This window comes from Nonomuraea insulae, from assembly GCF_042656245.1.
In genome coordinates this window covers 59127-115196 of the sequence record NZ_JBHSPA010000008.1, presented here as the reverse complement: position 1 = coordinate 115196, position 56070 = coordinate 59127, and the positions used below count along the sequence as shown (strand labels likewise).

The window sequence follows — 56070 nt, the reverse complement described above, 5'->3', positions numbered from 1 at the left end:
GGTCGCACGGCTCGGCACCGGACCAGGGCCCGATCTCGCCCGCGTGTACGCCGAACTCCTCGTCGCCGATCGGCCGGTACGTGAGGGCATCCTGTTCGACGGTTCTTCGCTGCTCGGCCGGGACGCCGACATCCGCGCGGTGCACGCCCTGTTGCAGACCAACCGGGTGGTCTCCATCATCGGCCCTGGTGGACTGGGCAAGACGCGGCTGGCCCACGTCGTCGGCAGGAACGCCACACAGCCCATCGCGCACTTCGTCGAACTCGTCGGCGTCTCCTCGCCGGAGGGCGTGGTGGGCGAGGTCGGCTCGGCGCTCGGGGTTCGGGACTCGGTCAGCGGACGGCATGTCCTGACCGCCGAGCAGCGCTCCGACGTTCGCGCCCGGATCGCCCAGCATCTCGATCAGGTTCCGGCGTTGCTGATAGTGGACAACTGCGAGCACGTGATCGAGGCGGTCGCCGACCTGGTGGCGTTCCTGACCGTGACGACCCGCGACCTGCGGGTGCTCATCACCTCGCGCGCCCCCTTGTCGATCCCCGCCGAACGCGTCTACCTGCTCGGCGAGCTGCCCACGGGCGACGCGGTGGAGTTGTTCCGCCAGCGCGCCACGGCCGCCCGCCCTGGGGTGCGGATCGACGAGGGAGCGGTCGAAGAGGTCGTCGCGCGCCTCGACGGGCTGCCGCTCGCGATCGAGCTGGCCGCGGCCAAGGTGCGGGTGATGTCGGTGGAGGAGATCGCGCGACGCCTGGCGGATCGATTCGCCCTGCTGCGCGGGGGGAATCGGACGGCCCCCGACCGGCACCAGACGCTGCTCGCGGTCATCGACTGGTCGTGGAATCTGCTGAACGAGCCAGAACGGCGGGCGTTGCGGTGGTTGTCGCTGTTCGGCGACGGTTTCACGCTGGCCACGGCCGAGCACGTACTCGGCCCGGACGCCCTGCGCGCCGTGGACGCGCTGAGCGAGCAGTCGATGCTCGGCGTCCGCGAGACGACGTACGACCTGCGCTACCGGATGCTGGAGACCGTCAGGGAGTTCGGGCGGATGCGGCTGAAGGAGGCCGGCGAGGAGGAGCCCGCCCGGGCGGCGCAGCGGGCCTGGGCCACGGCGTACTCCCTCGAACACGCCTCCCGGCTGTTCAGCCCGGCGCAGTTCGCGGCGGCCGACGCGTTGCACGCCGAGGAGAGCAACCTCGCCGAACTGATCCGGCAGGCTCTCGGCGAGGCCGATCCCGTCACGACGTTCCAGTTGCTGGTCGGCGTCGGCTCGCTGTGGTCGATCCGCGGCGACCACTCCCGGGTGTTCGTTCACCGAGACGCGATCACTCGGATGATCGTCGGCTGGACGCCACCGCCGTACCTCGTCGAGGCGACGAGGATCGCCATGCTGATCACGCTCATGAACGTGGTGATGTTCGCCGATCGCCGTGACGATCCGGTGCGCGACCTCCTCCGCACGCTGCCCACCAGTGACGCGACGGATCCCCGCGTGGGGGCGTTGGCCACGGTGCTGATCGCGTGCGACGTGGCCGATGACGCCGACGTACGCGGCCGGCTGGCGGAGTTGTGCCGGAGCCCCGACCGCGACCTGGCCTTGGCGGCGACGCAGGCCAACGCCCAAGTCCTGGAGAACGCGGGAGACGCGAGCGGAGCCGTCGAGGCCGCCGAGCTGGCCCTGACGATGATCCGCGAGGAGGAGGGGCCGTGGTCCACCGCGATCGTGCACGCCGAGCTGGCCCACCTGGTCATGCAGCTCGGCGATCGCCGGCGGGCGGTCTCACACGCGCGGACCGCCATCCCGGTGCTGAGCCGGCTCGGCGCCACGGACGACGAGACCCAGCTCCGCGCGCTGCTGGTGGTCTCCGCGCTCGCCGACGGCGACCTCGACACCGCGGCGGCCGAGCTCGCCGAGCTCACCCGGATCCACGACAACGAGGCAGTGCTCGGCGGGAGGGCGGTCGTCTCGTTGTGCGCGGCCGAGCTCGCCCTCGCCCGCGGCGAGACGGCCGCCGCGCTCGCGGAATATCGCCTGGCCGTCCAGCGGGCGCACGACCTGCACCTGCCCGGGGTGCCGCGCGGGGAGCTCACGCCGTGGACGATCTCCGCGCTGTCGGCCGCCCTGACGGCGTTCGCGTACCACGCCTCTCCGGAGGACGTCGGCTACGGCGAGGAGTTGTTCTCCACCGTCCGGGGCTACGACCTGCTGACCGTGAAAAATCTCAACCTCGACTACCCGTTGTGCGGCTCGATGATCTTCTCGCTCGGTGTCTGGGGGCTGCTGCGGGGAGCCATGGCCCCCCGCGACGCGATCAGGTTGCTGGTGCTGGCCGAGCGGTTCGCGTACAACGGCAGCATGCCCTGCATGAGCTTCGAGCGGATCGAACCGTACGCGGAGCGGGCCGCGCCCGGGATGGTCGCGGCCGTGCGGGCCGAGTACGGCGATCGACGCGGCTCCGACCTGCTCGACGAGGCGCGCGATCTCGTCGAGCGGGGCTCCGGTCGTGACGGGCTGAGGTCACATGTGCCGCTTGTAACTGCGGACCGACAGCGGCGCGAAGACCGCGATGACGATCAGGCACGCCAGGAGCGTCCAGGCCACCTCTCCGCTGACGAGCGCGCTGTTGGCGAGGTCGCGGGCCGCCGTGACCAGGTGTGAGACCGGATTGATCCGTACGAACGCGGCCAGCCAGCCGGGCAGGGTCTCGACCGGGACGAACGCGTTCGACAGGAACGTCAGCGGGAACAGGATCATCATGGAGATGCCCTGGACGGCCTGGGCGCTCCTGGCGATCGTGCCGACCCAGGTGAAGACCCACGCCAGCGACCAGCCCGTGATGATCGCCAGCAGGATCGCGGCGAGCACGCCGCCCACTCCGCCGCCGGGGCGGTAGCCCATCACCAGGCCCATGCCGAAGGTCAGAGTGGCCGCGGTCGTGTAGCGCAGCAGGTCGGCCACCATGGGGCCGGCGAGCGGCGCGATCCGGGCGATCGGCAACGACTTGAACCGGTCGAAGACACCCTTCTCCATGTCCTCGCGGAGTTGTGTGCCCGTGGCCATGCACGTCGTCAGCACGGTCTGGGCGAGGATGCCGGGGATCATCAGGGGGAGGTAGCTCTGCACGTCACCCGCGATGGCGCCGCCGAAGATGAAGGCGAACATCGCGGTGAACAGGATGGGCTGCAGCGCCACGTCGAAGAACTGCTCCGGGTTGCGGCGCATCTTCTTGACCGCCCGCCACGCCATCGTCAGGGTCTGGCTGAACGTCTCTCTCATGGAGACGCGCCGCCGGGCGGCCGCCACACGTTCGGCGGCGCGGACCGCCTCGCGGGCGGGTGCGATCATGGTGTCGCTCATCGGTTCTCCTCCGTGCCGGTCTTGTCGCCGTCCGTCTCGTGGCCGGTGAGGGCGAGGAACACCTCGTCCAGGCTGGGCTTGGCCACGCTGACCGAGGCGATCGACACCCCGGCGGTGCGCAGCGCGATCAGTACGTCCGCGGCCAGGTCGGCCTGGTCGAGTGCGACGTTGAGGCGGCCCTGTTCCGTGCCGAGGACCGGATCGGAGCCGAGGACGCGCCGCACGATTTCCACGGCGATGGGCACCTCGTCCGGCTCGGCGAGCAGCATCTGAAGGGCGGAGTTGCCGACCGCGCTCTTCAACTCGTCGGGCGTGCCCTCGGCGACCTTGCGGCCGTGGTCGATGACCGCGACGCGATCGGCGAGCTGATCGGCCTCGTCCAGATACTGTGTGGTCAGCAGCACCGTGCAGCCATCGGCGACCAGACCGCGGATGGTGTCCCACATCTGGCCGCGCGTGCGTGGATCGAGGCCGGTGGTCGGCTCGTCGAGGAAGATCAGCGGGGGCCTGGTGATCAGGCTGGCCGCCAGGTCGAGGCGTCGGCGCATGCCACCGGAGAACTGCGCGATCGGTCTGTCGGCGGCCTCCTCCAGGCCGAACTGGCCCAGCAGATCGACGGCGATGCGCCGGGCGCGCGGCGCGGCGACGCCCTGCAGGCGACCGAAGAGCCAGAGGTTCTCGCGGGCGGTCAGGTTCTCGTCGACCGACGCGTACTGTCCGGTGACGCCGACGAGCTGGCGGATCATGTGCGGATTGCCGGCCACGTCGACCCCGAAGATCTCGGCGCGGCCCGCGTCGATCTTCAACAGGGTGGCCAGCATCCGTAGCATCGTGGTCTTGCCGGCGCCGTTGGGGCCGAGGACTCCGAAGATTTCACCAGGGCGTACGTCTAGATCGATCCCGTCGACGGCACGGTGCCCGCCGAACGTCTTCACCAGTCCTTCCGCATGTACGGCCAGGTCGGTTCCCCCGTCGGAGGGCGGCTCGCCCCCGAGACGTCCGAGGTCTGTGATACTCATGGCTTCACTCTCGGCGGCACCGGTTTCACGGCGCCCTCAGCAGGTTTCACCGGTGGAAAGCCCGCGGTCCGAAATCCAGGATCGGCAAACTCAGGAAAATTCGCTGATACGAAACCGCCCGGCTGACGAATACCTGACTGCGCGTTTCAAGGAGACATGAGACAACGGGCGACGTCACGGGGAGAATTCGACATGGGGGACCTCTTCGGCATGCTCAAACGCCGGGTCGACGACAACGCCAGGAAAGTGGTGGACGCCTGCGCCGGCGAGATCGCCGGCTTCCACGCGATCGAGCCCAGGTCGCGGGCGTCGATGATGGAGTTCGCGGTCGTCGTACGGCGTAGAACGGTCGAGCTGGCCGCCTCAGGCGAGCCGCTGCTGGACAGCGACCTGGCCTTCATCGAGTCGGTCGGCGAGCTGCGCGGCACGCAGGGCGTGGCGCCGAGCTGCCAGCGCGGCGCGCTCGCGCTGCACGCCGCGTTCACGCTGCGGGAGATCTCCGAGGCGGCCGGGCCCGCCGACCTGACCGACACGATGCGGGTGATCGACTGGCTGGCCCGGTACGGCCCGGCCGCCCAGGCGGTCTACACCCGCGGCTACTTCCGGGGGTACGAACGGTTCCTGCCGGCGGCCTCACGCATCTGCCTGCTGGCCACCATGGTGCTGCACGACGACCCGATGGCCGACGGGCTGGCCGGCAGCCTCGGGGTGCCGGTGACCGAGCACTATCTGGTCATGGTGGTGCGGATGGTCACGGAGCCGCCGAAGAAGTGCCGGGAGGAGGTCGTGTCCATCCTGCTGCAGCACTACCGCGTGCCGTTCGGGTGGCAGGAGCCGGACGAGTTCGTCGCGCTGGTGCCGTACAACGGGACGCGGCCGGAGGATTCGGCGGCGGCCGAGGGGACCGGGCTGGCGCTGGCGCGGGCCGTCGCCGAGGTCGTGGGGCTGCCGTGCTCGGTCGGCACCGCTCACGGGCGCCGCCGTGCGCTGGTCCAGGCGGCGGCACTGGCGCGGAAGGTCAGCCGGGTGGCGCCGATCGAGCGGGTGCCGCGCCAGGTGTACGGGGTGCCCGACGTGTTCACGGAGCTGGGCGCGATGGAGACACCGCAGGTGGACCAGTGGTTACGGGAGACGGCACGGCGGCTCGGCGACGGGCCGGACCTGGTCCCCACGCTGGACGCCTACTATCGCAACGACATGAACCGGCTGCGTACGGCCGAGTCCCTGCACATCCATCCGCGTACGCTCGACTATCGGCTGCGGCGGGTGCGGGAGCTGGTGGGGATCGAGCCGGGCTCCACGCACGGCATCCGGGTGCTGAGCACCACGGTCACCCGGCTGCTGGCAGGCGCGTGGACCGAACACGGCTTCGCCTGACCGCCTTTCAGAGGTCCGTCCGGTTGAGTTCGGCGAGGGTGATGAGCCCGTCGTCGAGGGCTCGGCCGACGAGTTCGCTCTTGGTACGGGCGGCCCGCCCCACGTTGGCGTACTTCACCCGTACACGCGTTATATAGGTGTCCACGGTCTTGGCGGTGATGTTGAGCTTGGCGGCGACGAGGTCCTTGGAGGAGGAGACGAACCACGCCCGCAGCACCTCGGTCTCACGCTGGGACAGCCGCGGCCGGTCCGGGGATTCGTCGGCGATGAACGCCCCGGACAACGACGGCGCGGTGTAGGCCTCGCCCCGCGCGGCCGCCCGGATGGCCGGCACCAGGTGCTCGGGCCCCTCCCGCTTGGTCAGGTAGGCGAGGGCGCCGAGGTCGACGCATTTGATCGCGGTCGCGTCGTCGGTGTGCTGGGAGTAGACGATCACGCGCCGGCCGTTGTCCACCAGCCGGCGCAGCTCGCCGAAGTCCGGTCTGCGCGGCACCAGCTCCAAGTCGAAGATCACCACGTCGGCTTCGGCGCCGGGGCCGGTCCAGACGTCGGCGAGCCGGTCTTCCGCGTCGATCAGCTCGATCGGCGGTACGGCCTGGGCGCACCAGTACCGGACCCCGGCGGCGATGGCCGCATGATCATCCACGATCACCGCGATGATCGGGCCGTCCCCGCCTGCCGTCGAACCGGACCGCGCCGCTTCCTCCGCCACCCCGCCGTCACCCCGTCGCCTCGTCCGGCCGCGCTCTCGCCGTGACGCAGCCTAGCGACTGAAGCCGATCACTCGTTGCGAGCTCCAGATCTGGCGGAGTTCCTCCGTCCGGCGATTCACTGCCCGCGGGGCTTGAAGTAGTGCTTGACCGCGTACGCGGTGACCTGCTGGCCGATCTTCGCGCCCTGCACGTCCGCCGTACGGGTGTGGATGCCGCCCCAGACGCGGGCCTCGATGACCTCGGCGATCGCCTGCGAGAAACTGCGGTAATGCCGGGTGGTGCCCGAGGCCGCGCTGTATCCGCTGAAGGAGATGTCGTCCCGGCCGAAGAAGTACGTCAGCGCCGTCATGCTCGCCGCGGTGAAGCAGGCGTGGCCGGAGGTGAAGTCGGGATGCGGCGGCGTGACGAGCAGCGGCGTCCAGGTGGGATCGGCGGCCGTCTCCGGGTTGCCGTCGGTGTCGGCCTGCTGGATCGCGGTGATCGGCCGCCAGAAGTGCCACGTCGCCTTCTCGTTGAAGCACGCCGTCGTGGCGTCGGCCTCGGCCAGGTCGACCATCGCGAACATCCGCGCGCTCTGGAGCGTGCTCAGCCGCCGGTTCGTGGCGAGCTGGCGCTTGATCTCCCATTCGGCCAGGTGCCGGTCGTGCCACCAGATCGCGGCCTGCGTCTGGTCGGCCGTCCTGACCGTGCTGGTCGCCGACCCGATCGTCTTGACCTCGTTGAAGTCGCGGGCGTAGCGGTCGCTGGTGAGCGCGGGCGGGCCCGAGGTGCGGAACATGGACGCGCTGGGGATGAGGAACGGTTTGAGGTGCCCGACCCAGGCCCCGTCGGAGGCGTACGCGGGAGGCGTCGGCCGCCACTGCCCTGGCTGGGTGCCGACGGTCCAGGTCTGGTCGCCGAAGGCCCCGTCGTTCCGCCGTGCGGCGATCATGGCGGCGGCCGCCTGGGCGCCCACGGTGGTGCCGCGCCGCTTGGCGCCGCCGTCGGGAATCGTGGCCATCGCCTCGTCGTACTGCGTCGTCAACCTCGCCTGCTGGGCCGGGAACAACTCGTTCAGCACCCGGAAGGCCGCCGTCGCGACGGCCGCGTCCGTGGACTCGCCGCCCTTGGCCGCCGGTGCGGCCAGGTAGGGCTGGTAGGGGGTGCCGGCGATCGCGTTCACCGCGTCATAGACGGCTCCGTGGACCATGGCGAAGCTGCGCGCCTGGACCTGCGGTTGCTGGCCGGCGATGTCCCAGATCGCCGTCTGGGCGTTTCTGTCCCAGACGATGACGGCATTGTCGGGCGGGGCCGCTTGAGAAACCGACGCGTACGCGGTTGACGAGCCGAGCGACACGGCGACGACGACCAAGCAAAGGGCCCGGCCCGTGCCACATAAAGCAAGCATGCAAGCAAAGTACAATGCCCGCCACATCCGCCACAGCAGCTAATAGGTCGAAAAATCGGTAATGACGCAACCGAAAACAAACCGCCGGGACCGGCTGGACAAGAGGCGTTCCCGTCTGTCAGGCTTAAAGCATGATCATTCGAAGGGAGGGCGCTGAAGCCCTCACCCGGTGAGCGACATCGTGCAGCGGGAAGCTGCCGCGCTCCGTGAACAATGGCTGCGTCTGGCGCTCTCGACGCTGCCCGCCGACCGTCCGGCCGCAGAGGCCGCCATCTCCGGTCTTTACCGGCTCCTCGGGCTGAGCCCACCACGATTCCACTGGGTCGCCTCACCGGTCGCGGCCCTGGCCACCGCTCCCCCAGGGCTACGCCCCTCGGAGAACATCGAGCGCGTGGCCGAGTGGCCGGTCCCGATCAGGCTCCGTTCGCTCAAGAGCAAACTGTGCGGTGAGATCGACGCCACGCTGCGGCGGACACAACTGCCGATGGACCAGCTCATCCGCCGGGAAGTGCAGTTCCCGCTGCTCGGCTCCATCACCCGCTGCCTTCTCCCGCCCCTCCGGCAGGCCCATAGCTGGGGGTTCCCCCTGCGCGGCAACTGGTACGAGCTCCAGTACGTCTCCTGGATCGCCCACTACGACGCCCTGCGCCGGGTCGCCGGCGTGGCGTTCACCGGCGAGCACCTCCAGCAGTTCGAGTTGTGGGCGGCCATCGCCAGGTCATGCCACTGGTGGTGGCCGGGCGAGCACGTGTGCGTGGTGTCCGAGCGTCCCGTCGCCCTGCACACGGAGGGCGACGAGGCCGTCGAGCCGCACCACCCGGACGGCCCGGCCGTCCGGTACGCGGACGGGTGGTCCGTGCACGCCTGGCACGGCACGCAGGTGCCGTCCTGGGTGATCGAGGACCCGACCGTCCGGCGCATCGAGGAGGAGGCCAATGTCGAGGTCAGGCGCTGCGCGATCGAGAGGATCGGCTGGAGCTCGTACATCGAGCAGGCCGGTCTGCGACTGGTCGGCGCCGCGCCCGATCCCAGCAACCCGGGCTTCGAGCTGCGGCTCTACGACGTGCGGCGGGACACGAGGGTGCTCCTCGCGGTCAACGGCTCCGTCGAGCGCGACGGCCATCGACGGCGGTACGGCCTCACCGTGCCGGCCCACTTCTCCGATCCGCTCGCCGCCGCCGGCTGGACGTACGGGTTGTCCGGCGAGCAGTACTCCCAGCTCCTACGCAGAACCTGAGGTGATTCCCATGACTGTCACGCTCGCTTCCCTGACCCGACAAACCGGACTCTCCGTACTCGACCATCTCGAACAGTCGGTACGCATCCCCGTCATCGACGGCCTCCAGGCCCAGGGCGACCTCATCGTCATCCCGCTCTCCGTCGTCGCCGCGTCGGTGTCCCCCTGGCCCGGCGCCCGCTGGGAGCCCGTGCCCCCGGAGGGCATCGAGCTGCTGCGCGGCGCGGCGGGAGGCAACCCGCACACGCTCGTCGCCGAGCCGGGAACCTGCCGCTGGACCAGGCGCGTCTCGGACTCCAGCGGCCTGGCGATCGGCGTGTTCACCGCCACCGCGCCCGTCTACCTGCTGCATCCCGAACACGGGGGCTCGGGATGCGCGGCCGGCACGTACGTGGTGCGGCGGCAGCGCGAACAGGAAGGACGCCGGGCGCGGCTCGTCGCCGACTAGACGTGCACTTCGGCCAGCAGTTCCGCCGAGCGCATCCACGCCTTCCTGTCGGGCGCCGCGAACGCCACGATCAGCTCGTCGGCGTGGGAGTGCTCGGCGAACCTCTCCACGTACGCCTTGACCTCGCCCGGGTCACCCACGGCCGAGTATTTGGCCATCTGCACGATCTGCTGTCCGGCCGGCGAGTCGAGGATCATGTCGGCCTCCTCGGTCGTGAACGCGCGCCCCCGCCCGAGGAACCTGCTCACCCGGAGCCGCTTGGAGGCCAGGAACTGCTCCTGCGCCTCCTCGGTGGTCTCCGCCGCGATCACGTTCAGGGCGGCGATCACGTACGGCTTGTCGAGCTGCGCGGACGGCTTGAACTCCTGCCGGTAGATCGCCACGGCCTCCTCGAGCGCGGTGGGCGCGAAGTGCGAGGCGAACGCGTACGGGAGGCCGAGCGCGGCGGCGAGCTGGGCCCCGAACAGGGAGGACCCGAGGATGTACAGGGGCACGTTGGTCCCCTTGCCAGGCGTGGCGTCCACGCCGGGGATGCGGGACTCGCCCCTCAGGTATCCCTGGAGCTCCAGCACGTCCTGCGGGAAGGAGTCGGCAGAGGAAGGGGTGCGGCGCAGGGCGCGCATCGTCTGCTGGTCACTACCGGGGGCGCGGCCGAGGCCGAGGTCGATGCGGCCGGGGTGGAGCGTCTCCAGGGTGCCGAACTGCTCGGCGATGGTCAGCGGCGAGTGGTTCGGCAGCATGACACCGCCCGATCCCAGGCGGATCGTCCGGGTGTGGGCGGCCACGTGAGCCACGAGCACGCTGGTCGCCGAGGAGGCGATGCTCGACATGTTGTGGTGCTCGGCGTACCAGATCCGCAGGTATCCCAGCTCCTCCGCCCGCTGGGCGAGGGCCACGCTGGCGGCGAAACTGTCACCCGCCGTCTCGCCCTCGCCGATGTGCGCCAGATCGAGAATGGACAGCGGCAGAGCCATGAGTACGCGCCTTTCGCATGAGCGATGTGACCTGGCTGTGGACAACAGCCGCGAAAGCGCGGTTATTTCACCGAGCCCCTGCGGAAGTGCCGCAGGGGCTCGTCACGCGGTCAGGAAGCGGTGCAGGTGAGCGCGGAAGGTGTGCCGTTCTGTCCGCTGTGGCTCGCCAGGAAGCCGAACGTGACCGTCGCGCCCGCCGTCACGGCGCCGTTCCAGGTGAGGTTCGTGACGCTGACGGTGCCGCTGCCGGACAGGTTGCCGTTCCAGAGTTGCGAGATCGTCTGACCGTTCGGGAACGTCCAGCCGACCTTCCAGCCCTTCATCGAGGACGCGCCCGTGTTCTTCACGGTGATCTCGGCCTGGAAGCCGTTCGACCACTGACTCGTCACCTTGTACGTCGCCGCGCACCCACCAGGCCCGGTCGTGGGCGTCACAGTGGGCGTCACGGTAGGCGTCACAGTGGGCGTCACGGTGGGGGTCACCGTCGGCGTCACCGTCGGCGTCACGGTCGGTGTGCCGGTGGGGGGCGGCGCGGCGATGGCCAGGTCGTACGCGCGCTGCGGCACGAACTGCCCCGCCCCCGCGATGCACCCGTCCGCCTCACCGGGAGGCTTGACCCAGAGGTAGGCGTCGATCGCGGAGTCGCCCGTGTTCGTGGTGCTCCAGATGCCGGTGGCCCGCCCCGCGGGGTCGCACCACTCGCTGCCAGCCGGCCCGTTGCCGTTGCGGCTGGTGTCGATGACCGCCTTGAGCCTGGAGACGCCGGTCGCCGAGATGATGCTCTTCGCGTACGACACCAGCCCCGGCGTCGCACGGTAGTTGGAGGTGTTGACCGCGATGCCGTCCGCGCTGTTGGCCACGTCCGCGCCGTTCAGCCTGGAAGCCGCCTCAGAAGCGGACAACCAGCTGTCGTGCCCGATGTCGAAGTACACCTTGACCTGCGACGACGTCCCCCGGAACTTCTTGCCCGCGTAGGCCATGGACGCCTTCACCTCGGCCTGCTCCGAGGAGTTCATACAGTTCGTCATGATCGCCAGCGCGTCCGGCTCCAGCACGATGGAGGCGGCCCGGCCGCCGAGCCCGGCGGCGATCTGGTCGATCCAGGCACGGTAGGACGCGTGGTCGGGGGCGCCGCCCGCGCTCGCGCCGCCGCAGTCGCGGTTCGGCATCGCGTACACGGCCATGATCGGGATCTTGCCCGCCGCCGCTGCCGCGCCGACGTACGCCTCCACCTGGCTGCGCACGGTCGTCGGGTTGTACGAGGCGAACCACCGCCCCTGCGGCACCGCGGCGATCCGGTCCCTGATCACGGCGGTCTTGCTGTCGTTCGGGTTCGCTGCTACCCACTTGGCCGCGTTCGTCTGCGGATCCACGTAGAAAGCGGAGTCGGCGGCCTGAGCGATGGAGGAGGACAGGACGACCGCCCCCGCCGCGGCCGTGGCGGCCGCCGCGAGGAGCACCGCCAACATGGGCCTTCTGCGAGACATAGACATTGAACTCCGTCCGTCATGTGGGAGCGCTCCCACAGGCACTCGGATCGTAGGTAGCCACCGGTGCCCGGACAAAGACATCGGGTCGATCCTTAAGCCATCACCGCAGGCCAGAGCCCCTTTCGGAGCTGAAACTTTCAGCCGGCCAGGCACGCCTCGAAGACGGCGGTCAGGCGGTCGATGTCGGCGGGCGTGGGCTCCTCGGGGCCGAGGCGGGGGGGCGTGGCGCCGATGCCGAGGAAGACCGCGGTGGCCACGCGGGCGCGCGCGTGCGCGTCGGGCCCGCCGAGCGTGGCCTCCAGCGGCTTGAGCACCGCCGTGATCAGCCGCTCCCTGGCCACCGCCTGAATCTCCGGGTGGCCGGCCGAACGTTCGAGCGCGCGCAGGATCGGGCTGTCCGGCGGATGCCACATGCGCTCCGCCGCGTATTCCGCCAGCCGCCGCGGCAGGTCCTCCCTGGCGCCCTCGAACAGGGCGCTGAAGGTCGGCTCACCGTGCAGGACCGCGGCGAAGAGCCCCGCCTTGGACCCGAAGTAGCGGCCCACCAGGGCGATGTTGGCCTCGGCCGCCGCCGCGATCATCCGTACGGTCACCTGTTCGTAGCCCTGCTCGCCGAAGAGGCTGCGAGCCGCCGCCAAGATCCGTTCCCGGGTGGCCTCACGGTCGCGTGGCCGGGCCTCAGTCACCTGGGGGTTCATGCCCGCACTCTACTCAACGCACACCCCACTTACCGCGCGGCTAGTAAACATGCGTATACTCAAGTCGGATAAATCTGTAAGAAGGGGATGTGCTGTCTTGGTAACCCAGGCACAGGCCGCATCTCCCGCGAAGCGGCACTACTCCCACCGCGAAATCCTCGAGGTCATGTCCGGGCTGATGCTCGCGATGCTCACGTCGATGATCTCGACTTCTGTGGTGGGCACCGCGCTGCCGACGATCGTGGGGGAACTAGGCGGGCAGGACCAGTATTCATGGGTCGCTAGCGCGACCATGCTGACGATGACGGTGTCCACGCCGTTGTGGGGCAAGCTGTCCGACGTCTTCGGGCGCAAGCTGCTCTTCCAGACCGCGTTGGGGCTGTTCGTCGCGGCCTCGCTGGTGGCGGGTCTGTCCCAGAACATGGGGCAACTCATCGCCGCGCGTGCCATACAGGGCCTGGGTGTAGGTGGTTTGTCGGCTCTGGCCCAGGTGATCCTGGGTGACATCGTCTCGCCCCGCGAGCGCGGCCGATACTCCGGCTACATGGGAGCCGTTTTCGGCATCTCCACGGTCGCGGGACCGTTGCTGGGCGGGTTCATCGTGGACGCCGACTGGCTGGGCTGGCGCTGGTGCTTCTACGTGGTCGTGCCGTTCGCGCTGGTGTCCTTCATCGTGATCCAGAAGGTACTGAAGCTGGAGAAGGTCAAGCGCAGCACCTCGATCGACATCTGGGGCGCCACGACGATCACGGCCAGCGCGAGCGCGCTCATGCTGCTGCTGACGCTGGGGGGCAACGAGTTCGAGTGGAACTCGTTCTGGACCTATTTCCTGGCCGCCACGGCGCTGCTCATGCTGGCCCTCGCGGTGCTCTCCGAGCGGACCGCGCGCAACCCGATCCTGCCGCCGCGGCTGTTCCGCAACCCCACGTTCGTGCTCACCGGCCTCGCCTCGCTGTTCGTCGGCATGGCGATGTTCGGTGCGATGATCTACCTGCCGCAGTACCTGCAGATCGTCAAGGGGCTCAGCCCGACCAACTCGGGACTGATGACACTGCCCATGGTGGTGGCGCTGTTCCTGGCCGGCGTGATCTCCGGCAAGATCGTCACCCAGACCGGACGATGGAAGATCTTCCCGGTCATGGGCCTGCTCATCGTGGCCGTCGGGTTGTTCCTGCTGTCCAGGCTGCACGTGGACTCCAGCGAGTGGCTCATCGGAATCGACGTGGCGGTGCTGGGCACCGGGCTCGGCCTGTCCATGCAGATGCTCATCCTGGCCGCCCAGAACGGCTCCGAACTGCGCGACATGGCCTCGACCACGTCGGGCGTGTCGTTCTTCCGGTCGCTGGGCGGCGCCGTCGGCGTGGCCGCGTTCGGCGCGATCCTGACCAGCCGGCTCAAGGACGAGATCGCCAAGATGGTCGTCGAGCAGCACATCTCGCTGCCCGGCGGCGCGGACGTCAAGCTCGGCAGCCCGGCCGCCATCCAGGCGTTGCCGGGGCCGATCAAGAACATCGTGCTGGAGGCGTTCACGCGCGGTCTTGAGACCGTGTTCATGGTGGGCGTGCCCATCGCGCTGCTCGGCTTCGTGGCCGCGCTCTTCCTCAAGGAACTGCCGCTGCGCGGCTCGGGAGCGCCCGCGGTCCCTGAGACCAAGCCGCTCAACAAGGACGACATGGTGCTGGCCGGTCTCCTGCTGGAGCTCATCGCCCAGCGCATCGAGCGGCTGAACGGCGAGCGCACCGCGCTGCTGAGCGCGGTCGCCAAACTGGCGCCGCCTGACGAGCGCTCAGAGCGCGAGCGGGCGAGATCGGTCGCGCAGGACGTGTTGCGGCCCACCTCGCGCGCTCTGATCGCGCAGGCCACGCCACCACAGAAAGACCTCGTAACAGGAGGAATCTCGTAATGATTCGCAAGTTTGTGGGCGCCGTCGCCTCGGCCCTGGCCATCCTGGCCGGGCTGTGGCAGATGATCGCGCCCTTCGCCCTCGGCACCCAGCCGGAGGAGGCCGATTGGACGAACGCCACCCAGTCCGAGTTCTTCACCGGTCTCGGCGTGGCGGTCGTGGGGCTCGTGGGAGCGATCGCGTTCGTGACGGCCATCTATGAAGAGCTCGTGGTGCGCGAGCTGGTGGCGCCGAAGCCGCGCAAGGTCGAGCCGGAGCCCGAGCCCGTGGCCGTCGCCGCGCCGCAGGCGTCCTCCGCCGAGCTGGCCACTCTGCTGGCGCCGCTCGTCGAGGCACTGCGTGAGGACTTGAACACCGGTTCCCGTTCCAGCGGTGGCGAGCACCGTCAGAACGGCAAGACTTCCCTGGTCGGAGTGGAGGAGACCCGATGAAGGCCAAGCTGGGCGTTTTCGCCTTGGTGCTGCTGTTCCTCGGTGGCCTGTGGCTGGTCGCCGCGCCGTTCGCGGTCGGCTACCAGCCTCGCGGGGCGACGTACGTGGACGCGACGATCAACGACCTGTGGCTCGGCGGCGCGATCGCCGGTCTCTCGTTCGTGGCCCTCGTGGTCTACGCGGCCGACACCCTGCGTGAACTGGCCCACCGCGGCAAGCACGCCGACGCCTGACGGCGAGAAATGCCGTGTTCGGCAGTGGCACAGACCCGCGGTGGGAGCCGCTGGCAGGCAAGCTCCCCGCCGGTCAGTTCGAGATCGGCAAGGACGGCGCCGGCCTGCTCGTCGTGGGCTTCGACGGATCGGACCCGAGCCGCAACGCTCTCGCGTACGCGGCCGGGCTCGCCCGGAGGGACAACGCCGCGCTGCTCATCGCCTTCGTGGAGTCGCTCAACACCGCGGCTCTCTGGTTCTTCGCCGGGTCGCCGATCATTCCCGACTCGGGGGCCGATCTGACGGAGGACCTCAGGGATGAGTTGCGCGGCGCCGGCGTTCCCTGGCAGTTCGTCAGCGTGCGCGGCGACACGGCCAGAGAGCTGGAGACGCTGGCCAGCGCATACATGGCGGACGCGATCGTGGTGGGGCGGTCGCGGTCCACCTGGCGCGGCTCGGTTTCCGCCGGTCTGGCGAAACGGGCTCGCCGTACCGTGCTGATAGTCCCCTGACCAGGGCGGACGTCGCATATGGTGGCCAGATGAAACGTGCTACCGCCATGGCGTTCGTGGTGCTCGCGTCCGTTTCGTGCGGCGCCGGGGAACCGGCCGCCTCGCCCGCGACGTCGGCTCCTGTCCACGAGACGCCGCAATCGCCCACGCCCGTGCCCGCCACGGCCGAGCCCAGCCCGACGGCCCCGCCCGCCTTCACCTCGAAGGTCTCGCAGGTCTCCCGCGACCGGCTGCCGTACTCATGGCAGCCCGGCTGTCCCGTGCACTATCGGGACCTGCGGCTGATCACCCTGTCGTACTGGGGCTTCGACAACAAGCCGCACACCGGCGAGCTGGTCGTGCGCAAGACGGTTACCGACGACATCGAGACGGTCTTCAAGAAGTTGTACGACTGGCGCTGGCCCATCAAACAGATGAAGCTGGTGGACGCGTTCAAGGCGGACGACTACGACTCGATCGACGTCAACAACACCTCGGCCTTCAACTGCCGCCGGGCGACCGGATCGAGCAATTGGTCGAACCACGCTTACGGGGAAGCGATAGACATCAATCCCCTCCAGAACCCCTATGTCACCGCAAGCGGTAGCACCGCACACCAAAACGCCAAGAAATTCACCAAGCGCCCAATGAACGGTAAAGGTGTGATAAACCCTGGTGACAAGGTCGTCAAGGCCTTTGCCAAGGTCGGCTGGGAGTGGGGCGGCTACTGGTCAGGGGCCAAGGACTTCCAGCATTTCTCCAAGGGCGGAGGCTGAGAGAATCCCCTCATGACGGCTAAGGACGGCGACGGCTGGACCGAGTGCTCCCAAGGCCACCGGCATTGGGGCATCCACGGTGCATCCGGGCTCCTCGTCGTACATCATGACGATCTCGGCGTCCCGTACGTGCTCATGCAGAAACGCTCCTGGTGGAGCCACCACGGCGGCACCTGGGGCCTGCCCGGCGGGGCGCGCGACAGCCACGAGGACGCGGTCACCGGCGCGCTGCGCGAGGCCCACGAGGAGGCCGCGCTCGGCGGCGAAGAGCTGCGGGTGCAGGGCGTCTACCTCGACGACCACGGCGGGTGGGCGTTCGAGACGGTGATCGCCGAGTCGGCCGAGCTGCTGGCCGCGGCGCCGGCCAACCGCGAGAGCACCGAGCTGCGCTGGATCGCGCTGCCCGAGGTGACCGAGCGGAAGCTGCACCCCGGCTTCGCCGCCACCTGGGACCAGGTCCAGGGCGCGATCAGGCCGGAGACCCTCGTGCTCGACGTGGCCAACATCGTCGGCGCGCGGGCCGAGCGCGGCTGGTGGAACGACCGGCTGGGGGCCGCCACGCGGCTGCTGCACGACGTCTCGGTGCTGCGGCTGGCGCATCCGGTGCTGGCGCAGTGGTATCCGCGGATGGTCGCGGTCGTGGAGGGGGCGGCCAGGAGCGCGCCCGCCGTGCCGGGGATCCAGGTGGTGGCCGCCACCGGCAGTGGCGACGACGCGATCGTCGATGTCGTACGCCAGTGCAAGCCCTGGGAGCGGGTGCTCGTCGTCACCGCGGACCGAGGACTGAAGGAGCGGGTCGGCGAGCTGGGCGCCGAGACCGTGGGCCCGAAATGGCTGCTGTCCCAGCTCTAGATCCCCGAAATGGCTGCTGTCCCAGCTCTTAGATCTCGGCGGGCACCACACGGTCGAAGGCGGCCTTGAGCCCGGTCACGTCGAGCACGCGCTGTAACACGCCGTGCACGCCCACGATGCCTAACGTCCCGGCGTGCTCGGAGACCCTGCGCTGGTGCTCCACCAGGACCCACAGGCCACTGGAGTCGCAGAAATCGAGCTCGCCGGCATCGATCACGATCTCCACCCGGCCCTCGGCGAACAACGTCACCAAGCTGTCCTTCAGCAGCGGGGCCGTCAGCTTGTCAAGATCACCGGTGAGCCGCACGAGCGCGTCGCACTCGCCGCGTTGCACCTCGACGCTGAGATCCGCCACCACCTGAACGTACACCCCTGTCACCACAGCCGCTATCGTGGTTTCCGCACGGGAGGGTTCGCATAGTGGACGAGTGCAGCCGCCTTGAAAGCGGCCAGGTCAGCGATGGCCTCGTGGGTTCGAATCCCACACCCTCCGCTCAGTCGCGAAGCCCCGCGAACCCGTCGCCCACGCAGGCGGCGAGCTGCAGGTAGGCCTCCCTGGTCGACTCCTGGAGCCGGTCGAGGTCGATCTCCGCGCCCTCCTCCAGATGCGGGTCATACGGCACCCGGATCACCGCGCGGCTCCTGGCGGCGAAATGGGCCTCCAGCTTCTTGATGTCCACCGCCGACTTCGACCGGGGCCTGACGCTGCACAACACGACGGTGGCGTTCTTCACCAGGTCGCCGTAGTGGTGCGCCTCCAGCCAGTCGAGCGTCGCCGAGGCCGCCCTGGCGCCGTCCACGGACGGGGAGCTGACCAGCACGATCTGGTCGGCCAGCCCGAGCACGCCGCCCATGGCGGAGTGCAGCAGCCCGGTGCCGCAGTCGGTGATGCAGATCGAGTAGAAGTTCTCCAGCACCTGCGAGATGTCCTGGTAGTCGGAGCCGCTGAACGCCTCGGAGACCGACGGGTCGCGGTCGGAGGCCAGCACCTCCAGCCTGGAGGAGGCCTGCGAGGTGAACGCCCTGATGTCCACGTACCGCTTGACCTGGTCACGCTCGTTGAGCAGGTCGCGTACGGTGGCCGAGGTCTCCAGGACGAGCTTGTCCGACAGGGTGCCGCGGTCGGGGTTGGCGTCCACGGCGATGACGCGGTCGCCGCGCATCTGGGCCAGAGTGGCGCCGAGGCCGACCGTGGTCGTGGTCTTGCCCACACCGCCCTTCAGGCTCAGCACTGCCACACGGTGGTGTCCCGCGGTGACCGGGGTGCGGGCCCTGCCGATGAGCTCTCTGCGGCGGCGCACCTCCGGGGGCTCGCCCGGCTTGATCCAGCCGCCGGACGCCTTGTAGATGATGCGGCGCCAGCCCTTGGAGGGGGCGTTACGCCGTCCGCGTAGCAGGGACTCCGGGTCGAGGCTCTCGGCGGTCGGGCGGCCGGTTACCGGAGGTCTGGGCGAGGCCGTGAAGACCGGGATGGGGGCCGGGCGGCGGCGGGGGTGCGGCGTCGGCGGGATCTCCCGCTCGGCGGGGCGCCACTCGTGCTGCTCGGTCCGCTGCTCTCGCCACTGGGGCGATTCCGGCTGCTCGTTCCACTGCGGGCGCTCAGGCTCCCGCTCGCCCCACTGCGGGCGCTCCTGCTGCTCGGCCCACTGCGGACGCTCTGCCTGTTGCTCCGCCCACTGCGGGCGCTCCTGCTGCTCCTCCGCCCACTGCGGACGCTCAGGCTCTTGCTCGGTCCACTGCGGGCGCTCCGGCTGCTCCGTCCACTGCGGGCGCTCAGGCGGCTCCTCTGACCGCTCCGGGCGCTCCTCCGGCCGGCTTTCCGTCCGGCCTTCCGACCGGCTTTCCGACCGGCTTTCCGACCGGCTTTCCGACCGCTGAGGTTGCTCCGGCTGCTGCTCGGCCCATGCCGGGCGCTGCTCCGGTTCCTGGAGGTGGACCTCCGGGTCGGTCCGCTGCTGCGGGCGCTCGGTCTTCGGGAGCGGGTCCGACGACTCCGACCACAACGAGCGGTCGGTGTGCGGCAGCGTCATCGACGAGTCGACGGGCGGGAGAGGCTCGTCCACCAATTTCGGACGCTCATTACGCGGCTGGGTGTCCGCCCAGGCGCCCGGCTCGCGCTCCGCGGGCGGTTCCTCCTCCACGCGGGGGCTCTCCACGGCGGCCGACTCGGGCCGCCGCGTCTCCTCGGCCTCGGCCGGCTCCCGTGCCCATTCGTGGCGCCGCGTCTCCTCGGTCTCAGCCGGCTCCCGCGCCCATTCGGGCACCTGCGACTCCACCGGGGCCTGCTCAGGAGCCTTCTCCTGGGCCTTGTCGAGGGCCTTGTCCTGGACCTGCTCAGGCGGCGTGAACGACAGCGCGTAGGTGTCGGTGTCGTCCGGCCGCGGCAAGGGCTTCAGCGGGGCGTGGAAGGGGTCCTCCGGCCTCTGCGGCGGGGGCTCCTCCTTGACGGCGGCCCTCCCGAGCCACTCCCCGGCCTCGCTCTCCGCCTCGGGCACGTCCTCGGCCGCCGCAGCGCCGTACACGGAGTCGACGGCCGCGCGAAACAGCGGCGGCGTCGGCGTATCGTGCTGAGGCACCAGAGACCAGGGGTCCTGAGGGTACGGCGAAGCGACCGCCTCCTCGACGGAAGCAGCCGAGGCGCCGACAGGAACGGGCGCGTCGTCCGTCTCCTTGATCGCGTCGAGCCAGGCCAGCTGTTCCTCGAGAGATTCTTCTCGATCGTGTCTTGCCACCGTGTTCCCCCTCGGGTGGGTCTAAAGGGGCAGCAAATACATTGCAGGTTAACGCCACCGGTTACCGCGCAGCCCGGCAACCCACAACTTCTTTGCCCGGCTACCGTGGTTCGCATGCGAGCCATTGAGATCGCCAGGCCAGGCGGACCGGAAGTGCTGGAGTGGCGCGAGGTGCCGGATCCGCACGTCGAGCGGGGCGACGTGCTCATCGACGTGACCGCCTCGGCGGTGAATCGTGCCGACGTCATGCAACGACAGGGACTGTACGAACCTCCGCCCGGCGCGCCACCGTACCCGGGGCTGGAGGTCTCGGGGGTGGTGGCCGCGGTCGGGACGGACGTGGAGCAGTTCACCCCGGGTGACCAGGTGTGCGCGCTGCTCGGCGGCGGCGGTTACGCCGAGCGCGTAGCCGTGCCCTGGCAGCAGGTCATGCCCGTACCCGACAGGGTGTCCCTGCGGGAGGCCGCGGGGCTGCCGGAGGTGGCGTGCACCGTCTGGTCCAACGTGTTCATGGTCGGCCGGCTGCGCAGGGGCGAGACGCTGCTGGTGCACGGCGGGGCCAGCGGGATCGGCACGTTCGCGGTGCAGCTCGCCAAGGCGCTCGGCGCGCACGTCGTCACGACCGTCGGCTCGGCCGCCAAGGCCGACCGGGTCAGGGAGCTGGGCGCCGACGAGGTGATCAACTACCGCGAGGAGGACTTCGCCGACAAGGTTCGGGCCGACGTCATCCTCGACATCATGGGCGCGAAATACCTGGCGGGCAACGTACGCGCGCTCAAGACCGGCGGCCGGCTCGTGGTCATCGGGCTCCAGGGCGGCCGCAAGGCCGAGCTCGACCTGGGCGCCCTGCTCGCCAAGCGCGCCTCCGTGCACGCCACCGCGCTCCGCTCGCGTCCCGTGGACGAGAAGGGCGTCATCGTACGCAGCGTCGTCGACAACGTCTGGCCCCTGGTCGGGGCCGGTGCCGTGCGCCCTGTCGTACACGCGGAAGTCCCCATGTCCGAAGCCGCCGAAGCTCACCGAATGTTGGATTCAGGAGAGCACGTCGGCAAGATCCTGCTAGTACGGTGAGTGTTATGAATGCTGAGGACAACAACACCCCCCACATCGTGGTGGTGGGCCCCGACTTCCAAGGTCAGGGCGATAAAGGCGAAGATGATCGATCGGTCACCAACCTGGTCGAGCAGCCCGCCAAGGTGATGCGCATCGGCAGCATGATCCGCCAGCTCCTCGAAGAGGTCCGCGCGGCTCCCCTCGACGAGGCCAGCCGCAAGCGGTTGAAGGAGATCCACGAGTCCTCCATCAAGGAGCTCGAGGACGGTCTGGCGCCGGAGCTGGTCGACGAGCTGGAGCGGCTCTCGCTCCCGTTCACCGACGAGAACGGCACACCGCCGAGCGAGGCAGAGCTGCGCATCGCGCACGCCCAGCTCGTCGGGTGGCTGGAGGGGTTGTTCCACGGCATCCAGACCACGCTGTTCGCGCAGCAGATGGCCGCCCGTGCCCAGTTGGAGCAGATGCGCAGGGCACTGCCCGGGGTGCCCCCGGACGAGACGCAGGGGCGGCCGCACGGCGGCACCGGGCCCTACCTGTAGCCGGCGCATGCGCCCGCTGCGGAACCCGTAGCGGCGCAAGCGCCTGTCGTGGGTTGAGGTCACCGGTAGCGGCACAAGCGCCTGCCGCGGTCAACCGAAGAGCTCCTCGATCACTCGGGCGACACCGTCGTCGTCGTTGGTCGTGGTCACGTGATCGACCGCCGCCAGCACGTCGGGGTGCGCGTTGGCGACCGCGTACGACGTGCCTGCCCAGCTCAGCATGGGCAGGTCGTTCGGCATGTCACCGAAGGCCACGGTCTGCGAAGGCTTGATCTCGTGCTGCCCGGCCAGCGCCGCCAGGGCCGTCGCCTTCGTCACGCCCTGAGCGCTCATCTCGATCAGACCCCTGCGACTGGAGTGCGTGGCCGTCACCAGATGACCCACCAGTTCGTCCACCGCGGCCTGTAGCTCATCGGCGCCCATGACCGGGTGGAGTGCGAGCAACTTGGCGCACGGCCGAGAGGTCACCGAGTCGACCCTTGCCGCTCCCGCGGCGCGGTCCAAGCCGGCGAGCAGGAAATCCGACTCATGCGCAAAACCGGCTTCATACTCGACCGAAAATACGAGATCTGACACGTTCGCTCTTAGCTGATCGACCACTTCCTGGAGTACGTCGATGGCGATCAGGTGAGATTCCACTATCCGTTCGGTATGGAGATCGTAGATCAGCGCTCCGTTCGCACAGATGGCGAGGCCATGGTGACGTACGGCACTGACCACCCCGCCCATCCACCGGGGCGGACGTCCTGTCACGAACGCCAGCACAGACCCCGATTCCTCGACTTTGCCGAAGGCGGCGACCGTGCGGGGAGACACGGTTCCGTCGGTGCGCAACGCGGTTCCGTCGAGGTCGGTGGCCACTAGGCGCGGTGCGGGAAGGCTCTGCATAACAGGTTCCAGTTTGCTCGGTGATGCCGCTTGACAGAAATCTTCGTTGGGACGGGAACACCAACGCTCCAGAATGGTGTTAGATGTGATGGCGTTGTATTAGCTGATCCCGTAGTGAAAACCAGCATGACTTTGTCTGAGCCACCCCGGGTGCTTGCTGTACGACACACCGGGATCCACGAGGTGTGGATCCCATAGATTCACATCCTGAGGGAGAGCTTTTATGGCTCAGGGAACCGTCAAGTGGTTCAACGCCGAGAAGGGCTTCGGCTTCATCGCCCCGGACGGCGGTGCGCCGGACGTGTTCGTGCACTTCTCCGAGATCGTCGGCAACGGCTACCGCAGCCTTGAAGACGGCCAGCGGGTCGAGTTCGAGATCACGCAAGGCCAGAAGGGGCCGCAGGCCTCTCAGGTCCGGGCCATCTGACCTGTAGCAGCTAGATAGACCGGGGTTCGCTTCCAGCGGGCTCCGGTCTTTTGCTTGTGTCGGCTTGGTCACGGCTGTGACTCGACTCACACAATCCTTGAACCTCCGGGTGCCTCCGACCAGTCGAGCTGTGTATGAGGTACGCGTGGTTATGCCACCCCGTGACTGTCGCCGGGGTGTTGGTGCTGCTGATCAACGACCACCTGCTCAAACAAGCCTGGCCGGGGATCGTCACGGGCAAGCTCAGCGACGTCGCCGGACTCGTCGTGGCACCCGCGCTGGTGGCCCTGCTGTTCTGGCGGCGGGCCGATCTGGCGGCGACCGTACTCACGGGGGTGCTCTTCGCGCTCGTGAAGAGCACGGAGACGGGCGCGGAACTCGCTTCCCAAGCCTGGACCCTCGTAGGGGGTCCATCGCGCGTCCTGGCCGATCCTACGGACCTCCTCGCCCTGCCTGCCCTCGCCCTGGCCTGGTGGGTACGCGGGCACAGCGTCCACCTCTCCCCCCGGTGGCTGGTCGTCGTGATGATGCCACTGACCGTGTTCGCGGTCACCGCCACCTCGGGCACGGGTCCGACTGTGTCCGCCGAGGCCGTGGAGGTGGGCAAGAGCGGCCGGATCAGCGTTTACACGGACAGCCGGACGAGCTTGGTCTCCGATGACGGCGGACGCACCTGGTCCTCGGTGAGCGGCGAGCGGACCAGGCAGCCGCAGAGCGCCCAATGCGCGCCCGCGCAGGCCACACGGTGCTACCAGGTGGTCAAGGGCCGGATGGCCGTGGAGGAGTCGGACGACGGCGGCCGTACGTGGCGATCGTCGTGGAAGCTTTCAGGGGACGACCTGGAGCGGCTGACCAGGCAGCACGATCGACCCTTCGAACCGCGTTCCACGGCCCTCGCCGTACAGGCCCGGCCAGGCGGCCACGTCGTCGTCGTGGCGAACGGCCTGGACGGCATCGTGGTCCGCGACACCTCCGGCACATGGCGGCGCGTGGGCTGGCCAGGGGCCTCGGAGCCGGCCGAGGTGAACGTGGACTCCGAGTGGCGCGTGGCGCTCTTCCTGGCAGTGTGCATGCTGTTCGGGGGCGTCTGGGCTGGACTGCGCCAGTTCAGCCGCGTCTACACGGGCTTCGCGGTGGCCGCCTGCCTGGGTCTGCTGGCCGTGCTCAACGGCGGCGAGGTGGTGTCCATGGGCGAATACGTCCCGTATGCCGACACGGACCTGCTCCCACTGGTCGGCCTTGGCCTGCTCGCCGTCCTGGTGGGCACGGTGGTGTGTCTCGTGCTGACGTTCGCGGGCAAGGCACGGCCCGTGCCCACAACCGTCGGGATACTCGCCTCGCCCCTCGTGTACGCGAGCGTCTACCTGCCGTTCGCAGGCTGGTCAGCGGGCACGCCGGAGTCGTACACACTCGCCGTCGCGATCGCCGTTCTCCTGACCGCGCTGGTCCTGCTGGCGAGCGCCGTCCTCATCAGGAACGACGCCCGCCGCGCGAACCCCTACTTCTTCGACGGCTCCAGCACGTCGAGCCCCACATAGGGGCGCAGCGCCTCGGGAACCACCACCGAGCCGTCGGCCTGCTGGTGGTTCTCCAGGATGGCCACGATCCAGCGGGTCGTGGCCAGCGTGCCGTTGAGCGTGGCCAGGTGCTGGGGCTTGCCGTCCTTGTCGCGGTAGCGGACGGCGAGCCTGCGGGCCTGGAACTCGGTGCAGTTGGAGGTCGAGGTCAGCTCGCGGTAGCGGCCCTGGGTGGGGATCCACGCCTCACAGTCGTACTTGCGCGCCGCCGACATGCCGAGGTCACCCGCCGCCGTGTCGATGATCCGGTACGGGACCTCGATCTTGGCCAGCATCTCCTTCTCCCAGGCGAGCAGGCGCTTGTGCTCCTCGTGGGCGTCCTCTGGCCGCACGTACGAGAACATCTCGATCTTCTCGAACTGGTGCACCCGGATGATGCCCCTGGTGTCCTTGCCGTACGAGCCCGCCTCGCGGCGGAAGCACGTCGACCAGCCCGCGTAGCGCAGCGGCAGGTCGTCGGCGTTGAGGATCTCCTGGGAGTGGTAGCCGGCCAGCGACACCTCCGAGGTGCCGACCAGGTAGAGGTCGTCGTCAGGCAGCCGGTAGATCTCCTTGTCGTGGGCCACGTGGAAGCCGGTGCCCTGCATGGTCTCCGGCTTGACGAGCACCGGCACGACCATCGGCGTGAACCCGGCCGCGATCGCCTGCTGCATCGCCATGTTCAGCAGGCCGAGCTGCAGCCGCGCGCCGACGCCCTTGAGGAAGAAGAAGCGCGAACCCGACACCTTGGCGCCGCGCTCCATGTCGATGCAGTCGAGCGCCTCGCCCAGCTCCAGGTGGTCCTTCGGCTCGAAGTCGAACACCCGGGGCTCGCCGACCGTCTCGAGCACCACATAGTCGTCCTCACCGCCGGCCGGAGCGTCCTCCTCGACGATGTTGGGCACCGTCTGGAGCACCTCGTCCAGCTCGACCGCCAGCTTCTCGGCCTCGGACTCAGCGGTCTTGACCTGGCTCGCGAGCTCCTTGGCCCGCTGGAGCAGCGCGGCCTTCTCCTCGCCCTGCGCCTTGGAGACCGACTTGCCCATACTCTTCTGCTCGGCGCGCAGAGACTCGAACGAGGTCAGCGCCGATCGACGACGCTCGTCGAGGTCGAGCAGCGTGTCGACGACGGAGTCGTCCTCACCGCGGGCACGCTGCGACGCCCGTAGCCGGTCGGGGTCCTCACGAAGGGTACGCAGGTCAATCACAAGGAAAGGCTACCGGCGTACGGAAGCGCCCCGCCCCCGTATTTCCCCCGGCTTCCGCGCGCTGCCCCACCACCACCCGGATTTCCCAGCCGAAGCACCAGCAAGCACCCATCAACCTCACCATGCGGACGACCAGACCCACCCAGCATCGGACCACCCGGCCAGGCCGACACACGCCCGCCATCCGCCCCGCCCGGCCAACCGACACGCCCGCGCCATCCGACCGCCCGGTCAGCTGACACGCGCCACCATCGAGGAACGCCCGCCACCGGACCACCCAAGTCAGGCCGACACGCGCCCAGCATCGGACCGCCCGCTCAACCGACATGCCCGCGCCATCGGACTGCCCCGCCAAGTCGGCACACGCCCACCATGAGACCATCGGGTCAAGTTGGCACCCGCCCGCCACGAGACCGCCGAGTCAAGCCCGGGTCCGCCCGCCACAAGACCGCAGAATCAGGCCCACGTCCGCTAAATGTGACCCTACGCGTGTCGCGTACCCGGTCGCCCTCAGACCTTCCCGGCCCGGACTTTGGCCAGCCAGTCGCCGGCCTCCGCGAACTCCGTGTCAGACGTGCCCCGCTTGATCTGCGGCGCGATGCCGTCGGCCCGGGGATAGCTGCCGAGGAAGCGCACCTCGCCACAGATCCGGTGCAGCCCGGCGATGGCCTCCCCGACCCGGGCGTCGGCGACGTGCCCCTCGAAGTCGAAGTGGAAGTAGTAACGCCCGATCCCGTCACCGGTAGGCCGCGACTCGATGCGCGTCAGGTTGACCCCCCGCACCGAGAACTCGGTCAGCATCTCCAGCAGCGCGCCCGGGTGGTCGTCGGCCAGGAAGACCACGAGCGTGGTGCGGTCGGAGCCGGTCGGAGCCGGGAGCGTTCCTGGGCGCCCGACCTTGACGAACCTGGTCACGGTGTCGGATCTGTCACCGATGTCGGTGACCAGCTCCACCAGCCCGTAGTGCTCGCCGGCGATACGGGCGGCGATGGCGGCGTCGTACGGGGAACCGGGCAGCGAGACCTCCTGCGCCGCGGCCGCCGTCGAAGGGGCGGACACCACGACGGCGTCGGGCAGCTCGCGGGAGATGAAGGCGCGGCACTGGGTGATGGCCGCCGGATGCGTGTAGACCCGCTTGATGTGGGGAATCTCAGTGTCCGGCCGAGCCAGCAGCGAGAACTGCACAGGGAGCAGCAGCTCAGCGGTGATCAGCAACGGCTCGCCCCAGGCGAACTCGTCGAGCGTCGTGGTGATCGCGCCCTCGATGGAGTTTTCGAGCGGCACCACGGCACCGTCAGCGTCACCGGCGCGGGCGGCGTTGAGCGCGGCACTCACGGTGGCGCAGGGCAGCCGCTCGGCTGTGGGGTCGAGGAGCCGCAGGGCCTCTTCGGTGAAGGTGCCTTCCGGTCCGAGATAGGCGAGTCTGGGCATGCATACAGAGTATCCGCAGGTGGACAACCCCGCGGCCCTTTCACCCGACGGCGTATCCGCAGGCCCGCGTCACGACGTACCCCCAGAATCCCCCACCATCCCGGCGCCCACCCCTCACAAGCACCCAAAACGACGCCAGCCCCGCTCCCGCCGAGATCCGAAACGACCACTCCTGCCGGGACCCGAAACGACCGCTCCCACCGCTCCCACTGAGGCCCGAGACGACCGCTCCCGCCGAGACCCGAAACGACCACTCCTGCCGGGACCCGAAACGACCGCTCCCACCGCTCCCAGTGGGGTCCGAGACGACCGCCCCACCGCGACCCCACCGAACGCCTGGGAGCAACCCAAGGGGACGGCCAACAGTCAGAACGACTCGGAAACCTTGGAGGCGACCAGCGGCCCGAGCCCCAGCCTCGCCGCCCGCACCGCCTCTTCCTCCTCCGGCGACAACTCCTGCTGCCCCTTGCCGCCCACCACAGGCCGCACGTACGTACGCGTCTCACTACGCCCATTGATGGACGTCAGCACGATCCCATCCCCCAGCCCATTGATCATCGCCACCGAGAACGACAACCGCCCGGTCATCTCCGAGAGCGCGTCGTAGCGGCACACGGCCACATCCCTGATGGCCTTGAGATCACCCCGGCCCTCGCTGATCTGCCGGGAGAGCATCCGCTGACAGTCCTCAACCGTGGCTCTGGCCTGCCGCAGCGCCAGATAACCGATCAGTACGCCACTGACCCCGGCGACGACACCCACGATCACCCATGTGGTAACGAGCACGGCACTGAGGGTAATGGTTCGGTCAAGCCAAGTTCCGCCGTTTCGGCAGCCAGGACACCAACAACCACACCAGCGCCAACGCCCCCAGCCCGAACCCGTTCTGAACGATCTTCCCCAGCACCAGGCTGACCCCCGGAATGTCGGCCGCCTTCAGCGAAACCCCCCACCAGGGAACCGGCACCACATAGAACAGCCACACCCCCGCCGCCACCCGCAGCCGCACCGGATCGCGCCCGTCGCCCACGATCGCCGCGAGCACCACGACCACCCAGGCCAGGTGATGGATCCAGGCGACCGGCGACAGCAACACCGCCATCAGCCCGACGAGCGCGACCGCCGTAACGGAATCACCCGCCTTGTACGCATCCCGCGCCCCCCGGAACCCGTACCACCCGACCGCCGCCACAATCACCGCCCAGATCGCGAACGTCAGCAGGTCGGGCATGTACAGCCGGATCAGCATGCCTCGAATCGACTGGTTGGTAGTGGCCGCGTTCGCGCCGAGGCGTTCGGGATCGAGCAGCGCCGAGAACCAGAAGCCGGCCGCGTCCTGCGGAATCACCGCGAACGGCAGCAACGTGAGCACCGCCGCCGCGAACGCCGCCATGAAGAAAGTCCGCCACTGCCTGGTGACCAGCAGATAGATCAGGAACACACCAGGAGTCAGCTTGACGGCCGTCGCCAGCCCGATGAGAAACCCACGAGGCCACCAGGGCCGCCGAGCCACAACGTCCACCAGGCACAGCGCGACCAGCAGAATGTCCACCTGCCCGAACCGCACCTGGTCCCTGATCGGCATCAGGTACGCGCACGCCACCATGAGCGCCCCGAACACCCACGGCGCGTACTTCCTCAGCTCCTCCCTCCCCAGCACCCCCCGGAAGGAGAACCCCACCGTCACGGCCAACGCCACGAAGATCCCGGCCGTCCACACCCACTGCGCGGTCCCCCAGGACATCCCGGCCAGCGCCACGGCCAGCATCGCGGCGACGGGCGGATACGTGAACGGCAACAACTGCGGCGCGGGCGTCACATAGTCGTACACCGGCCGCCCGTCGAGGAGCATCTGCCCCCCGGTACGGTAAACGTCCAGGTCAACCAATCGCTGGTCGTCCGGGTTGGTGAGCCACGTGTACACCAACGGCGCCACTGCCACCACGACGACGAGCGCCACGATCGCCCACACCCACCACTGCCGCCGTATCACCCGCACCTCGCCACTTGTCACGGTGTGGCACGTTACCGTGGCTGTTGTTGATCGAGGGGCACACACTGGGGGTCCGTACATGCCGAACGCCACACCGTGCCCGCCTCAGCGCCAGTACGGGAGGCGCCACCGCCTCGGCCGACCCCTCACCACCATCCTCCTAACCCTGACCCTCACCCCCTTCCTCACCACCACCGCCACCGCATCCACATTCGCCACATCCACATCCACATCCACCCAACCGACCTCCACCAACACCCGCACAACAAACGCCCCTGCCACGCCAAAACACGCCGCCCTCACCCTCCAGGAACAAACGTCGGCCACCCCCCGACAACGCGCCCTCGCATCCCAGGGACAAGCCCCGACCACGCCCCACGTACAGAGCCCAGCCACACTGCAGGCACGAGCCGCCCTCACCCTCCAGGAACAAACCCCGGGCGCGCCTCAAGGACGAGTGGCCCTCATCGGCGTCCCCGGTCTCGAGTGGAGCGACCTGAACGAGAAGCGCACCCCCAACCTGTGGCGCCTCGTGGCCCAAGGCGCCTCGGCATCCCTGTCGACCCGAGCCGTACCGCCCCCCGACCGTGGCATCACCTGCCCCACAGCCGGTTGGCTGACCGTCTCGGCAGGCCAACGAGCCGGTACGCCGGGCGAAGGCTGCCCACCACCCCCCGCCCCGCAGCCCACCACCGGACAAAGCGGCGCCACGGTCCCGGACTGGCGCACCCTGGCCGCGTACCAGTCAGAAACCGGCTACGACGCCCAGCTCGGCACGCTGGGCCAACTCGTCGCGGACAACGGCGGCAAGGTCGCCGCCATCGGCCCGGGCGCCGCCCTGGCGGCAGCCGACAAGTCCGGAAATATCGCCAAATACGCCCCCACTCCTGATGCCCTAGGCGACCCAACCCCCTACAACCTGATCGTCCTCGAAGCCGGCGACCTCGCGAACGCCTGGATGAAGCAACCCCTCGACGAGTACGGCGTACCCACCTCCCTTTCCACCGCCGCCCGCCAGGCGGCGGTGACGCGGGCGGACCAGCAGATCGGCGCCCTGACCGCCCAGCTCCCCGCCAACACCACCGTCCTCGTGGCAGGCGTCTCGGACGTGACCCCGAACGCCCACCTCCACGTGGCGATCGCCACCGGCCCTTCCCCGACCGGCCAGCCGTACCCGCACGGCTACCTCACCGCCACCTCCACCCGCCAAGACGCCCTGGTCGCGATCACCGACCTCACCGCCACCACCATCCAGCTCCTGGGCCTGCCCGCCTCACGAGCAGTGGTCGGCCGCCCCTGGCAACCCGGCGGCGCAGCCCCTGCCACACCGTCCGGCACGGTGAGCGAACTGGCGGACGGAGACCTGGCCAGCCAGGTCCTCCGAGAGGTACGCGGCCCGTTCTTCGCGGTCCTGGTCACCGTCCAACTCCTCTTCTACGCCTGGGCCGCCCTAGCCCTCCGCCGCCGCCGCTCAACCCGGCCATCCCCCTCAACCAGCCCCCCTACAGACCCCTCAGCCGACAGCACCCCTGCGGACCCCACGGCCTCAACCAGCACCCCTGCGGATCACTCAATCTCAGCCAACGCCCTTCCAGGCCCATCAACTCCAACCGGCACCGGCACGCCGCCAGATCCGTCGGCCTCGACCAGCTCACCGTCAGACCCGTCGGCCTCGACCGACACGCCCCTGAACGCATCGGCCTCCACCGGCACGCCCCTGGCATCGGCCTCGACCGGCACACCCCCGAACGCATCAAGCCAGGCCGGCGCACCGTCGGAGCCGTCGGCCTTCCCGGTCGACGCTGGCTTGGGGCATGCGAGTACCTCCAAGCTGCTCGTGGCCGTTCAGGTCGTCGCAGTGGTCAGTGGTGCCACTGCCGTCTCCACCTTCCTGGCTCAGCTGGTGCCCTGGTGGACCCTCCCGGTGCCCATGCTGTCGGTGATCGTGACGATCCTCGCCATCGCCGGGCTCATCACGGCCGTCGCCTTCGGCGGCCCCTGGCGTGCTCACGTGCTCGGCCCCCTCACCGTCGTCGCCGCCGTCACCTCGCTCGCCCTCCTCCTCGACGTCATGACGGGCTCCAAACTGCAGGTGAACGCCGTAACCGGCTATGAGCCCGTGACCGGTGGGCGGTTCTACGGCTTCAGCAACATCGCCTTCGCCGTGTACGCGACGGGCACCCTCCTCGGCCTGGCGGGGGTGGCTCAGTGGCTGCTCGGCAGGGGGATTTCCAGGGTCGTGGTCGTGACGTTGTGCGCGTTGTACGGGGGACTCGCGGTCTTCGCGGATGGGTGGCCCTCTTGGGGTGCGGACTTCGGTGGTGTTCCGGCGTTCGTGATCGGCTTGGCCGTCTTCCTCATGCTGCTCTCCGGCCAACGCGTATCCCTGCTGAGGCTCCTGCTCGTGGGCCTGATCGGAGCCGGGCTCGTGGGCGCCCTTTCCGTCTTCGACTGGTTGCGCCCCGACACCGAACGAACCCACCTGGGCAACTTCGTGCAGCAGATCATCGACGGTCAGGCGTGGACCGTCGTCGGCCGAAAGTTCGGCGCCATGATCGGCGTAACCGTGGGCAACTGGTCACTGACCCTCCTCTCGCTGGTCGCGCTGGCCTTCCTGTTCCTGGTGCTAGCCCGCCCCTCACGCTGGGGCGCCTCGTCCCTCGGCCAGGCGTACAACCTGGCCCCGACGCTCAGAGCGGGCCTGTTCGGCGCCCTCACATGTGCCTTCGTCGGGTTCCTCATGAACGACTCGGGCATCGCCATCCCCGCTATGGCGCTAACGGTGGCCGTACCGCTGACTCTTGCCGCCTGCGTTCGCGCCCTGCAGCTCGCCGCGCCCACACGACCAGCACCGCAGTCAGAGCAAGCAGGACCCAGGCGAGCTGAGGCCGAACCACGGAACTCAGCCAGTTGAGGTCGGACGGCTGCCCGTCCACCCTGGCGGGCAGGTACGCGAGCGACAGGACCAGCAGGTGCACCACCACGAACCCGTCCAGCGCGGACGCCCCGACCAGCACCAGCAGCCCGAACGCCAGCCCGTCGTACCAGGGCAGGATGTACGGCGTGGCGAACAAGTACGCCACCACCAGCCCCACGGCCACGACCGGCGCCTCCAGCCCCCCACCACGCCCATGGCTCAACGACGCATGCGCTCCTGACCGTCCTCCTCGCGCAGCGTCCAGACCTCCCGCGTTTGCCCGGCCCGTGAGCGAGGCCAGGCGGAGCAGGGACCATGCGATGAGGGCGAGCACCAGGAGCGAGCCGATCTGGATCTCCCCCCGGTAGGCGCTTCCGGTGCCGACCGTGATCTGGAGCCCGCGCTGGACGAGCTTCCAGAACGAAGCGTGGGAGATCGACTTGCTCGTACGGGTCATCGGTGCGATCGCGTCCGGGCCGACGATCGCGTACCCCACCACCACGACGACGACCGCGCACGCCGCCATGAGCGCCAGGCGGGCGGGCCGGCGGCGTAGCTCCCAGGCTGGGCCCAGGGCCACCAGGCCGGCGTTGACCTTGATCGCCACCCCCAGCCCGAGCAGGACGCCGGAGCCCACGGGGCGGCTCCTGGCCAGGAGCGCGGCGACCATGCAGGCGATGGCGAGCGTGTCCACGTGCATGCCCGCGACCAGTTGGTAGAGCAGGAGGGGGTTGGCCGTCCACAACAGGGCCGCACGCAGCCGTCTGGCGGGGTCGTCTCTGGTGAAACGGTCTATGAGCAGGCCCGTCGCTATGAACGCGGCGGCGTTGAACAGGGCCAGCACGAATATCGTCAGCCGGAGCGAGTCGCCGCCGATCCAGCTCGCGACCGCCTGCAACGCCGTGGCCACCGGACCGTAGACGCTCGGCTCCTCACGCCACGGTTTCTCGACCGCGGCCGCAATGCGGTCGCCCGGGAGATCGACCGCGCCGTGAGTGTACGGATTGAGGCCCAGTGTCACCATGCGGCCGTACGCGGCGTAGTTGAGGTGATCGGCGGAGCCCGAGGGAGGCAGGAACGTCAGGACGGCGGCGGCCATACAGCCGACCAGCACCAGCAACCGTGCGCTCGGCAGCCACGGGGTGCCCGGTGCCCACAGGCGCCGCCAACGACTGGGCGCGCCAGGGAGGCCGGCCGACCCGGGCGCGGAAACGCCAGCGCCGGGATCACGATCCGGTCCGGGGAGGTCAGTCGATCCGGACGGAGAAACTCCGGAGTCTGAATCCCGGCCCGGTGCAGGGAGGCCCGTCGACCCGGACGCGGAAACGCCAGCGCCGGGATCATGGCCCGATGCAGAGAGATCGAGCGATCCGGACGCAGAAACGCCAGGGTCGGGATCACGGCCCGATGCAGGGAGGTCGACCGATCCGAACGTAGAAACACCGGAGTCGGGATCACGGCCCGGTGTGGGGAGGCCGTCGCTCGGGCTCAGGCCGGACGAATCACCCTGCCCGGGGGCGGTGCTGCTCGGAGGGATGCGGTCAGGTCTGTCGAGGCCACGGATCGCCAGTAGGGCGGTGAGGAGGCCCAGGCCGCCGAGGATGAGGGCGGTGGCTGCGAGGGCGATCACCAGGTGGGGCTCGGGGCCGAGGTCGAGAGAGTAGGGCGGGTGCCAGGCCGGGCCGGTCAAGGCGGGGATCATCGGAGAGGGGCCCAGGAGGCCGATGACGATCGTCAGCAGGATCGAGGCGCCGATCGCCGCCGTGGCCAGCCCGGTCAGCCAGCCTCGTGCCTTTTCGTGCCGCGTCTCCGAAGTCACCGGGAAATTCCAGCACACTTGCGGGATGCCTTTGGCCGGAGCACACCTCCCTGTGGATAACCATCCTCAGAGCTGGCGGCCTGTGGATAACCCGCACCTGGGCTCTGAAAGCCCTGCCAACGGCCTAGCCAACCGGCCACGGTAACCGGCGTCGGCATCGGTCTTGGCGACCGCCCTCGGCGACCGACCTCGATCTCGGCGTCGATCTCGGCGTCGGGCTGGACGTCGGGCTCGGCGTCGATCTCGGCGTCGGACTCGGCGTCGGGCTGGACGTCGGACTGGACGTCGGGCTCGGCGTCGATCTCGGCGTCGGGCTGGACGTCGGGCTGGACGTCGGACTGGACGTCGGGCTCGGCGTCGGGCTGGACGTCAGCGCCGACCTCAACGTTGGCCTCAACCTCGCCGTCAGCACCAGCCTCGGCAACCTCGGTAACCGACCTCGACAGCAGTCTCCGAAGACCTCGACCCTCAGGACCTGAAAGGTGAAGAACGAGGGTCAGCGTCTGGGTCGGAGCTTGTTGAGGTTCTGTGCGACCACAGGCTCCCGTACGGCCAGCGCCAGCGCCACATCCCGCAACTGCCGCGCCCGATGAAGCTGCGCCCGCCAGTCCGTCCCCGTGGCCCGGTGCGCCATCTCCACCTCGACCTCAGCGATCCGGAACCTCTTACGCAACAGGTCGATCGTCAGCGCCGTCTCCACCCCGAACCCGTGCGCCAGCGGCCGGGCAGCCTCGAAGGCCGCCCTGGTGAGGCAGCGCTGCCCGTTGAGCGGCTGGGCAGGATTGAAGCCGGTGGCCCGGCGGATGCCCTCTTTCGACAGCCGTACGACTAAGCCGTGCCCCCCGAGCTTCACCCTGGTGGCGAAGACGGCGATGGTCATGTCGGCCTTCCCCTCGCGTACAGGCTCGATGAGGGGAGCGGCGGCCTGGGCGGTTTCGCCCAGGTCGGCGTCGAGGAAGAGGAGGTGGCGAGGAGTGCCGTCCTCGTCGAGGAGGCGGACCGCCTCGGCGCCCGTCTCCATCGCGGCGGCCTTGCCCCTGTTGCGGCTGTGCCGCACCACCCGGGCGCCGGCCGCGCGCGCCACCCTGCCGGTCTGGTCCGACGAGCCGTCGTCCACGACCACGACGAGGTCCACGCCCGGCAGAGCCGCGGCCGCCTTGACGGTGGCCGCGATGCGGTCAGCCTCGTTGGCGGCGGGGATGATGACGGCGGTGTCGCCGCTCATCGCCCCTCACCGCCACACGGGAGACCGCCGTACGAGAGGCCGCCGTACGAGGAACCGCCGTACGAGGAACCGCCGTACGAGGAACCGCCGTACAAGGAACCGCCGTACAAGGAACCGCCGTACAAGGAACCGCCGTACAAGGAACCGCCGTACAAGGAACCGTCGTACGAGAGACGGCGCCCGCGACGGCACCGGGCGACGGCGACGCCGCGCGTGCCGGCCATGGCCCCACGACGCGGCGCGCCACCACCCGTGCCGAAGCCGCCACCGCCCAGGTGCACGGTTCCCGTCATGATCCCTCGGTTATGAGGAACTCCTGCGGAACCTCATCATGGACGGTGAACACCGAGTCGAGCCCGGTGACCTGCAGAATCTTCCGTACGGCTGGACGTGGCGCGGCCACCCCCAGCTCCCCTCCCTGCTCTTTCATGCGCTTGAGCGCCGAGAGCAGCACGTTCATCCCCGTGGAGTCGCAGAAATCCACGGCGGACATGTCGATGACCACCCGGCTAGGCCCCTCCTGCAACAGCCGAGTGAACTCGGATTGCAGGTGAGGCGCCGTGTACAGGTCGATTTCTCCGGTGATGGCAACGAGTGCGCACCCGGCATGTGATCGAGTCGAGACCTTGAGCTCCACATGGGCAGGCTAGCGGCGCGAAGGCTTCCGGTCACGTTGTCACGCCGATAGGGGAACCACAGGTTTTTGTCCTCCGTTTGGGCTCCATGAAAACGGAGAGTACGCGAAGCTTGACAGCGTGACACCGGAACCGGCATCGCTTCGTGGAGAAGGAGGGGCTGGGGCACGACCGAAGGGCCCCGCATCGATGAAAGCAGATAAACCCGAAGATCCGCAGCGTCAGGGGCTCCGAGAACGCCTGGAGGCCATCCTCATCAGCACAGAGAAGGCCACGTCATGGAATGAGCAAGCAGGGCGCCTGCGCGGCCTGGTCAACCACGAGGGCTACGTGCCGATCCGCACCCGGCTGGCCGTCGAGGACCTCGAGTTCCTCGCCGAGGCCCGCACAGAGCTGCTCAGGTTCTCGGAGCTCGGGCTCAGGTTGCTCGAGCTCCATCAGCCGCGCGACGCGGGGGGCATCACGAGCGACACCGCCCACCCGATCCTGCGGTGCCGGAGCTGCATGTGGCGCTGGCCATGCCCGACATTTCGGGCTATGTCGGAGTCTTTCGGCGCACCCCGCGACGTACCGGAAAGCGCCTGAAAGAGTCAGCCGCCGACCAGGGGAAGCCGGATCTCGAACCGGCACCCCGGCCCGTCGTTGACCACCCCGATCTCCCCCTCGTGCGCCTCCACGATCCCCTGCGCGATGGCCAGCCCCAGCCCGGCCCCACCGTCGGCGGTAGGAGTACGAGCGGCCTCCCCCCGGAAAGCCACCTCGAACACCCGAGGCAGATCCTCCTCAGGTATCCCCCCACAACAATCGGCAACCGACAGACAGGCCATCCCCTCGGCATCCACTTCGGCCCTGAGCACCACGGTCCGATCCGACGGCGTGTGCCGGATGGCGTTGACCACCAGATTCCCCAGGGCCCGGCCCAGAGCGCCCGCGTCGGCCTCCACAGGTACGGCCGCAGCCGCCTCCGCCGTGAGCACCACCCCCTTGGCCCGGGCGAGCGGCTCCGCTCCCGCCAGCGTGTCGGCCACGAGATCCGCCAGGCCGATCCTGGCCCGCGACAGCCGCAGCGCCCCCGCGTGGATCCGCGACAGCTCGAACAGGTCGTCCACCATCGCCGACAGCCGTTCCACCTCAAGCTTGATCTGCCCGTGATAGCGCGCCACCGTCGGAGGGTCGCTCACCACCCCGTCCTCGAGCGCCTCGGCCATCGCCCGCATCCCGGCCAGCGGCGTACGCAGGTCGTGGCTCACCCACGCCACCAGCTCCCGCCGTGCCTCCTCAAGGGCCCGCTCACGCGCGTACGCCTCCTCCAGGGTGTTCGCGATCGTCTGCAGCTCCGCCGGCAACCCCCGCGGCGCCACGAACGGCATCTCGCGTACGGCCGCCACCAGCCGCCTGCTCTCCCCGACCACCCTCCTGGCCAGCACGAACGCGACCCCAAGCCCCACCAGCCCGCCCACGGCCACCACGCTCAGCACGAAGTCCTTGGTCGACCCCTCGATGATCATCTTGTTGATGATCGCCACGACGCCGGCCAGCGTGGCCGCCACGGCGACCACCACGACCACGGCCAGCATCACCCCGATGGACCGGGTACGCAGCCGCCACATCACCCAGATGCCCGCCAGCGAGATGAGCAGCCCCAGCCCGGCCGTCACGGCCACGACCATCGGCAGGTCACCGGCCGCCACGGTGGGCGGAACCGGCGCGAACGCCATCACGCGCCCTCCAAGGGCTCGTACCGGTACCCGACCCCCCACACCGTGACGATCCTCCGCGGCTCGGTCGGGTCCGGTTCGATCTTCTCCCGCAGCCGCCGCACGTGCACCGTCACCGTGGAGGAGTCCCCGAACGACCACCCCCACACCTGGTTGAGCAGCGCCGACCGGCTGAACGCCTGCCGCGGATTGCGCATGAGGTAGGCCAGCAGATCGAACTCCCTGGCGGTCAACATCACCTCGTCCCCCCGCAGCCGTACCTCATGGGCCCCCACGTCCACCACGAGATCGCCGTCCCGCAACACCCCGGTGCCACCGGTGACGGAGGCGCCCCGCGCCCGCCGCAGCACCGACTGCACGCGCAGCGCCAGCTCACGCGGGCTGAACGGCTTGGTGACGTAGTCGTCGGCCCCGGTCTCCAGCCCGACCACCCGGTCGATCTCCTCACCGAGCGCGGTCAGCATGATCACCGGCACCGGCCAGCGCTCCCTGAGCTTCCTGCAGACCTGCAGCCCGTCGATCTTGGGCAGCATCAGGTCGAGCACCATGAGGTCGGGCGGATGCGCCAGCGCCCTGCGCAGGGCCTCGACGCCGTCGCCCACGCACTCCACCTCGTGCCCGTCGCGCTCCAGATATCGCGCCACGACCTCGGAGACCGTGGGATCATCGTCCACTACCAGGATGCGCGTGTTCACCTCTTCACGGTACGGCGGGGCCGCCCGGAAGTGACATGTACGTCATGGCTTCGTAAGGCTCGCGGATCATTACCCGAAGACGTACGGTTGCCTCATGAGTAAAGTCGTCATGCTCGTCATAGGGACCCTGCTGGGTCTCTTCGTGCTGTTCACCTTCGTGCTGCCCATGCTGGCAGCCCTGCTCAAGCTTGTCCTGATCGTCGGCGTGATCGCCCTCATCGCGTTCGTCGCGGTCACCGTGATCGGCAAGTCCTCCCGCTCGAGCTGATGCACCTCCTGTTCGATCCGTGGCTGGCGGGGATCACCATGATGGCGATCCTGCTGCTGGCCGCGTGGGCGGCCACGTTGCTGCCCACCCTCAGCGGGGAGTCGCCGAGCTTCCCGCTGACCTACGCGCGCCGCTCGGCCTTCCAGCGGCAGCGCGATCCTGACGCGGCAGGTCGTTCGCGTCCACGAGCGCCTTAGGCGTGCCCCGCTTCCCGTCAAGCGGGGCTTTCTCCATGAGTGAGCCCCTTCCCTTCCCGAGAAACAGGGCTCATGATCGATTCTCTTGTCACGTTCGTCATCGGCATGTCCGGGGGTAGCGCCGCCCTCGGGATCGTGCTGTTCACGCTGGCCGTACGGCTCCTGCTGCTGCCGCTCAACGTGCGCCAGGCCCGTACGACGAAGATCCGCGAACGCCTCGCACCGAAGCTGCGGGAGTTGCAGAAGCGTTTCGGGCGCAATCCCGAACGGCTGTCCAAGGAGCTCAACGCGCTCTACGCCAAGGAAGGCACCTCGCCGTTCGCCGGGTTCCTGCCGATGCTGGCGCAGTTGCCGTTCATGTGGCTGATGTACCGGGTGGCGACGCACCCGACCGCACTGGCCGGCCACACTCTGTTCGGGGCTCCGCTGGGTCAGCAGGTCGCCGGGGCGGTGGCTAATTACGGTCTGGTCAGCATGCCGATTTTGGTCTTTGTATCGGTCATCCTGCTGGTCATGGCGGTGGCGTGGTTCTCCGCAAGGCAGATCAAGGTCGCCGAGGAGCAGCCGGAGCTGATGAAGAAGATCATGCCGCTGCTGCCGTACGGCTCGGTGCTGGCCGCGCTGGTGCTCCCACTGGCGGGCGCGCTCTATCTGCTCGTCTCGACGGCGTGGGCCGTCGGCGAGCGGGCCGTGCTCGCTAGCCGGCCTCTCTGAGTGCCGCCACCTGCCCGTTCACCGACTGACTGGGGGCGGGCAGGATGGCCCAGACCGTCGTCGTGTCCCCGTCGTGCCTGACCCCCCAGCTCTCCGCCACGTATTCCACGATGCCGAGCCCCCGGCCCCCGAGCGAGGACAGGGTCGGGCGTCCCGCCCGCGGCTCGGTCGCCGCACCCCCGTCGCTCACCGCCACTTCGATGTGATCGTCGCTACGCAGCCATGCCACCCGGACCATGCCGGAAGGCAGGGGGTGCGCGTGCCGCAGCGCGTTGCTCAGCAACTCGCTCACCACGAGCACCGCATCATCGATCGCGGCGGAAAAGACCCCACTGTCCTGCAGATCAGTACTCAGACGCTGGCGGGCGACGGCAACGCTGGACGGCGCGTACGGCAGCAGCACCACGCTTGACACACCCACCTCCCCGTTACCCGTGCCCCCCGCGGGAACACTCCCCGGTACGACCGAAATGCCCCGTTACTCGATCCCAGAAACCGCATCTCGATCACAGCTTGTACACATTGGACGATAGATCAGCGCAACCGTGACCACCTCGTTACCGCATCGGTGTGTCGGATCCGATAGGGGTCGCACACCTGAGCACGAGTCGCATTCTGGTGCCACCCCCCGGTCGCGGATGAGCGCTGACATCTCCCCCTTGTGCCCTCGCGAGGCTGCGGACGATGTAGAGACCGAGCCCCACTCCACCAAACCGTCTTCTGTCCCCGCTGTCCACCTGGACGAATCTCTCAAAGATCCGCTCCCGGTCAGCCGGGGCGATACCGACTCCCTCATCCTCGACGACCACAACAACGTTGTCGTCTTCCGGCCAGGCCGCCACGTTGATCAACCCGCCCTTCGGCGAGTACTTGAACGCGTTCTCCAGCAACTGCCCCAGGATGATGTCCGTAGCCAGCGGGTCACCCAGCACGTACGGCAGCCCGCCGGAGACGTCCACCTCCACCCGGTGCACGTCCGACAACTCGGGCAGCCCCAGGGTGGCCGCCTCGATCCGCTGGGCCAGGTCGAACTCCTCGATCCGCACCTTGAGCTCGTCGGCGCCCGCCCTGGCCCCCAGCAGCAGGTGGTCCATCAGCTCGCCCAGCGACCTGGCCCGCTCGGCGATCGTGTGCACGGCCGAGCGCCGCTCGGAGTCGCTCATCTTGTCCCAGCGCGCGTCCAGCGTGCTGGCGAACCCCCTGACGATCGTGATCGGCGTACGCAGCTCGTGGCTGGTCGTGGCCAGGAACAGGTCCTTGGCCTCCTCCAGTTCCTTGGCCGTGGTCACGTCGCGGAAGTCCACGACCACCTCGCCCGTCTCCTCGATCTGCGCGCTCACCACGTCCAGCCACCGCCCGTTGTCCATCTGGAAGGTGACCTTCTCGCCGTCGATGGGCAGCGGGAACGGCGGCGGCCCGCCGATGACGGACTCGGCGGGCAGCGCGGTCAGCCCGGCGGCGGCCGGGTTCCACCGCACCACCTGGCCGGCGTGGTCGAGCACGGCGATGCCGTCCGCGCTGGCGTCGAACACGGCCCGCTCGTGCGCCCGCTGCCGCACCGCCTCCTGGTAGGCGACCGCGTTGCCGACCGCGATGCCCGCGTGCCCGGCGAGCAACTCCAGCAGCTCCAGCTCCAGGTGACCGGGCGTGCGCCGGGAGAACAACGCGTAGAGGGCGCCGTACGGGCGTCCGCCCACGGCCGCCAGCCCCAGCGCGATCGTGTGCAGGCCGCCCAGCCGCGCCCACACCAGGTCGCCGAGCCCGTCGGACTCCAGCATGACGGTCTTGCCGGTGCGTAAGAGCTTGTCCACCAGGCTCGTCCGCAGGTCGGTGGTGGTGCCCCTGATCGAGTCGGGCAACTGGTAGGTGCTCACCAGTCGCAACCGCTCACCCTCGATGAGCACGAACCCGCCCGCGTCGGCCCCGGTCAGCTCGGTGAGGTTGGCCGAGATGCGATCGAGCACGGCGGACAGCTCAAGCTCGGAATTGATGTCGCCGACCACGTCGGTCAGCCGGCGCACGAGCCTGGCCCGGCGCGCCATCCGGTTCCTGGCCAGCTCGTCGGCCTGCGCCGGGTGGTAGACGCACACGTAGCCCGCCACGGCGCTGCCCAGCCGCAACGCGCTGATGTCCACCCGCAGGTCGAGCAGGTCTCCGTCGCGGTGCAGGCGTTTGGTGCGCAGCGACACCGGGTCGCCGGTCCGCACGCGCTCCAGCACGCCGTTGTGCTCGGCGCTCAGCTCGTCAGGCACCATCGGCGCCCGCCGCCCGAGCAGCTCCTCCGCCGTCCATCCGAACATGCGTTCGGCCGCGGCGTTCCACACCAGCACGCTCTCGTCGCGGTCGAGCGCCACGACCGCGTTGGGCGAGCTGGCGAGCACCGCGCGAGAGATCTCATCGTCACTACCGGCCCATTCGTCCCCCACTCCTCCATAGTGCACGTGGCGCGGTGGGTACGTCGGGCGATCCGTCCGATACGCTGCGGTCACGGTGATTCCCGACGGGCAGGAGGGTGAGGGTATGTCGAGCAACGATCTCGATGCCCTGCTGAGGGTGACCTCCAGCACCTATCGGGGTGACACATTCCCTGACATCGCCTTCGGCACCTACGACGGGGCCGTGGGCAGGCTGGTGCTGGCCGTGACGGGCAAGGGCCTCGCGGCCTGCAGCTTCGAGGCGGAGAACGACGTCTACGAGTTGGTCACCAGGCATGTGGGCAGCTTCATCGGGCCCGACGCCAGGCGGCTCGACCCGGTGCGCAGAGAGCTGGACGCGTACTTCTCCGGGCGGTTGCGCGCGTTCGCCACGCCGGTGGACCTGGCTCTTGCGACCTCCTTCGCCCGTACGGTGCTGCAGAAGACCATGGCGGTCCCCTACGGCACGACCACGACGCTGGAGGCGATCGGCGAGAGCATCGGCCGGCCGCGCGCGCTGCGGGCGATCGGCAACGCGCTGGCCTCCAACCCGCTCTGCGTGATCGTGCCCTGCCACCGGGTGGTGCGCGAGGACGGCGTGCTCGGCGACTACGCGGGCGGCGCGCACGCCAAGCAGCACCTGCTCAACGTCGAGCAGCGGAGCGCCGCAGCAGGCCGATGAGCAGCGTCACCAGCGCGGCTGCCAAGGCCCCGCCGAGCGCGCCGTTCATCCACGGCTGCCGGGTGAAGCCGATGGCCTCGCGCACGCCGTTCCACAGCGCGTCCCATTCGGGGACCGTCGGCGTCGAGGTCGTCAGCCAGTAGGCCACGAAGCCCAGCGCCCACGGCACCAGCATCGACCAGCGCGAGGGCGCGTTCTCCGCGGTGTTCCAGCGGCCGGCGCCGCCCAGCACGAAATACTCCACGGCGAGCACCGCGAACATCGGCACGAACACCGCCCCGATCACACCCAGGAACGCGCCGTAGGAGTTGACGTCGGCGACCAGGGCGATCAGCACGGTGAGCACGCCGATGACGACGGAGAAGACGCGCCGGTCCATGCGCGGCATGAGGTTCTGCAGCGAGACCGTGGTGGAGTAGACGTTGGCGAAGGACTGGTCGGTCTCGCGCAGCACCAGGATCCCGAAGAACAACGCGCCGAGCGGCACCGCGACGAACGCGCCGAACACCGACCCCGCCTCCGCCCCGCCCGCGATGGCCACCGCGTACACGCCCAGCCCCAGACACGCCACCTGGGCCAGCGTGTAGCCGCCGACCACGCCGGTGAAGGCGGCCCGGCCGGAGCGCGAGTGGCGGGCGAAGTCGGCGGCCATCGGCACCCACGACACCGACAGCGCGATCACGTAGTCCACCGCGGCGGGGAAGGCCGTCCAGGTGCCGCCCTCGTGCGTGGGGGCCTCACGCAGGAAGAACACCGCGAACCAGACCATCGCCACGATCACGCCGACGGTGACGTACCGGCGCAGCAGCCGGATCGACCCGAGCGGCCAGATCGTCAGCGCGGTGGTGAGCACCCCCGCCACGATCACCCACACCTGGTACGGGACCGAACCGAAGATCGCGGTGGCCCCCTGCGCGATCACCCAGAGCTCGAAGGCTCCCCAGCCGAGCATCTGCACGATGTTCAGCACCGTGGGCACGTAGGAGATCCTGGCCCCGAACAGCCCGCGCAGCAGCACCATGGCGGGCTTGCCCTCCCGCGTGCCAGGGATGGCGGACAGCCCCACCATGGCCGTGCCGATCAGGCTGCCGACCACCGTCGCCACCAGCGCCGCGGCCAGGCTGAGCGGGGCGTTGCCGAGCGGGTCGAGCAGGAACAGCGCTCCGGAGAAGCCGAGCAGGCTGACCCCCAGGTTCGCCCAGAGCGCACCCTGGTCGAGCACCCCGAGGGTCCTCGGCGCCGTGCCTTCGAGGGTCAGAGGGACTTCTTCGACGCCATGCGTCATCGCGCACTCCCTACGCCGGCATTACCCGGACAGGTTCAGGCGGTCGGCAGCGGATTTCTAGCTGCCCTCTCAGCCCGGCGACCCCGAGCTCCCGCGACGATCTGTAGTTGGCGCCCTCATCATGCCTCAATGGCGACTAATCCGCCATAGTGGGTGACTTCACGCCACGAAGGGCGGCTGTCCCGTCTCGCTCACCATCGGCCGGCGCGCGGACTCCCACGACTGCATGCCGCCCCCGACGTTGATCGCGTCGCGCCCGATCTGGTTGAGCCAGGCCGCTACCTGCGACGAGCGGCCGCCCACCCGGCAGACGACGTAGACCGTGCGGTCGTCGGGGACCTCCTCGACCCGGCCCTGGATCTGGGTCATGGGGATGTGCACGGCCTCGGGCGCGTGCCCCGCCAGCCATTCGTCCTGCTCACGGACGTCGAGCAGGTAGGCGTCGGAGGGAACGGCGTTGGCCTCGATCTCAGGAACGGTCATGACTCCATCATCTCGCGGCGAGGGAGTGCCGTCGTCTGGAGGAGGAGCGACGGCGGCATCTGGCGACCGAGCCCGCCTCACGGAGTGAGGCCATGAACACGCGCGTCGTAGGTGGCACGCGCCGCGGCGATCTCCCCCTGATGCTGCTCGGTCCACGTGACCAGGGACTTGATGGTCTGGTGCAGCGTACGGCCGAGCGGTGTCAGCGCGTAGTCCACCCTGGGCGGCACGACGGGATAGACCGTGCGGCTGACCAGCCCGTCGCGTTCGAGCTGACGCAGGGTGACGCTGAGCATGCGCTGGCTGACGCCGTCGATCTCGCGGCGGAGCTGGGTGAAGCGCAGGCTCTGGCAGTCGAGCAGGGCGATGACCAGCAGCGACCACTTGTCGGCGATGCGGTCGAGGATCTGCCGGACCTCGCAGTCCTCCCTGGTGTCCCACTGGCGTACGTCGTAGTCGTCGTCCATGGTGCCTTCGCAGTAACTGAGTGACCTCAAAGTGCCGTCTTCCATGACATTTCATGCTGGCCCATGATGTGGACGGTTACAAGAGATAACTGACATGCCGAGAAGTAACCGGGGGTTTGTTGTGTCTGTCCCTGCCCGCTCCTGGGGCGTACTGATCATCTTGTGCGGGGCCATCTTCCTTGAGGGCATCGACGTGGCCATGCTGAACGTCGCCCTTCCGTCGATCCGGGCCGACCTCGGGCTGTCCACGGGCATGCTGAGCGGGGTCGTGAGCGCGTACGTGCTCGGTTACGGCGGTTTCATGTTGCTCGGCGGCCGGGCGGCCGACCTGCTGGGCCGGCGGCGGATGTTCCTGCTCTGGCTGGTGGTGTTCCTGCTCTTCTCCGGGCTCGGCGGCTTCGCGGACGAGGGGTGGGTGCTGCTGGTGGCCAGGTTCGTCACGGGGGTGGCCGCCGCGTTCATGACGCCCGCCGGGCTCTCACTGATCACCACGACCTTCCCCGAGGGCCCGCGGCGCAACCGGGCCCTGCTGATCTACGCGGGGACGGCGGCGGGCGGGTTCGCTCTCGGGCTGGTGATCGGCGGCCTGCTGACCGCGATCGGCTGGCGCTGGGTGTTCTTCGCCCCGGTCCTGCTGTCGCTGGCCCTCCTGATCGCCGCGATCCCCCTGCTCAAGGAGCCGGCCGCGGAACGCCGCCCGGCCGGGGGCTTCGACCTCGTGGGCGCGGTGAGCATCACGGGCGCGATGATGGCGCTGGTCTACGGCGTCGTACGCCTGGAGCACCCGTCCGACGGCCTGCCCCTGACGGTCGCGGCCTTCGCCGGCGGCCTGGCCCTGCTGGCGGTCTTCATCGCCGTCGAACGCCGCTCCGCCACTCCTCTGGTCCGCCTCGGCCTCCTGCGCTCGGGCCCGCTGGTCCGGGCGAACCTGATGGCGGCCCTGCTCACGACCTCGTTCTTCGGCTTCCAGTTCCTGATCACGCTCTATCTCCAGGAACTGCGCGGCTGGTCCGCCATCCAGACAGGCCTGGCCCTGCTGGCGGCCGCCGCCGACGTGGTGCTCGCCCCGACGCTCACGCCGTGGCTGGTCAACCGCTACGGCAACGCCAGGGTGGTGCTCGGCGGCCTGGTGTCGGGGCTGCTGGCGTACGCGTTGTTCCTCGGGGTGGGCCTGGACTGGACGTACGCGGCCATGTTGCCGTCGATGTTGCTGATCGGCCTGATGTTCGCCTTCGTCTACGGCCCGCTGACGATCGTGGCCACCGACGGCATCGCCGAACACGAGCAGGGCCTGGCGGGCGGGCTCATCAACTCCTCGTTCCAGTTCGGCGCGGCCCTGGGCCTGTCGATGGTGACGGCGGTCAACGTGGCGGCCCTCGGCCAGGCGTCGAGCGCGGAGGCCGGGCTCGACGCCATGCGCACCGCCCTGGTGGTGCCCGTGACGGCCACGCTGCTGGCCGCGGTCATCGCCGTCGCCGGCCTGCGCACCCGAGCCCGGCGGCAGGTGCTGAGCGCTACTTGAGCAGCTTGGACAGGCGGCGGTCGGCCAGCGGCTTGCCGCCTGTCTGGCAGGTCGGGCAGTACTGCAACGAGGAGTCGGCGAACGAGACCTCCCTGATCGTGTCGCCGCACACGTCGCACGCCTGCCCGGCACGGTTGTGCACGCGCAGCCCCGACTTCTTCTCCGCCTTGAGATCCTTGGCCGCCAGCCCATGGGCCCGCTCGACCGCGTCGCGCAGCGTCGTGACGATGGCCTCGTGCAGGTCGGCGATCTGCGCGTCGGTCAGTGTCGCCGCGACCTTGAACGGGGACATCTTCGCCACGTGCAACACCTCGTCCGAATAGGCGTTGCCGATGCCCGCGATGACCTTCTGGTCGCGCAGCAACCCCTTGATCTGGGTGCGGTTGCCGCCCACGATGCGTTTGAGCGCGTCGACGGTGAACGCCTCGGCGAGGGGGTCGGGGCCGAGCGCGGCAACACCGGGCACATCGTCCGGATTTTTCGTGACATAGACGGCCAGCCGCTTCTGCGTCCCCGCCTCCGTCAGCTCGAACCCCGGCGCCAGGCCCTCGTCGTCGGGCGCCAGCCGCACCCGCGCCGCCAGCGGCCCCTTGCCCGGCCGCACCGGCTTGGCGCCCGAGAGGTCGTCGCGCCAGCGCAGCCACCCCGCGCGGGCCAGGTGGATGACCAGGTGCAGGCCGTCGCAGTCGAGGTCGAGGAACTTGCCGTGCCTGGCCACGCCGGTGACGGTCAGCCCGCCGAGCGCCGTGACCGGCGGGTCGAAGGTCTTGAGCGCCGAGAAGGCGACCACGTCGACCCCCAGGATCGTGCGGCCCACCGCGCGCTCGCGCAGGAAGTGGGTGAGCGACTCCACTTCGGGAAGTTCGGGCATGTCACCAGAGTACGATGCGCCCCCGACTGTTCACGGCACGTCCCAGAACGCCAGCTCGTGAGCCATCCCCTCCGCGAACAGGGCCTCGGCCCGCGCGGGATCCGGATCGGCCTCGTCGATCATCTCCCCGATGCGCACGGTGAGCGCCTCGAACCCCGGGTCCGCGTACGTGTCCACCCAAGCTCGATATCTCGGCTCAGCAGGCGGATTCTCCGCCAATATCCGCCCAAGACTCGAATATCCCCACATGCACGGATACAGCGCCGCCAGCCCCTCCCCGTACGACGCCGCCGACTCCAGCAGGAACGCCGTGTACGCCGCGCACGCCGGCCCCTTGACGGCCCCCTCCAGATCGGCCCCGAACTCGGCCGACATCGTCCTGTGCAGGCTCAGCTCGTCATGGAAAGTGGTGTGCGCCAGGTCCACCAGGTCACCGAGGTGCGCGTCGGGCGCCTGCCAGGCGAGCCGCGCGAAGACCCGTACGTAGTCCAGCAGGAACAGATAGTCCTGCTCCAGCCACGACCGGAACACCGCCTCCGGCAGATCGCCGCGCCCGATGCCGGCGACCGTGGGGTGCAGGAGCTGATCCTGGAGCAACGGCCGCCCGATGGCGTGCAACTTCTCCGAAACACTCATGGCTGGGAGGTTAGTGTCGAAGGATGAGGGTGACGATCGCCGAGGAGCTCCTCCTCCTGGCCCACAGCGACGACAAGGGCAAGCAGATCATCAACACGACCCAGCTCGACCCGGCCGTGGCAGGAGCGCTCCTGGCCGAACTGGCGGTCACCGACCGCGTGGAGCTGACCAAGAAGAAGGTGACGATCAAGGACCCGACTCCGCTCGGTGACGAAGAGCTCGACGCCTTGCTGGCCCGCATCGCCGACAAGAGCGCGCCCAGGAGTCCGGCCTGGCGGTTGTCGAAGCTGCAGTCGGGCAAGCTGCGCAAGCGCCTGCTCACCCGCCTGGCCACCACCGGCGTGCTGACGGAGCAGCAGAGCACGGTGCTCGGCCTCTTCCCGGTCACTCGCTGGCCGGAGGCGGATCCCAGCGTGGAGGCGAACGTCAAGGAGCGGGTCTCCGCCGTCCTGACGGGCGCGGACCCCGACCCCCGTACGGCGGTCCTGATCGCGATCGTGCACGCGGCCAAACTGGACCGCAAGGCGTTCCCCGGCGCCGACAGGGCGCGCGTCAAGCAGATCGCCAAGGGCGAGTGGGCGGGCGACGCGGTGGCGAAGACCATCGCCGCCGCCAACGCGGCCGCCGTGGCCGCCATCACCGCGGCCACGTCGGCCGCCACGACGGCCTCATCGGGGAGCTGAGGGGGGCTCAGCCGGCGTCCACGATCTCCTTCGGCACCGGCTTGTCCTCCTTCAACGCGTTGAACAGCGCCAGCGCCTTGGTCCGATCCCACTTGACGGCCGAGCCGCCACCGGCGACGACCTCGTTCCCGCCGAACGGCACCACCGTGGTCACCGGGCTTTCACCCATGGCCAGACCCAGCGAGAGCATGTCGAACGTCCCGGTCCCCGAGTCGACCTCGACCGCGTCGGTGGCGCTCGACGCCAGCGGGATCGCGGTGAACGGGTTGAGCAGCACTCCCGGGCTGGCGGCCTTCTTCACGACCGCGCCGAGGAACTGCCGCTGCCGCTTGGTCCGCTCGAAGTCGGGCAGCGCGCCGCCCTTGCGGGTGCGTACGTAGCCGAGCGCCTGGGAGCCGGTGAGCTCCTGGGGGCCCTTCTTCAGGTTGAGCCCCGCCTTGGGGTCGTTCACGGCCGCGCGCACGTTGATCTCGACCCCGCCGACGGCGTCCACGATGTCCACGAACCCGGCGAAGCCGATCTCCATGTAGTTGTCGATGTGCACCCCGGTGACGGTCTCGACCGTGCGGACGAGCAGCTTGGGGCCGCCGATGGCGTACGCGGAGTTGAGCTTGTCGCGGCTCTTGCCGGGAATGGTGACGGCGGAGTCGCGCGGCAGGCTGACCAGCGTCGGCTTGTCGCCGGCATCGGAGATGTGCAGCAACATCATCGAGTCCGTACGCTGCCCCGCGGCCTTCCCCGTGGCCAGCTTCTTCCGCTGGGCGGCGGTCAGCCCCTTACGGCTGTCGGAGCCCACGAGCAACCAGTTGGTGCCCGGGGTGTCGGCGACCCGTCCCTCATAGTCATCGAGCACACCGTCGATGCCCACGAGACGGGAGTCGATCCAGAAGATCATCCCCACGGCGGCGACCAGGAGGAGGACCAGCAACCCGGCGACGACGGTGCCGGCGACCCTCCAGGAGAAGCCCTTGCGCGGCTTCCTGGGGGGCTTATGACCGACGGCGGCCTCATCATGATCACTCGACGACCGAAGCGGCCGGACCGGGGCGTTCCCGGCCCGCTCCCGGCCGTAGACCCGTGAGCTGCTGCCGCGAGGCGGCGACGGCTCGGCCCGTGAACCAGCGCCGCGAGGTGGCGGCGGCTGCTCGGACTGAGCAGGGGGAACGACGGGAAGCTTGTGCGTGGGCGCCGCGGGCTCTCCTCCCCCCGGCATCCGGTGAGCGGGCGCGCCTCCCGAGCGCAGGCCGTCGTCGCCCAGCCCTGGTGGCAGCGGGCGGCCATCGCCTGGCGAGCGCATGGCCCGCGTCCGGTCGTCCTCAGACACTTCGCCTACTTCCCTTCGCTTTGTCATAAACGCTACGTCCAACCCCCTAGCAGTGAAGACGTTCCGCCAAGCTTTTCCCACGGAAAAGTACGCGGAACTAGCGGAGAGTCACTGCGGAAACATAGATGCCACCAGCGTCGTTACGGTTATGGACGACCTCTATCGAAGGGATGATCGTGTCCGAACCGGACCCGTGGAGTCTTAGCCCGTGCTCGGGCACGGGTTACTCTGAGGGCTCACTACGGTGAGCGCCTATCTCGGGCTACTGGCCCTCTTGCTCCTCACCGCGGCGACCGGCTATTTCGTCGCCCAGGAATTCGCCTTCGTCGCCGCCGACCGCGGCCTCCTCCGTGAGCAGGCCGCCGCGGGCGACACCTCGGCAGAAAAGGCACTCCGGGTCACCTCCCGCCTGTCCTTCATGCTCTCCGGCGCCCAGCTGGGCATCACGGTCACGGCACTGCTGGTCGGCTTCCTGGCCGAACCGGCGATCGCCGTGCTGGTGCGCCCCTGGCTGGCGGCCACGGGCCTGCCGGACGCCGCGATGACCGGCCTGTCAGTGGCGGCAGGCGTGTTCGTGGCGACAGTCGTGCAGATGGTCGTGGGCGAGCTGGCTCCCAAGAACCTGGGCATAGCCAGGCCGGAGCCGGTGGCCAAGTTCCTGGCCGGCTCGACCCTGGCCTACCTTTCCATGGTCGGCCCCGTAGTCAAACTGTTCGACTCGGCGGCCACCGGCCTGCTCCGACGCGTCGGCATCGAGCCGGTGGAGGAGGTGGAGCACGGCGCGACGCCGGAGGAGCTCTCCCGCATCATCGCGGAGTCGACCCAGGCGGGCGAACTCCCGGCAAGGCTGTCCGATCTCCTAGAAAGGGCCCTGGAATTCGGCGACCGCACGGCGGAGGAGATCATGGTCCCCCGCCCGAGAGTGGTGGTCCTGCGCAGCTCCCAGCCCATAGCCGACCTCCTGGACGCCATGCGCACCTGCGGTCACTCCCGCTACCCGGTGCTGGCGGAGGACGGCGACGTGGCAGGCGTGACAGGCGTCCGCGAGCTCCTGTCCTCCGGTCTGGACGAGGGCCTGATCGCCACGATCACCCGCCCCGCCCTCCTGGTCCCCGACTCGGTTCCGCTCCCCGCGGTGCTGGACAGGATGAGAGCGGCGAAGGACGACATCGCCTGCGTCATCGACGAGTACGGCGGCCTGGCAGGCGTGATAACCATCGAAGACCTGGCAGAAGAGCTGGTGGGCGAGCTGGTGGACGAGAACGACCCGGAGCCGGCGGGCGCGGTGGAGCAGCCGGGTGGGATCTGGGAGGTCCCCGGCCGGCTGCGCCTGGACGAGGTCGAACGCGCGACAGGCCTCGGCCTGCCGGAGAGCGACGACTACGACACCCTCGCCGGCCTGGTCCTGGCCAAGCTGGGCAGGATGCCCAACCCCGGCGACACGATAACGGTCGAGGTCACCCCGGACGACGTGGATCCGTTCGCGGAGGAGAACGGACAGGACACGGCAGAACTGACGGTCATGTCCCTCAACCGGCGAGTCCCTGAATGGGTCCGCCTGACCCCGGTCCAGCACGCGGAGGCGACACGCCGATGACCATGATCATCCTGAGCGTGGCCCTGCTGGTCTTCAACGCGCTGTTCGTGGCGGCGGAGTTCGCCTTCGTCAGTTCCAGACGCCACCGCCTGGAGGAGATGGCCTCGGGCGGCAACCGCATGGTCAGGCTCGCCGCCAGATCGGCGGCGAGAGGCAGCAGGCAACTCTCCCTGATGCTCGCGGGCGCCCAGCTGGGCATCACCCTGTGCACACTCGGTCTGGGCCAGGTAACGGAGCCGGCGATAGAGCACTACCTGGAGCCGGTTTTCGGCCTGGTAGGCGTCCCAGAGCCCATGCGAGTCCCGATCGCCCTGATCATCGCCCTGACACTGGTGACCTTCCTCCACATGGTCGTCGGAGAGATGGCCCCCAAGTCCTGGGCTCTGACTCACCCGGAACGAGCGGCCCTGATCCTCACGTTCCCGTTCAGAGCCTTCACCACGGTCATGCGCCCTCTGCTCTCGGCCCTGAACGCGGCGACGAACTTCATCCTCCACCTCTTCGGCGTCAAGGCCAGAAACGAACTGACAACCACCAGAACCCCCCGCCAACTGGCCATGCTGGTAGGCGAGTCAGGCCGGATGGGCCTCCTGGACAGAGAGGAACACGACCTCCTGACGCGGGCCCTGAGACTAGACGACGAAGGCATAGAACGCCTGATGGTCCCCATAGCCAAGGCAGTCAAGGTCAAGGCAACGGCAACAGCCACAGAGATCAAAAAAACAGCAGCAGGCAGCGCCCACCTAAGACTCCTGGTAGAAGGCCCAGAAGGCATAACCGCAGCCCTACACGTCAGAGACGCGCTGCTGACCCCCACAAGCAACGCGGCAGACCTGGCAAGACCCCTACCGAAGCTGACCTGCACCACCCAGGTCCCAGAAGCGGTGACGATCCTCCAAGAACAGAGATCCCACCTGGCTCTAGTAACGAATCAGGATGGAACCGTCATCGGAATGGTGAGCCTCACAGATTTGGTCGGAGAACTCTTGGACACAAGAGCCGCATAACTGTGACTTAAGCCACAAGGGCCCGGGAAGGGACGCAAGCCATGAGAAAGCGGGTTGCAACCCCCCGGCCCCACACTCCGAAGGCGACCCACACCCGCTACGGACAGAAAAGAAGCAAGCAACCTCTTGCCATCCCCCTCTGGCTTCGCCAGGGTGGGAACCCGAACCCGGCAGGGATTGTGATGGGGTCTGGGGCAAAGCCCCAGGAGCGTCAAGCGACAATTGCTGGGGGTCCGGGGGTTATCCCCCGGGTAGACATGACGAGGGGACCAATGGAAGCTTGCAAAGCAAGCGACCAAGGGTCCCCAGTCAACGAGTGGGCGAGGAGGGATTTGAACCCTCACGTCCTTTCGGACACACGGACCTGAACCGTGCGCGTCTGCCGTTCCGCCACCCGCCCTTGTGGGTGCGGAAAGAACAGTAGCACGGAACAGTCACTGGTACTGAACCCGGATACGATCGCATAAGACACGTGAGCGGAGGAGCTGGGCGCGACAGCTGAACGAGCGCCAGGGACGCCGTGACGTGGAACGAGCGGGAACCGGGCGCCGAAGCGTCTGGGGGCCGCGATCATATGCACGGAGGAAGGGAGGTACCCGGTGGGAGTCCTTCAGCGCTTCGAGCGAAGGCTCGAAGGCTTGGTTGAGGGGGCCTTTGCGCGGGCGTTCAAATCTGACCTTCAGCCGGTCGAGGTCGCCAGCGCGGTTCAGCGGGAGATGGATGAGCGTGCGGCGATCGTCGCTCAAGGTCGCACGCTCGTGCCCAACGACTTCGTGGTCGAGTTGTCCACGACCGATGCCGAACGGCTTGAGGTCTATGCGGACAGCATCAGCCACGAACTGGCCAACCTCGCCAGGGAGTACGCCAAGGAACAGGGCTACTCCTTCGTGGGACCGGTCCGGGTGCGCTTCGAAACCGCCGGTGACCTGGCTGTGGGGCTGTTCCGCATCCGCTCAGGCGTCATCCGCGGCGCGACGGTCGAGCAGGACGAGATTCGCCAACCGGCGAGCGACCTGCCACCGTCGAGGCCCGGGGCTTTCAACGGGCGGCCCCGGCTGCTCGTCTCCACTCAGGACGATCCGCAGGGCGACCGCTCCTACGAGCTCACCACTCCGGTGACCTTGCTAGGCAGGGGCACCGACTGCGATCTTCGTCTCGTCGATCCGGGGGTTTCGCGGCATCATGCGGAGCTACGCGTCGAGGGCCAGCTCGTGGCCCTCGTGGATCTCGGATCGACGAACGGCACTTTTGTCAATGGCCAGCCGGTACGCAGGGTCGAGCTCCAGAACGGCACGCGAGTGACTCTGGGGCGTACGACTCTGGTGTTCCGGCGCGATTAGAGGTAGACAGACGGTCCATGTCCGAGCTCACGCTGCTGCTGATCCGGCTCGCTTTCCTGGCGGTGCTGTGGTTCTTCGTCATTGCCGCAGTCGGCGTGATCCGGACTGACTTGTTCGGCTCACGCACGGCTCCCGCGGGCGCACGTAAAGGTACGAAACCCGCGAAACCGGTGGCCAAGCCCAAGAGCAAAAAGGGCGAGCCACGCCAGCTCATCGTTACCGGTGGCCCACTTCAAGGCACCACCATTAATCTCACGGAGACGCCCATCACCATTGGCCGGGCGACTGACGCCACGCTGGTAGTCACCGACGACTACGCTTCCAGCCGGCATGCCCGGCTCTTCCCTCAGGACGGTCAATGGATCGTGGAAGATCTTGGGTCCACCAACGGCACGTATCTCGACCGCTCGAAAGTCACCCGCCCGACCCCGGTGCCGCTCGGTGTTCCGATCCGCGTCGGCAAGACAGTCATTGAATTGCGCAAATGACCATCGCACTCCGCTACGCCGCCCGCTCGGACGTCGGCCTCCTCCGCGAAGGAAACGAGGACTCGGCGTACGCTAGCGGCCGCCTGCTCGCCGTCGCCGACGGCATGGGCGGGCACGCTCACGGCGAGGTGGCGAGTTCAGTCGCCATCGCCGCCATGGCCTCTCTGGAAGAGGCTCAACAGGGGGGTGACCTGCTCAACACCATCGAGGCGGCGGTACGCGACGCCAATCGCAAGCTGCACGAGATGGTGGGGCGGGATCCCAGCCTCAAAGGCATGGGGACGACTCTCACGGCCATGCTCTGGCACGGCACCCAGGTCGCTCTGGTGCATGTGGGCGACTCGCGCGCCTATCTGCTCAGGCGCGGGGAGCTCTACCAGATCACCCATGACCACACCCTGGTCCAACAGCTCGTCGACGACGGGCGCATCACGCCGGAAGAGGCGGCCACGCATCCGCAGCGTTCGATCCTGCTGCGCGCGCTCGACGGAAGCGGCGAGGTCGATCCCGATCTCACGCTCCGCGAGGCGCAGGTGGGCGATCGTTATCTGCTGTGTTCCGACGGCCTTTCTGGCGTGGTGAGCGCGGAGACACTGCACGCCACGCTCACCAACATCGACGACCCTGAAGAGGTCGTCCGCCAGCTCATCGATCTGGCGAACCGTGGTGGCGGGCCCGACAACATCACGTGCGTGCTGGCCGACGTGCTGGAGATCACCGATGGGCAGCAGATGCCCGACGAGATCGCCATCGTCGGCGCCGCGGGCATGACCCGGCTGTACGGAAGTCCCCAGGACCTCGCGCCGGGGCGAGCCGGCGCGGTGACCGCACCCCAACCGGTGCTCACCGACGGCGAGCTCGATGAGCCGGTCGCCGAGACGGCGCCCCGGCGATCGCGCAAGCGCCGTCGAATGTGGCCCGTGCTGGTCACCGTGCTCGGTGTCGGCATCGTCGGAATCGTCGGCGCCGGTTACTTTGGATACCAGTGGACTCAGGACCAGTTCTTCGTCGGTGCCAGTGGCGACGAAGTGGTCGTGTTCCAGGGGATCCAGCGGGAGTTGGGTCCGTTCCCGCTCTTCCATGTCTCCAAGCCCACTGGCAGGCGGCTCTCCAAGCTCTCCGAGGCTGACCAGGCCCTGATCAAGGGCGGCATTCCGGTCACCACCGAGGCCGAAGGGGTGACGAAGATCAACGGCATGAAGACCACCGAGGAGCAGAAGGACAACGAGACCCCCGCGAAGACCACCGCGTCCCCGACGCCCACCAAGCCAACCCCCACCACTACCAAGACGAAGCAGCAGTAGATGAGCGAAGTCGCGGTCGACCCCGTCCCGATGCCCGCCAAGCGACGCATGGCCCAGTTGGTCATGCTCGCCCTGGCGGTGGTGATCGTCATGGTCGCGTACGCGAACGTGGGCCTGGCCGTGGACGGCCAGGTTCCCGCCGGCATGCTGGCCTACGGGCTGGGGCTCGGCGGTCTGATGCTGGCCGCTTATCTGGTGCTGGCCAAGTTCGCCCCGTGGGCCGATCCGCTGATCCTGCCGCTCGTGACCGTGATCAACGGCCTGGGGCTGGTGATGATCTACCGGCTGGAGGCCGCCAAGATGGGCGGTGCCTCCACGGCCAACCAGATCATGTGGACCGGGGTCGGGGTCGTCATGTTCTCGATCACGCTGATCGTGCTGCGTGACCACCGGGTGCTCCAGCGCCTGACCTACACGGCGGGCGCGATCGGCCTGGTCCTGCTGGCGATCCCGGCGCTGCTGCCCGGCTCGCTCAGCGAGGTGCAGGGCGCGAAGATCTGGATCAGGATCGGCTCCTTCTCCATCCAGCCGGGCGAGTTCGCCAAGCTGGCGCTGGTGGTCTTCTTCGCCGGCTACCTGGTGGCCAAGCGCG

53 protein-coding genes, 2 tRNA genes, 2 pseudogenes and 1 riboswitch (1 of these 58 cut by a window edge) are annotated in these 56070 nt (G+C 68.9%); of the genes and pseudogenes, 29 read left to right on the top strand and 28 right to left on the bottom strand.

The window, feature by feature from the left end:
* Positions 1-496 (top strand): annotated as a pseudogene (locus tag ACFPZ3_RS05990) (BTAD domain-containing putative transcriptional regulator); its annotated part reaches 641 nt to the left of the window's first position; the annotation flags it as partial.
* A 2016-nt stretch (positions 497-2512) separates the two neighbouring features.
* Here the strand turns inward: ACFPZ3_RS05990 and ACFPZ3_RS05985 are convergent.
* Positions 2513-3352: an ABC transporter permease gene (locus ACFPZ3_RS05985; RefSeq protein ID WP_379512929.1), complete on the bottom strand. Its 840-nt coding sequence runs from the start codon at positions 3350-3352 to the stop codon at positions 2513-2515.
* Positions 3349-4371, bottom strand: coding sequence for an ATP-binding cassette domain-containing protein (locus ACFPZ3_RS05980; RefSeq protein ID WP_379512928.1), 1023 nt, complete (start codon positions 4369-4371; stop codon positions 3349-3351). Before ACFPZ3_RS05980 ends, ACFPZ3_RS05985 begins: the two co-directional genes overlap by 4 nt.
* A gap of 192 nt (positions 4372-4563) precedes the next feature.
* Between ACFPZ3_RS05980 and ACFPZ3_RS05975 the strand changes: the two genes are divergently transcribed.
* Entirely contained in the window at positions 4564-5748 is a 1185-nt protein-coding gene (locus ACFPZ3_RS05975; protein ID WP_379512927.1) for a PucR family transcriptional regulator, read from the top strand.
* Positions 5749-5755: 7 nt separating this feature from the next.
* On the opposite strand, the gene ACFPZ3_RS05970 is transcribed toward ACFPZ3_RS05975, so the two are convergent.
* Both ACFPZ3_RS05970 and ACFPZ3_RS05965 read right to left on the bottom strand, forming a co-directional pair.
* A complete protein-coding gene (locus ACFPZ3_RS05970) occupies positions 5756-6460 on the bottom strand; it encodes a response regulator (protein ID WP_379512926.1) in 705 nt (234 codons plus the stop codon).
* Between the two features lie 116 nt (positions 6461-6576).
* The gene (locus tag ACFPZ3_RS05965) at positions 6577-7848 is read right to left on the bottom strand and encodes a vanadium-dependent haloperoxidase (protein WP_379512925.1); all 1272 of its coding nucleotides are present in this window, start codon (positions 7846-7848) and stop codon (positions 6577-6579) included.
* 169 nt (positions 7849-8017) lie between these two features.
* On the opposite strand from ACFPZ3_RS05965, the gene ACFPZ3_RS05960 reads away from it, so the two are divergent.
* Both ACFPZ3_RS05960 and ACFPZ3_RS05955 read left to right on the top strand, forming a co-directional pair.
* Positions 8018-9085: a DUF6745 domain-containing protein gene (locus ACFPZ3_RS05960; RefSeq protein WP_379512924.1), complete on the top strand. Its 1068-nt coding sequence runs from the start codon at positions 8018-8020 to the stop codon at positions 9083-9085.
* 10 nt (positions 9086-9095) lie between these two features.
* The gene (locus tag ACFPZ3_RS05955; protein ID WP_379512923.1) at positions 9096-9533 is read left to right on the top strand and encodes a hypothetical protein; all 438 of its coding nucleotides are present in this window, start codon (positions 9096-9098) and stop codon (positions 9531-9533) included.
* Here the strand turns inward: ACFPZ3_RS05955 and ACFPZ3_RS05950 are convergent.
* From ACFPZ3_RS05950 to ACFPZ3_RS05940, 3 genes are all read right to left on the bottom strand, one after another.
* Positions 9530-10507, bottom strand: coding sequence for an LLM class flavin-dependent oxidoreductase (locus tag ACFPZ3_RS05950; RefSeq protein ID WP_379512922.1), 978 nt, complete (start codon positions 10505-10507; stop codon positions 9530-9532). The two genes, ACFPZ3_RS05955 and ACFPZ3_RS05950, sit on opposite strands and share 4 nt — an antisense overlap.
* 110 nt (positions 10508-10617) lie before the next feature.
* Positions 10618-11976, bottom strand: a complete 1359-nt coding sequence (locus tag ACFPZ3_RS05945) for a glycoside hydrolase family 6 protein (RefSeq protein WP_379512921.1) — start codon at positions 11974-11976, stop codon at positions 10618-10620.
* Positions 11977-12134: 158 nt separating this feature from the next.
* Entirely contained in the window at positions 12135-12695 is a 561-nt protein-coding gene (locus ACFPZ3_RS05940; protein ID WP_379512920.1) for a TetR/AcrR family transcriptional regulator, read from the bottom strand.
* Positions 12696-12744: 49 nt separating this feature from the next.
* Between ACFPZ3_RS05940 and ACFPZ3_RS05935 the strand changes: the two genes are divergently transcribed.
* From ACFPZ3_RS05935 to ACFPZ3_RS05910, 6 genes are read left to right on the top strand one after another with little or no spacing between them, the layout of a single operon-like run.
* On the top strand, positions 12745-14598 hold the full coding sequence (locus ACFPZ3_RS05935; protein ID WP_379512919.1) for an MDR family MFS transporter: 1854 nt from the start codon (positions 12745-12747) through the stop codon (positions 14596-14598).
* Positions 14598-15029, top strand: coding sequence for a hypothetical protein (locus tag ACFPZ3_RS05930; RefSeq protein ID WP_379512918.1), 432 nt, complete (start codon positions 14598-14600; stop codon positions 15027-15029). Before ACFPZ3_RS05935 ends, ACFPZ3_RS05930 begins: the two co-directional genes overlap by 1 nt.
* Complete coding sequence (locus tag ACFPZ3_RS05925) at positions 15026-15262, top strand: hypothetical protein (RefSeq protein ID WP_379512917.1); 237 nt, start codon at positions 15026-15028, stop codon at positions 15260-15262. Before ACFPZ3_RS05930 ends, ACFPZ3_RS05925 begins: the two co-directional genes overlap by 4 nt.
* Before the next feature lie 14 nt (positions 15263-15276).
* Entirely contained in the window at positions 15277-15753 is a 477-nt protein-coding gene (locus tag ACFPZ3_RS05920; RefSeq protein WP_379512916.1) for a universal stress protein, read from the top strand.
* Positions 15754-15782: 29 nt separating this feature from the next.
* On the top strand, positions 15783-16508 hold the full coding sequence (locus ACFPZ3_RS05915) for a M15 family metallopeptidase (protein ID WP_379512915.1): 726 nt from the start codon (positions 15783-15785) through the stop codon (positions 16506-16508).
* A gap of 12 nt (positions 16509-16520) precedes the next feature.
* A complete protein-coding gene (locus ACFPZ3_RS05910; protein WP_379512914.1) occupies positions 16521-17360 on the top strand; it encodes an NUDIX domain-containing protein in 840 nt (279 codons plus the stop codon).
* Between the two features lie 28 nt (positions 17361-17388).
* Here the strand turns inward: ACFPZ3_RS05910 and ACFPZ3_RS05905 are convergent, their stop codons facing one another.
* Positions 17389-17742, bottom strand: a complete 354-nt coding sequence (locus ACFPZ3_RS05905; protein ID WP_379512913.1) for an STAS domain-containing protein — start codon at positions 17740-17742, stop codon at positions 17389-17391.
* A 24-nt stretch (positions 17743-17766) separates the two neighbouring features.
* On the opposite strand from ACFPZ3_RS05905, the gene ACFPZ3_RS05900 reads away from it, so the two are divergent.
* Positions 17767-17853: transfer RNA gene (locus tag ACFPZ3_RS05900), tRNA-Ser, on the top strand.
* 1 nt (position 17854) lies between these two features.
* Here ACFPZ3_RS05900 and ACFPZ3_RS05895 read toward each other — a convergent pair.
* Positions 17855-20092, bottom strand: a complete 2238-nt coding sequence (locus tag ACFPZ3_RS05895; protein ID WP_379512912.1) for a nucleotide-binding protein — start codon at positions 20090-20092, stop codon at positions 17855-17857.
* A 114-nt stretch (positions 20093-20206) separates the two neighbouring features.
* Between ACFPZ3_RS05895 and ACFPZ3_RS05890 the strand changes: the two genes are divergently transcribed.
* Both ACFPZ3_RS05890 and ACFPZ3_RS05885 read left to right on the top strand, forming a co-directional pair.
* Complete coding sequence (locus tag ACFPZ3_RS05890; RefSeq protein ID WP_379512911.1) at positions 20207-21163, top strand: NAD(P)H-quinone oxidoreductase; 957 nt, start codon at positions 20207-20209, stop codon at positions 21161-21163.
* Positions 21164-21168: 5 nt separating this feature from the next.
* Positions 21169-21684 carry a bacterial proteasome activator family protein gene (locus ACFPZ3_RS05885; protein ID WP_379512910.1) on the top strand — a complete coding sequence of 172 codons (516 nt, stop codon included), beginning with the start codon at positions 21169-21171 and terminating at the stop codon, positions 21682-21684.
* A gap of 90 nt (positions 21685-21774) precedes the next feature.
* On the opposite strand, the gene ACFPZ3_RS05880 is transcribed toward ACFPZ3_RS05885, so the two are convergent.
* Positions 21775-22545 (bottom strand): Cof-type HAD-IIB family hydrolase, encoded by a 771-nt coding sequence (locus tag ACFPZ3_RS05880; RefSeq protein WP_379512909.1) that lies wholly within the window; start codon positions 22543-22545, stop codon positions 21775-21777.
* Between the two features lie 250 nt (positions 22546-22795).
* Between ACFPZ3_RS05880 and ACFPZ3_RS05875 the strand changes: the two genes are divergently transcribed.
* Together ACFPZ3_RS05875 and ACFPZ3_RS05870 are read left to right on the top strand one after the other, a co-directional pair.
* A complete protein-coding gene (locus ACFPZ3_RS05875; RefSeq protein ID WP_043619750.1) occupies positions 22796-22999 on the top strand; it encodes a cold-shock protein in 204 nt (67 codons plus the stop codon).
* Between the two features lie 176 nt (positions 23000-23175).
* Positions 23176-24537: a hypothetical protein gene (locus tag ACFPZ3_RS05870; protein ID WP_379512908.1), complete on the top strand. Its 1362-nt coding sequence runs from the start codon at positions 23176-23178 to the stop codon at positions 24535-24537.
* On the opposite strand, the gene serS is transcribed toward ACFPZ3_RS05870, so the two are convergent.
* The 4 genes from serS to ACFPZ3_RS05850 form a co-directional block, all read right to left on the bottom strand.
* Positions 24498-25763: a serine--tRNA ligase gene (gene serS, locus ACFPZ3_RS05865; protein ID WP_379512907.1), complete on the bottom strand. Its 1266-nt coding sequence runs from the start codon at positions 25761-25763 to the stop codon at positions 24498-24500. The genes ACFPZ3_RS05870 and serS overlap by 40 nt on opposite strands.
* A 510-nt stretch (positions 25764-26273) precedes the next feature.
* A complete protein-coding gene (gene pheA / locus ACFPZ3_RS05860; protein WP_379512906.1) occupies positions 26274-27194 on the bottom strand; it encodes a prephenate dehydratase in 921 nt (306 codons plus the stop codon).
* A gap of 366 nt (positions 27195-27560) precedes the next feature.
* Positions 27561-27980 carry a DUF4446 family protein gene (locus ACFPZ3_RS05855; RefSeq protein WP_379512905.1) on the bottom strand — a complete coding sequence of 140 codons (420 nt, stop codon included), beginning with the start codon at positions 27978-27980 and terminating at the stop codon, positions 27561-27563.
* A gap of 22 nt (positions 27981-28002) precedes the next feature.
* Positions 28003-29208: a glycosyltransferase 87 family protein gene (locus tag ACFPZ3_RS05850; RefSeq protein ID WP_379512904.1), complete on the bottom strand. Its 1206-nt coding sequence runs from the start codon at positions 29206-29208 to the stop codon at positions 28003-28005.
* Between the two features lie 436 nt (positions 29209-29644).
* Here ACFPZ3_RS05850 and ACFPZ3_RS05845 point away from each other — a divergent pair, with 436 nt between their 5' ends.
* Positions 29645-32101 carry a hypothetical protein gene (locus ACFPZ3_RS05845; RefSeq protein ID WP_379512903.1) on the top strand — a complete coding sequence of 819 codons (2457 nt, stop codon included), beginning with the start codon at positions 29645-29647 and terminating at the stop codon, positions 32099-32101.
* A 310-nt stretch (positions 32102-32411) separates the two neighbouring features.
* Here ACFPZ3_RS05845 and mptB read toward each other — a convergent pair.
* From mptB to ACFPZ3_RS05830, 3 genes and pseudogenes are all read right to left on the bottom strand, one after another.
* A pseudogene (gene mptB / locus ACFPZ3_RS70275) lies at positions 32412-33806 on the bottom strand (polyprenol phosphomannose-dependent alpha 1,6 mannosyltransferase MptB); the annotation flags it as partial.
* A 613-nt stretch (positions 33807-34419) separates the two neighbouring features.
* On the bottom strand, positions 34420-35148 hold the full coding sequence (locus tag ACFPZ3_RS05835) for a glycosyltransferase family 2 protein (RefSeq protein ID WP_379512902.1): 729 nt from the start codon (positions 35146-35148) through the stop codon (positions 34420-34422).
* 289 nt (positions 35149-35437) lie between these two features.
* Complete coding sequence (locus ACFPZ3_RS05830; RefSeq protein WP_379512901.1) at positions 35438-35785, bottom strand: STAS domain-containing protein; 348 nt, start codon at positions 35783-35785, stop codon at positions 35438-35440.
* Between the two features lie 187 nt (positions 35786-35972).
* On the opposite strand from ACFPZ3_RS05830, the gene ACFPZ3_RS05825 reads away from it, so the two are divergent.
* Positions 35973-36368 carry a hypothetical protein gene (locus ACFPZ3_RS05825; protein ID WP_379512900.1) on the top strand — a complete coding sequence of 132 codons (396 nt, stop codon included), beginning with the start codon at positions 35973-35975 and terminating at the stop codon, positions 36366-36368.
* Between the two features lie 5 nt (positions 36369-36373).
* On the opposite strand, the gene ACFPZ3_RS05820 is transcribed toward ACFPZ3_RS05825, so the two are convergent.
* Both ACFPZ3_RS05820 and ACFPZ3_RS05815 read right to left on the bottom strand, forming a co-directional pair.
* Positions 36374-37501 carry a sensor histidine kinase gene (locus tag ACFPZ3_RS05820; protein WP_379512899.1) on the bottom strand — a complete coding sequence of 376 codons (1128 nt, stop codon included), beginning with the start codon at positions 37499-37501 and terminating at the stop codon, positions 36374-36376.
* Entirely contained in the window at positions 37501-38196 is a 696-nt protein-coding gene (locus tag ACFPZ3_RS05815) for a response regulator transcription factor (RefSeq protein WP_379512898.1), read from the bottom strand. Before ACFPZ3_RS05815 ends, ACFPZ3_RS05820 begins: the two co-directional genes overlap by 1 nt.
* A 94-nt stretch (positions 38197-38290) precedes the next feature.
* On the opposite strand from ACFPZ3_RS05815, the gene ACFPZ3_RS05810 reads away from it, so the two are divergent.
* The 3 genes from ACFPZ3_RS05810 to ACFPZ3_RS05800 all read left to right on the top strand — a co-directional run bounded on the left by ACFPZ3_RS05810 (position 38291) and on the right by ACFPZ3_RS05800 (position 39375).
* Positions 38291-38464 carry a hypothetical protein gene (locus ACFPZ3_RS05810; protein ID WP_379512897.1) on the top strand — a complete coding sequence of 58 codons (174 nt, stop codon included), beginning with the start codon at positions 38291-38293 and terminating at the stop codon, positions 38462-38464.
* Entirely contained in the window at positions 38464-38661 is a 198-nt protein-coding gene (locus ACFPZ3_RS05805) for a DUF6412 domain-containing protein (protein WP_379512896.1), read from the top strand. The genes ACFPZ3_RS05810 and ACFPZ3_RS05805 overlap by 1 nt, the downstream gene beginning before the upstream one ends.
* Before the next feature lie 72 nt (positions 38662-38733).
* Positions 38734-39375, top strand: coding sequence for a YidC/Oxa1 family membrane protein insertase (locus ACFPZ3_RS05800; RefSeq protein WP_379512895.1), 642 nt, complete (start codon positions 38734-38736; stop codon positions 39373-39375).
* On the opposite strand, the gene ACFPZ3_RS05795 is transcribed toward ACFPZ3_RS05800, so the two are convergent.
* Together ACFPZ3_RS05795 and ACFPZ3_RS05790 are read right to left on the bottom strand one after the other, a co-directional pair.
* Positions 39359-39790 (bottom strand): ATP-binding protein, encoded by a 432-nt coding sequence (locus ACFPZ3_RS05795; protein WP_245641903.1) that lies wholly within the window; start codon positions 39788-39790, stop codon positions 39359-39361. The genes ACFPZ3_RS05800 and ACFPZ3_RS05795 overlap by 17 nt on opposite strands.
* A gap of 142 nt (positions 39791-39932) precedes the next feature.
* On the bottom strand, positions 39933-41801 hold the full coding sequence (locus tag ACFPZ3_RS05790; protein ID WP_379512894.1) for an ATP-binding protein: 1869 nt from the start codon (positions 41799-41801) through the stop codon (positions 39933-39935).
* 94 nt (positions 41802-41895) lie between these two features.
* On the opposite strand from ACFPZ3_RS05790, the gene ACFPZ3_RS05785 reads away from it, so the two are divergent.
* Positions 41896-42471 carry a methylated-DNA--[protein]-cysteine S-methyltransferase gene (locus ACFPZ3_RS05785; RefSeq protein WP_379512893.1) on the top strand — a complete coding sequence of 192 codons (576 nt, stop codon included), beginning with the start codon at positions 41896-41898 and terminating at the stop codon, positions 42469-42471.
* Here the strand turns inward: ACFPZ3_RS05785 and ACFPZ3_RS05780 are convergent.
* The 3 genes from ACFPZ3_RS05780 to ACFPZ3_RS05770 form a co-directional block, all read right to left on the bottom strand.
* Positions 42434-43756: a purine-cytosine permease family protein gene (locus ACFPZ3_RS05780; protein ID WP_379512892.1), complete on the bottom strand. Its 1323-nt coding sequence runs from the start codon at positions 43754-43756 to the stop codon at positions 42434-42436. The two genes, ACFPZ3_RS05785 and ACFPZ3_RS05780, sit on opposite strands and share 38 nt — an antisense overlap.
* Positions 43746-43861, bottom strand: a riboswitch (TPP riboswitch). Its footprint overlaps the gene before it by 11 nt.
* Positions 43862-43915: 54 nt before the next feature.
* Entirely contained in the window at positions 43916-44239 is a 324-nt protein-coding gene (locus tag ACFPZ3_RS05775; RefSeq protein ID WP_379512891.1) for a rhodanese-like domain-containing protein, read from the bottom strand.
* Between the two features lie 77 nt (positions 44240-44316).
* Positions 44317-44751, bottom strand: a complete 435-nt coding sequence (locus tag ACFPZ3_RS05770) for a winged helix-turn-helix transcriptional regulator (RefSeq protein WP_379512890.1) — start codon at positions 44749-44751, stop codon at positions 44317-44319.
* 76 nt (positions 44752-44827) lie between these two features.
* Between ACFPZ3_RS05770 and ACFPZ3_RS05765 the strand changes: the two genes are divergently transcribed.
* Positions 44828-46228: an MFS transporter gene (locus ACFPZ3_RS05765; protein ID WP_379512889.1), complete on the top strand. Its 1401-nt coding sequence runs from the start codon at positions 44828-44830 to the stop codon at positions 46226-46228.
* On the opposite strand, the gene ACFPZ3_RS05760 is transcribed toward ACFPZ3_RS05765, so the two are convergent.
* Entirely contained in the window at positions 46221-47099 is an 879-nt protein-coding gene (locus ACFPZ3_RS05760; RefSeq protein ID WP_379512888.1) for an Fpg/Nei family DNA glycosylase, read from the bottom strand. The two genes, ACFPZ3_RS05765 and ACFPZ3_RS05760, sit on opposite strands and share 8 nt — an antisense overlap.
* Positions 47100-47129: 30 nt before the next feature.
* Entirely contained in the window at positions 47130-47735 is a 606-nt protein-coding gene (locus ACFPZ3_RS05755; RefSeq protein WP_379512887.1) for a TenA family protein, read from the bottom strand.
* 23 nt (positions 47736-47758) lie between these two features.
* On the opposite strand from ACFPZ3_RS05755, the gene ACFPZ3_RS05750 reads away from it, so the two are divergent.
* Positions 47759-48418 (top strand): GOLPH3/VPS74 family protein, encoded by a 660-nt coding sequence (locus tag ACFPZ3_RS05750; protein ID WP_379512886.1) that lies wholly within the window; start codon positions 47759-47761, stop codon positions 48416-48418.
* A 7-nt stretch (positions 48419-48425) separates the two neighbouring features.
* Here the strand turns inward: ACFPZ3_RS05750 and ACFPZ3_RS05745 are convergent, their stop codons facing one another.
* Complete coding sequence (locus ACFPZ3_RS05745) at positions 48426-49742, bottom strand: LCP family protein (protein WP_379512885.1); 1317 nt, start codon at positions 49740-49742, stop codon at positions 48426-48428.
* Positions 49743-49986: 244 nt separating this feature from the next.
* On the opposite strand from ACFPZ3_RS05745, the gene ACFPZ3_RS05740 reads away from it, so the two are divergent.
* Together ACFPZ3_RS05740 and ACFPZ3_RS05735 are read left to right on the top strand one after the other, a co-directional pair.
* Positions 49987-51339, top strand: a complete 1353-nt coding sequence (locus tag ACFPZ3_RS05740) for a hemolysin family protein (protein WP_379512884.1) — start codon at positions 49987-49989, stop codon at positions 51337-51339.
* Positions 51336-52346, top strand: coding sequence for a hemolysin family protein (locus ACFPZ3_RS05735; protein ID WP_379512883.1), 1011 nt, complete (start codon positions 51336-51338; stop codon positions 52344-52346). Before ACFPZ3_RS05740 ends, ACFPZ3_RS05735 begins: the two co-directional genes overlap by 4 nt.
* Before the next feature lie 317 nt (positions 52347-52663).
* Here ACFPZ3_RS05735 and ACFPZ3_RS05730 read toward each other — a convergent pair.
* Positions 52664-52746, bottom strand: a tRNA-Leu gene (locus tag ACFPZ3_RS05730).
* Positions 52747-52945: 199 nt separating this feature from the next.
* Between ACFPZ3_RS05730 and ACFPZ3_RS05725 the strand changes: the two genes are divergently transcribed.
* The 4 genes from ACFPZ3_RS05725 to ACFPZ3_RS05710 form a co-directional block, all read left to right on the top strand.
* Positions 52946-53686 carry an FhaA domain-containing protein gene (locus ACFPZ3_RS05725; protein WP_379512882.1) on the top strand — a complete coding sequence of 247 codons (741 nt, stop codon included), beginning with the start codon at positions 52946-52948 and terminating at the stop codon, positions 53684-53686.
* Between the two features lie 17 nt (positions 53687-53703).
* On the top strand, positions 53704-54174 hold the full coding sequence (locus ACFPZ3_RS05720) for an FHA domain-containing protein FhaB/FipA (protein ID WP_379512881.1): 471 nt from the start codon (positions 53704-53706) through the stop codon (positions 54172-54174).
* Positions 54171-55478, top strand: a complete 1308-nt coding sequence (locus tag ACFPZ3_RS05715; protein WP_379512880.1) for a Stp1/IreP family PP2C-type Ser/Thr phosphatase — start codon at positions 54171-54173, stop codon at positions 55476-55478. Before ACFPZ3_RS05720 ends, ACFPZ3_RS05715 begins: the two co-directional genes overlap by 4 nt.
* Positions 55479-56070 (top strand): FtsW/RodA/SpoVE family cell cycle protein (locus ACFPZ3_RS05710; protein WP_379512879.1); only part of this gene is annotated, 592 nt, incomplete at its 3' end.

Bases quoted from the DNA above. Each gene is read 5' to 3' on its own strand.
- ACFPZ3_RS05985 (WP_379512929.1), bottom strand. From the start codon at position 3,352: ATGAGCGACACCATGATCGCACCCGCCCGCGAGGCGGTCCGCGCCGCC.
- ACFPZ3_RS05980 (WP_379512928.1), bottom strand. From the start codon at position 4,371: ATGAGTATCACAGACCTCGGACGTCTCGGGGGCGAGCCGCCCTCCGAC.
- ACFPZ3_RS05975 (WP_379512927.1), top strand. From the start codon at position 4,564: ATGGGGGACCTCTTCGGCATGCTCAAACGCCGGGTCGACGACAACGCC.
- ACFPZ3_RS05965 (WP_379512925.1), bottom strand. From the start codon at position 7,848: ATGCTTGCTTTATGTGGCACGGGCCGGGCCCTTTGCTTGGTCGTCGTC.
- ACFPZ3_RS05955 (WP_379512923.1), top strand. From the start codon at position 9,096: ATGACTGTCACGCTCGCTTCCCTGACCCGACAAACCGGACTCTCCGTA.
- ACFPZ3_RS05950 (WP_379512922.1), bottom strand. From the start codon at position 10,507: ATGGCTCTGCCGCTGTCCATTCTCGATCTGGCGCACATCGGCGAGGGC.
- ACFPZ3_RS05945 (WP_379512921.1), bottom strand. From the start codon at position 11,976: ATGTTGGCGGTGCTCCTCGCGGCGGCCGCCACGGCCGCGGCGGGGGCG.
- ACFPZ3_RS05940 (WP_379512920.1), bottom strand. From the start codon at position 12,695: ATGAACCCCCAGGTGACTGAGGCCCGGCCACGCGACCGTGAGGCCACC.
- ACFPZ3_RS05935 (WP_379512919.1), top strand. From the start codon at position 12,745: ATGCGTATACTCAAGTCGGATAAATCTGTAAGAAGGGGATGTGCTGTC.
- ACFPZ3_RS05930 (WP_379512918.1), top strand. From the start codon at position 14,598: ATGATTCGCAAGTTTGTGGGCGCCGTCGCCTCGGCCCTGGCCATCCTG.
- ACFPZ3_RS05925 (WP_379512917.1), top strand. From the start codon at position 15,026: ATGAAGGCCAAGCTGGGCGTTTTCGCCTTGGTGCTGCTGTTCCTCGGT.
- ACFPZ3_RS05915 (WP_379512915.1), top strand. From the start codon at position 15,783: ATGAAACGTGCTACCGCCATGGCGTTCGTGGTGCTCGCGTCCGTTTCG.
- ACFPZ3_RS05910 (WP_379512914.1), top strand. From the start codon at position 16,521: ATGACGGCTAAGGACGGCGACGGCTGGACCGAGTGCTCCCAAGGCCAC.
- ACFPZ3_RS05890 (WP_379512911.1), top strand. From the start codon at position 20,207: ATGCGAGCCATTGAGATCGCCAGGCCAGGCGGACCGGAAGTGCTGGAG.
- ACFPZ3_RS05885 (WP_379512910.1), top strand. From the start codon at position 21,169: ATGAATGCTGAGGACAACAACACCCCCCACATCGTGGTGGTGGGCCCC.
- ACFPZ3_RS05875 (WP_043619750.1), top strand. From the start codon at position 22,796: ATGGCTCAGGGAACCGTCAAGTGGTTCAACGCCGAGAAGGGCTTCGGC.
- pheA (WP_379512906.1), bottom strand. From the start codon at position 27,194: ATGCCCAGACTCGCCTATCTCGGACCGGAAGGCACCTTCACCGAAGAG.
- ACFPZ3_RS05835 (WP_379512902.1), bottom strand. From the start codon at position 35,148: ATGAGCGGCGACACCGCCGTCATCATCCCCGCCGCCAACGAGGCTGAC.
- ACFPZ3_RS05825 (WP_379512900.1), top strand. From the start codon at position 35,973: ATGAAAGCAGATAAACCCGAAGATCCGCAGCGTCAGGGGCTCCGAGAA.
- ACFPZ3_RS05820 (WP_379512899.1), bottom strand. From the start codon at position 37,501: ATGGCGTTCGCGCCGGTTCCGCCCACCGTGGCGGCCGGTGACCTGCCG.
- ACFPZ3_RS05810 (WP_379512897.1), top strand. From the start codon at position 38,291: ATGAGTAAAGTCGTCATGCTCGTCATAGGGACCCTGCTGGGTCTCTTC.
- ACFPZ3_RS05805 (WP_379512896.1), top strand. From the start codon at position 38,464: ATGCACCTCCTGTTCGATCCGTGGCTGGCGGGGATCACCATGATGGCG.
- ACFPZ3_RS05800 (WP_379512895.1), top strand. From the start codon at position 38,734: ATGATCGATTCTCTTGTCACGTTCGTCATCGGCATGTCCGGGGGTAGC.
- ACFPZ3_RS05785 (WP_379512893.1), top strand. From the start codon at position 41,896: ATGTCGAGCAACGATCTCGATGCCCTGCTGAGGGTGACCTCCAGCACC.
- ACFPZ3_RS05780 (WP_379512892.1), bottom strand. From the start codon at position 43,756: ATGACGCATGGCGTCGAAGAAGTCCCTCTGACCCTCGAAGGCACGGCG.
- ACFPZ3_RS05775 (WP_379512891.1), bottom strand. From the start codon at position 44,239: ATGACCGTTCCTGAGATCGAGGCCAACGCCGTTCCCTCCGACGCCTAC.
- ACFPZ3_RS05770 (WP_379512890.1), bottom strand. From the start codon at position 44,751: ATGGAAGACGGCACTTTGAGGTCACTCAGTTACTGCGAAGGCACCATG.
- ACFPZ3_RS05760 (WP_379512888.1), bottom strand. From the start codon at position 47,099: ATGCCCGAACTTCCCGAAGTGGAGTCGCTCACCCACTTCCTGCGCGAG.
- ACFPZ3_RS05755 (WP_379512887.1), bottom strand. From the start codon at position 47,735: ATGAGTGTTTCGGAGAAGTTGCACGCCATCGGGCGGCCGTTGCTCCAG.
- ACFPZ3_RS05750 (WP_379512886.1), top strand. From the start codon at position 47,759: ATGAGGGTGACGATCGCCGAGGAGCTCCTCCTCCTGGCCCACAGCGAC.
- ACFPZ3_RS05735 (WP_379512883.1), top strand. From the start codon at position 51,336: ATGACCATGATCATCCTGAGCGTGGCCCTGCTGGTCTTCAACGCGCTG.
- ACFPZ3_RS05720 (WP_379512881.1), top strand. From the start codon at position 53,704: ATGTCCGAGCTCACGCTGCTGCTGATCCGGCTCGCTTTCCTGGCGGTG.
- ACFPZ3_RS05715 (WP_379512880.1), top strand. From the start codon at position 54,171: ATGACCATCGCACTCCGCTACGCCGCCCGCTCGGACGTCGGCCTCCTC.